The organism is Algoriphagus sp., from assembly GCF_013373065.1.
Lineage (GTDB): Bacteria > Bacteroidota > Bacteroidia > Cytophagales > Cyclobacteriaceae > Algoriphagus.
In genome coordinates, this window is sequence record NZ_JABXIN010000020.1 from 1 (window position 1) to 57,671 (window position 57,671).

The following is a 57,671-nucleotide window of genomic DNA, read 5'->3' on the forward strand; positions in this document are numbered from 1 at the left end:
ATTAGTCAGTTAAACAATTCATCAGTTCGTCAATTCACCAAAACTCCGAACATCGAACTTCGAACTTCCCACAATTAACGATTAACGTTTAACGATTAACATTAAACCCTGAACTCCGAACCCCGAACATTCAACACCAACTACTTCTCGTCTGTCTCGAAATATAAGTGGTAATGCTTGCTGCAACCTGGATTAAAGCTTGATTGGCAATGGGGGCAGGTATTATTGGAAGCCATATAATCCTCGATGCTTAGCTCATTCCCGCAAACACCACAGAGAATAGCCTTTTGATCAAATTCTGTTTTGGGCCAAACTTGATGGGGATGATCTGCCTCTTCTTCATGGCAGGAAAAGCATGGATAGTACTTTTTACAGCACTTGAACTTTATCGCAATAATATCCAAATCCGAGTGCCAATGGACGCAACGGGTTTGATTGTCGACCGGCTTTCCAAACACATTGATTCCTCGGATTTGGGAGACTTTCAAAGGCTCTAAAACTCGTTCCTGAGCCCAAGAAAAAGAGTGGATGAAAATTGAGAATAGGAGGAAGAGGGTTATTTTTTTCATTTGGATAGTGTGAAATTTTTTTTCTGTCAGTTCGAGCGGATATGAAGAGTCCTCGACTCCACTCGGACTGACAAAAGCTTTTAAGTCTCGTATGCCATTAACTATCGTCTATGGACTATTGACTATGGACCATCGACTGTTGACTAAATAGGTTAGTCCACCGCAATTGTATCCTTTACGGATCCACAAGTCAACATAGCGCTACCGAACAGGGGATTTTTGATGTCTGTAGATGCGCTGAGCCAAACACCTCCGGTATTGTTTTTATACATAGGGCAATACTGCTCGTAAAGGGTACGATCGGTACCGGCAATTTGGATGAAATCCTTCATCAACACACTCAAGGTTTGAAAACTCTCCCGCTGTGCTGCGATATCCTCTGAATTAAGGTTTTCAGCCACCAAGGTTGCTTCTACCTGCAATCTTTCAACCTCTTCGATATCTTCACCTTCAGAGGAAGACACATCAAATGATTTTAAAGCAGCTACCAAGGCAGCACTTTTTGATGCAGCTTCGGAAGAATTGTCATTTACCAAAGCATCCTTTACTTCAAGGTAAGCATCGATGATGGAAGAAATACCATTAGCTTCTGAAACTGTAGGACTCTCGATAGAAATTTCTTGAGTTTCAGTTTGCGATTCTTGTTCGGTTTTAGGCTCAGAACAAGAAAAAAGGATCATTCCTAAAGCAATTGCGAATAATGATTTTTTGATCATGGTTTTTTGAATTAATGATTATGTGTTGTAGAAATTTGAGTTGTTACTTTTTGAATAGCCAAAACAGGTTGGCCTTTGAGGTAGGTTTGCTTTACTTCCCCACAAGTTAGCATTGAAGCCCCAAAATAAGGGTTAGTGATATCCTTTCGCTCGGATAGCCAATAGGCTCCCTGATCCCCAAAAGCCATGGGGCAATAATCTTTGTAAACGACCTCTTTGTCCAATCCAAAGCGCTCGGTCATCTCCAAAATTCCCTCAGATAATCCGGCAAAAGCTAACCTGGCTTTTTCCAGGTCTTCGGCTGTTTGAAGTCGCTGAATTGCATTTTTCATCTGGGCTTGAACTTTCATCCATTCATTATGAGCAGATTTGCTTAAGAGATTCATATCTATCTGATCTAAAATGGATTGAATAGATTTTGTTTTTGTAATACTTTCATCAAAATCATCTGCAACCAGTGCATTTTTCAGCTCAAAATAGGCATCTGCAAGACGGGTGATTTGTGTTCGGAATTCCGGAGAAACATCCAGCGTTTTGGTTTCTGGTCTGTTCATCATGCTAAATTGACCTGCAAGTTGAGCGGCAGCATCAATTGCAAATACTCCATTGGTTACAATCTCCTCACCAACTTGAATTCCCGATTCTATTTGGTAGGAATCACCCACTTTTGACCCTAGGGTGATTTCCCGCATTTCAAAGGCAGGAACTTCTGAATTCGGAACCTTTACATAGACTACCGATCTTCTTCCGGACCAAAGGATTGCAGTTCTTGGAATGGAAATTTCCTGGGATCCGTTCGATTCTTTCGATTTCAATTGGGCGGTAACAAACATCTCGGGTTTCAACTTTTCCTGCCTATTGGAAACCTCGGCTCTTACAGATGCTGCCCGAGTGGAGGGATTAATCAATGGGTCGATATAGGAAACTTTCGCATTAAATGTTTCTCCCGGTAATCCTGCCACTGTAAATGAAACTTCATTTCCAAGACTTAAAAAAGGAAGATCAGACTCATATGCATCCAAAAGTACCCAAAGCTTCGAAAGGTCTACAATGTTGAATAGCACAGAACCAGTGGATACATAATCGCCTACAGTAACTTTTCGATCGACAACTACACCGCTATGCTCTGCAAGGATGTCGATTTGATCACGAACCTCTCCAGTAGCTTCGATTTGAGAGATTTGAGACTCACTTAATTTCCATAATCTGAGTTTTTCACTTGCCGCTTTGTAGAGTTCAGGAAATCGATCTTTGGATTTGGCCGCTTCAATTAATTCCTGCTGTGCGGTTAGTAATTCTGGGGAGTAAATGCTCGCTAATTTTTGACCTGCACGGACTTTTTCACCTGTAAAGGTGACGTATAGTTTTTCGATTCTACCTGGGAATTTGGCAGTAATAGCTGCATTTTCCCTCTCATCAGCCTGAATTTTTCCTGTAAGGGTCAATTCTCCTTTTACTGCATTTCCACTAACAATGGTAGTACTGATATTTGCCAAGGCAGCTGCTTGCTGACTCATTTCAAAAACCAAGGGATTCTGGTTTTGAGTACGTGAGAAAGTCGAAAGGGGGATTAAATCCATCCCGCAAATTGGACAATCTCCAGGCTCATTAAGCTTGATTTGCGGATGCATGGAGCAGGTCCATAGTTGATTGGGTAATTCTTCGGAGTGATCATGATCAGCATTCTGAACAGATTCCTTGCCGGGTTTAGTTAGCCAGCCGATTGCTATTCCCAGCACTAAAATGCCGGCAATTTTTATCCATTTATTTGAAAGTAGCTTTTTCATAGCTGTTTAGTTTAAAGGGGAAATTTCACTGGATACCAGGGACTCCAACTTGGCCAAACTTTGGTGCTGTAAGACGATGGCTTTAATTTCTTTCAACTGGAAATCCAGTAACTGTTGTTGAACTGCCAACACATCTTCAAGGCCATTTCCATTGGCAGTAAATGAAGTAGTGACCAATTTCAAGGTTTGCTCAGCGATTTCTTTTTGCTCTTGATAGAGTTGGATTTTTCGACTGGCATTTTCCAAATCCCGAATCGCATTTGCCCATTCCATCGCAAGTAGGTTCTCCTCTTTTTCCTTGCGCAAAAGGGTGGCCTCGCGGAGTAATTCGGTTTCCTTGATCTTTGAATTGGTCTTTTTTCGGTAGATAGGCAAGGAAATACTTACCATTGGCATCACCATATCCATGCCACCCATCATCATATTTCCTTCTGGTCTTGGTTGGAAAGGCATGTAATCAATGCCGGCGCCTAGCATAGGTCTACCTTCCAGTCTTGCTATTCGTTCTTCCTGTTCCAAAGCAGCATATTCTGCATCAAATTTTGCCAGTTTGGGATTGCTTACCTGAATGCTGTCCAATAGCGCCATTTTATCAGCAAGTAATTTTCCAGGCTCCAAGGTGTCTACACTTGAAATCTCTGAATTTATATCCCGGTTTAGCAATTGATTGAATTTGATCTGAAGGGGAATCAATTGATCTTCCAGTGTTAAAATGGAATTATTCAATTCCAAATATTGCATTCGAATCCGAAGGACATCACTCATCTGTGTGCCTGAACTCGACATGTTCGAAGAAGTATTGGGCATAGACATATCAGAAGAGCTTTGACTGGTCGAACTGCTGTATTTCACCAAAGCTAATCGCTCGTATTCTTTTAGATATTCTAAGTTTTCCCGATTGATTTCGATTTCTTTTTGGATACGATACAATTCGAACCAAGTGGATTTCACTTCGTAGAAGAGTTGGTTTTTTGCATCCAAAAACATCTGATAGCGAGCCTCTGCCTGAAGGTTTGCAGCTTCTTTTCGGGAATCTAAAGTGCCGAACCAAGGGAACATCTGCATTAAGCGAATATCTGCCACTTGATTCCCCATAAATCGCTCCATAGGAGAGAAGAATATTCCGGCATTCAATTCAGGATCAGGCAGTGTTCCTACTTGAGGAGCTTTTTCTAAAGCAGCCAAGTATTCCTGGTAATATGCCTTCAACTCCGGGTTGTTTTCCCCTGCCATCACCAAATAATCATCCAAGGTTTGGGCTTGGGTAAAAGACCCTGAAATGGTAAATAGGATAAAGAATAGGATTTGCTTTCTCATGGCCTATTGATTTTGATCTGCTTGAAATGCAGATGGGTTAGTGGATAATTTTCTTTCAGCCCACCAGCAATAGAGGGTAGGAACAAGAAACACAGTTGTTAATTCCAGGACCATTCCGCCCAGTGCTGGAATAGCCATTGGAATCATGATATCCGATCCTCGGCCTGTGGAGGTTAAAATTGGGATAAGCGCTAAAAGGGTAGTGGCTGTAGTCATTAGACAAGGTAATACGCGGCGCTTTCCAGCTTCCAAAACAGCTTCACGAATCTCCTGAATGGTTCTGGGTTGGTTGGATTTGAAGCTTTGATCCAAATAAGATGCGACGACAACTCCATCATCGGTAGCAATTCCGAACAGGGCGATAAATCCTACCCAAACAGCAACGGAAAGGTTGTAGACTTTCATCTGGAATAAATCCCGCATGGAAATATCAAATAGCGAGAAATTCATAAACCAATCCTGTCCGTAAAGCCACAGCATGAGGAAACCTCCTGCAAAGGCCATGGCAATTCCTGAGAATACAAATAGGCTGGTGGATACGGCCCTGAATTGGAAATAAAGGATCAGGAAAATGATGATTAGACATAAAGGAACTACGATAGAAAGTCGCTTTTCAGCTCGAACCTGATTTTCATAAGTTCCCGAGAAAACATATCGGACTCCTTGCGGAACCACCAATTCCCCGGCAGCTATTTTTTCTTTTAAATAATTCTGAGCCTCTTCCACCACGCTCACTTCGGCAAAGCCCGGTTTTTTATCTAAGAGAACATAGCCAACCAAAAAGCTATTTTCACCCCGAATCATATCCGGTCCTTTTCGATAGCTGATTTCCGCCAATTGACCCAATGGAATGTAATTACCTTGAGGAGTGGGTACTTGCAAATTTTCAATGGCGGCAGGATCATCTCTGTACTCTCTCGCATAGCGAACCCGAATCGGATAGCGCTCTCTACCTTCCACTGTGGTACTCAATTGCATTCCTCCAATGGCTGTCTCAATAAAATTCTGCACATCCACGACATTCATCCCATATCGAGAAATCGCCTCACGATTGATATCAAGTTCCAAATAAGGTTTGCCAACAATGCGATCTGCGAAAACAGCTTCACTCTTTACGGAGGGTACTTCCTTTAGGAATTTTTCAAGTTGGAGCCCGAAATTTTCAATGGTCTGTAAATCCGGACCATAAACTTTGATCCCCATCGGAGCTCGCATGCCAGTCTGCAGCATGACTAAGCGCGTTTCGATTGGCTGAAGTTTCGGTGCAGAAGTGACTCCCGGAATTTGAATGACGGATACAATCTCATTCCAAATATCATCCGGGCTTTGAATATGGGATCGCCATTGTCGGAAATATTCTCCATCCGAATCAGGGATCAATTGTGAAGCATTGATCAAATGAGGTTCCATGATTTCAGGGTCGAACAACGTCCCATTTTTCAATTCATATTGACCCTCTGAATTGACTTTGAATCGAATTCGGTTTCCGTTTTCATCCCTGGCAAATTCACTCTTGTAGTTGATCGTATTTTCAAACATGGTGAGTGGTGCCGGATCGATGGCAGTTTCAGCTCTTCCTGCTTTCCCTACCACCAATTCAACCTCCGGAATGGCGGTTACCAGCATATCCAATTTTTGGAGAACTTCCTTATTCTCCTGTACCCCGGCATGCGGCATGGTAGTCGGCATGAGAAGAAAAGATCCTTCATCCAAGGATGGCATAAATTCTTCCCCTAATCCAGGGAAACTATGCGTCAAACTGGACCATAGTGAATTCGTTCGGATATTCCAGCCAATCTGATCAAAAGTCTTTGGAAGGAAACCGAATACATTTTCAAAACCTAACCAAACATTGGCACCAAATAGAATCACCAAGGCAGGAAAGACCAAAAAGCTCTTTTTATGATCTAGACACCAGCTTAGGATTTTGGGGTAGGCTTTAATGAAGAGTGAAAAGCCTCCTAAAACCATTGTCAGCAAAAAGGCAATGAAAAGGAAATTGACCCAATTGCTATTGGATACTCCTAGAGGCATCCATTCCAAGGTTAGGAGAGAAGCTACTGCTACCAGTGTGACACTGATAATGAGGAAGTTTTTCTTGGATTCAATCTGTTCCGGAAAATGAAAGGCCAGCGTATGTATCAACCCATAAGCAGCTAAAACCCATCCAGCCCATGACCAAACAGTAAAAGCAATGACGAGTCCTCCTAGTACCAAGGCATAATTCCAATATCTTGAAAACTTTCCTTTTTGGCTTTTCCAGGAAAATAGCCAATGCGAAAAGCCAGGCATGATCAACAGGGTAAATATTACCGCTGAAATCAAGGCAAAGGTTTTAGTGTAGGCAAGGGGGCCAAACAGTTTTCCTTCAGCAGCTTGTAATGTGAAGACAGGAAGAAAACTGACAATGGTAGTGCTGACTGCAGTAAGGATTGCCCCCGCTACTTCTGAAGTAGCTTCATAAACAACTGTCAGTTTATTTTTTCCTGAGGGGGCTAATTCCAGATGGCGAAGGATGTTTTCATTCAAAATAATCCCCAAGTCAACCATGGTTCCGATGGCAATGGCGATTCCGGAGAGCGCAACGATATTGGCATCTACGCCGAAGTACTTCATAAAAACAAAGCAAAGAAGTACAGCAAGTGGGAGTAATGCTGAAATCAATAAAGAAGCCCGTAGATTATAAACCATCACGATTATAACGACGATGGTAATTAGAATTTGAAGGGAAATGGCCTCGTAGAGTGTTCCTAATGTCTCATAAATCAGGTTGGTTCGGTCATAGAAAGGAACGATGGTAACCTTAGAAATTTGTCCATTACTCAAGGTTTTACTTGGAAGACCTTCGGAGATTTTTTCGATTTCTTCTTTAACTCCTTCGATCACTTTCAAAGGATTATCTCCATACCGGGCGATCACAACTCCTCCAACTGCTTCAGCACCTGATTTGTCCAGGATTCCACCCATGTTTCGTGGTTGTGGACCGATGTTTAGCCGAGCAACATCCTGAATTCGTATAGGGACATTATTGGTTACTTTGACTACGGCTTTATCCAAGTCCGACAGTTCCTCTACATATCCTAATCCACGAATGAAATAATCTACTCGATTGACCTCAATGGTATTTGCAGAAACATCCAAGTTGGATTTTCTGACAGCCTCCATGACATCCATCAAACTGACACCATTTGCTTTGAGGGCAGCTGGATCGATATCAACTTGATATTCTTTGATATACCCTCCAACTGAGGCGACTTCCGATACTCCTTCTACTGCAGTCAAAGCATACCGAATGTAGTAATCCTGAATAGAGCGGAGTTCGTGCAAGTCCCATCCGCCCACTGGGTTTCCGTTTTCATCGCGTCCTTCCAGCGTGTACCAAAAAACCTGTCCTAAAGCGGTTGCATCCGGACCTAATTTGGGTTGTACGCCTTCAGGGAGAAGTCCAGCAGGAAGAGAATTGAGTTTTTCTAATACCCGGGAACGGCTCCAATAAAATTCGATGTCCTCTTCGAAAATGATATAAATACTGGAAAAGCCAAAGGCAGAACTGCTTCGGACACTTTTGACTCCCGGCAAGCCTAGTAGGGAAGTAGTTAATGGGTAGGTGATTTGATCTTCTACATCTTGAGGAGATCGCCCCATCCATTCCGTAAAAACGATTTGTTGATTTTCTCCTATGTCTGGGATAGCATCTACAGGGACTGGATCGCGAGGAATAATTCCTGTTTCCCAGTTGAAGGGGGCTGTCGAAATTCCCCATCCCACAATGAGAAGTAGGAGTAATACAGTAACGAGTTTATTCTCGAGGAAATACTTGATAATTGAATTCAGCATAAATCAAAGGTTAAATGCAGAAATTGGCCAAGGAAATTGGCTTATAATCAGTGCATGCAGCCGAAGCTGCTCCTTTGAATTATATTAGGAAACGTTGGTAAAGGATCTGAAAATCCTCTTCGAGAGGTGGAGTGAAATAAGGAGGAACCTGCGTCTTTTCAGATTGAATGGGATCAATGCCAAAAACAAATACCTGAACCAAAGCCAAGGCAAAGGTTGGGGAGAACTGATGATCAACCTTTTTTAAGTGGAACTCATCATCTACCTGTAGTTGTGTAGTGATATTTTCACAGCAGGAGTTGGGATCCTGTTGATTGTCATCCTCGTTTTCTGAATGATCCATGGGCATCGTCATGCCACAGTCCAAGTGCTTTTCTCCAAATCCTATTTCAGATTCCATTTCATGTCCCATGCAAAAATGAGTAGTCTCCGCCACGCCGACCGAAGCAAAGAATACAAAAAGGGCCATCAATATGGAAATCGTGGATTTCATAGTTTCAAAAATACGAAATTAATTTCGCTAAGTTCAAAAACTTAGTAATTGCATGGCTTTATTTATTGATAATCAGATAATTAAGTTAATTGATTTATAATAAAAGCACCTTGTTTCAGTTTCAGATGGTTTTTTCAAGTAAAATCTGTAAAGATATTTTCAAGGGGTTGGAAAATGTCAGACCGAGCGGAGTCGAGGTCTTAATTTTATAAAAAGAGGTATTGAGGAATAAAGATTTGAGCGAGTTTAAATTCTTGTCTTTAACTAGGAATTTAACTTCCCATAAGAACTTTAAAGATTCCAAGAAGCCTACTAGTAAATTCCAAAAGGCTTCGACTCCGCTCAGACTGACAGAGTTTGGAGTGAAATTTTTGGGAAGTCCTTAAACGCGACTATGCTTAAGTTCCGCGCTGGACGGAATATTGATGTGAAATCTAGTCAAAATACCTTTCCAAAATGGTCAACAATAATGAGGATTAGCGACTAATGTCAGACCGAGCGGAGTCGAGGTCTTAATTTTTAAAAAATGTTAGTTTTAAATAAATAAAATTTTCGGTTGTAAACATCTTGACCTTGATGAAAAGATTTTTCGTTTACATATTAAAATGTTCCGATGATAGTTATTATACGGGAGTAACTAATTCATTGGATCGAAGATTGGCAGAACATGAAGAGGGTAGAGATTCATCTTGCTATACTTTCAAAAGAAGACCTATAAAACTTGTATTCAGTCAAGATTTTATGGATGTCAAGGAGGCAATTTCATTTGAGAAACAATTGAAAAATTGGAGCCGAAAGAAAAAAGAGGCACTGATCAATAAAAATTGGAACGAACTAAAATCCTTGGCTGCTTGTAAGAATTTAACTTCCCATGAGAACTTTAAAGATTCCAAGTAGCTTTAATGCAAATTGCTTTAAGGCTTCGACTCCAGTCATCCTGAGCGAAGTCGAAGGGTCAGCCTGAAAGAAAATTGGAGTAAAATTCAAGTGAGACACGTTTCAAAATGGTCAATTCAATTTAGGCCTGATCCAGAGGTGAAAGTGAAGTGTCAGACCGAGCGGAGTCGAGGTCTCTATATAAATAAGATACTAATGGAAAAAAATTACAAAAATTTAAAACCCTTGGTTCCATGCAGGAATTTAACTTCCTATAATACCTTTAAATATTTCAAATAGCCTTAAAGTAAATCTATAAAGGCTTCGACTCCGCTCAGCCTGACAGAATATTAGAAAAAATACTAGTCAATCAGCCCTGAAAAGGCTATTTCTCTTTAAACAGGCTTCGCAATAAACCCAGCCTTCAAAACAGTTTTAAAAACTTCTTCCTCGGTGATATCCTCTGATTCAACTGTCAAAATTCGATCATCACTTTTCAAATCCACATCCCAAGACTGGATTTTAGATTCAGCATTCAATTTAGGCTCAACTTTCGCCAAGCAATTCCCGCAGTTAATATTGGTTTTGAATTTTAGTGTCTTCATAATTTTAAATTTGATGTAAACACAATACTGATTCGATGAAAAATGTTCCCTAAAAAGACATTCATCTTATGGTTGAATAGCTTTTTCCCAATTTAAAACCTCGATGGTGTTCAGTTCAGGCCCGCCACCTCTATTTGCTGAACCTGCAGCGACATAAATTTTTCCATTTAAAAAGACAACTCCGGTACCATGTCTACCTTGGTTTAATGGAGCTAAGCTTTTCCAGGTATTATTTCTGGTATCTAAAACCTCCACTTCTGCATGGGCTGATTCCTGAGCAGCACTTTCTCCATTCATAATGACCAAATAAGGACCTATCCCTAAATTGGAGTTCCCGGCTCTTGGAGTCGGAATTTTAGTGGCAGCTGTTTCCCATTTTCCAGTTTCAAAATCATAAAAATCAATTTCGTCGATGGTTGTTTCCAAAACTTTGCCTACCGCGGCATGGGAAGTTCGACCACCTGCAAGGTATAATCGATTTCCAACTAGTGCAGCGCTCACATGGTCTCTTGCTCTCGGGGCATCGGCTAGGGGACTCCAGGTTCCGGTTTTGGGATCCAAAACATCAAACCATGGCACGAAGCCTTCGTAATGACCATCTTGAATTCCACCAACCAAATAAATCTTTCCATTTTTGACAGCAACTCCTGCCGAACCTCTCATTCGTCCTTCTGGAAGTTTTGGGCCTTTTCTCCAGGTTTTATTTTCTGGGTTAAAAATCCAACAGTTTTCAATCGGAGTTTCATGTGGATATCCCCCTGTAAAAGCTCCAATAATCCAAATTTCATTTTCAAAACTAACTGCCTGAAAATGGCTGATTTCCATGGGTGCATCCGCCACTTTTGTCCAAGTGGAGGTTTTTGGGTCAAATTCATCCACGGAACGATCACCACGTCCTCCCAAGGCATATAATTTCCCATTGCATTCAACAAATGAGTTTTCATGCCTTTTCATAGCTTCTCCTTTTGCCGAGATTTCTTGCCAAGTTTCCTGTGCAAAAAGGTTCAAACTCAAAAAAATAAGAAGGATAGAAAGATAGGGTTTCATAGGGCTTTGGTTTTGATGGTTCAAATTATAATCTGAATGTTAATCTTCCTAGGTGTTTCCTAATTGAATAACCTATTAAAACTAACTTTCTAACTTTCCACTTCTATCTCACCCTTTCCCCAAATCCAAAATATCCCGGATCTGATTGATTTCGGCTAATTCTTGGTGAATACTTTCCTTATCAGAAGCAGCAATCTTTTCTCTAATACTGCTCAAATTGGCAATGTAACCATCCAAAGCAGCCAAAATATTTTCTTGGTTTTCTGTCAAAATCGGCGCCCACATCGCTGGGCTGGATTTTGCCAGTCGGACGGTGGAGGCAAAACCTGAGCCTGCCATATCAAAGATATTTCGGTCATCTTCCATTTTTTGAAGAACTGTTTTACCCAGCATAAAGGAGGAAATATGAGAAAGGTGAGAGACAAATGCCAAGTGGCGATCATGCTCCTCCGGATCCATAAACCGAAGCTTCATATTGAGTGCCTCAAATAGATGATAAGCCTTTTCCTTCAGATGTAAATCCGTTTTTTCCATCTCGCAAAGAATCATCACTTTTCCATCTAAAAGATCAGAAAAAGCTGCTTTTGGACCACTGTATTCAGTACCTGCAATGGGGTGACCTGCTAAATACTGCTTTCGCTTTGGATGGTTTTCTACTAGTTGGCAAAGCTTGGATTTGGTTGAACCTAAATCAATGACCAAGGTTTCTTCTCCTATTTGATCTAAAGTTTCTTCCAAAATCTTACCCAAGCTATCAGCAGGAGTGGCTAAAAGGACAATATCTGTATCAGCGTCGGGTTGTTTTTTTGCTTCAGTAATAATGCCTAAGATTTCAGCGTCTTTCTGATTCTTTTCAGAAATGTCATATCCGGTTACAACGAGTTCGGGGAATTTTCTGCGGGCTGCCAAACTGAAAGAACCTCCCAATAATCCCAACCCGATAATGTGTATTTTTTTCATAGGTTTTAAGCTTTGATGCGTTTGATTGCTTCTAAGATTTTGTATTCTGGCATACAAAGGGAAATTCGGACATAATCCTTGCCTGCATTCCCAAAGATTTTTCCCGGTGTAATGAAAATGTGTTTCTCATAAAGTAATTGATCGACCAATTCCTCAGCGTTTACTTTAGAAGGGACTTTTCCCCAAACGAAAAGACCGGATCGTTCTTTTTCAACCTCCAATTGAAGAAGTTCAGCAAGTTGCCAAACCAATTTTCTTCGGTTGATATACTGTTGATTCAATTCTTCAAACCAAGGTTTTCCCAATTGTAAGGCGGCAATCGCACCTTTTTGAATACCCAAAAACATACCGGAATCCATATTGGATTTTACGCGGAGGATCCCTTGCAGCCATTCCTTTTTTCCACAAATCATTCCCACACGCCAACCAGGAATATTATAGGTTTTGCTTAAAGAATTTAATTCCAAGGCAACTTCTTTCGCTCCGTCAAGTGCAAGAATGCTGAGTGGTTCTGGAGTCAAAATATGAGAATAGGGATTATCATGAACCAAAATCAAATCATGCTTTTTTGAAAAATTGATCAAATCCTGGAATAGTTTCTTGCTTCCCCGATGTCCTGTAGGCATATGGGGATAATTCACCCAGAACAACTTGACCTTTTTTAAATCCAGTTTTTCCAAAAATGACCAATCCGGTGCCCCGTCTTCCTGAAGGGGGTAATAAATGGGTTCACATTCCAGTAATTTGGTGACAGAGGTATAGGTGGGATAGCCTGGATCAGGAATCAAAACTGCATCTCCCGGGTTCAGGAATGCCAAACTAATGTGCAAGATTCCTTCTTTGGAGCCCATCAAGGGAAGGATCTCTTCGAAGGGATTGAGATCAACTTGAAATTCCCGTCGATAATAGTCACTCATGGCAATCCGCATTTCGGGGATTCCTTGATAGGATTGGTAGCCATGGGCTTGGCTCTGGGAAGCAGTATTCTGCAAGGCTTGAATCACCTTTGGGTCGGGAGGAAGATCAGGGCTTCCGATTCCCAAATTAATGACGGGTTTGCCCTCGGCAATGAGTTGATTGACTTCTCGGAGTTTTGCAGAAAAATAGTACTCCTGAGCCGATTTCATTCTGTTCGCGAACTCATTCATTATCTTCGACTTTGGTATTCACCCAAAATTTTTAGACTTCCAAAATCCTTTTTGACCAGTTGCATGGCTTGGATAAACATCCGATAATCTTCAAAGACCGCATCAATAAAAAAGGCATATTCCCAAGGCTTGTCAATCACCGGAATGGACTGAATTTTACTTAAATCGAGTCCGTATTCGCTGAGATGAGTTAAAAGTTTTGCCAAACCTCCGGCTTCATTTTGAATGGTGATTTTAAAAGAGGCTTTGTTGGGAATGTATTGCTTGGTGGATGTTTCTTTTTCCAAAATGATAAAGCGGGTGAAATTATCCTTCACGGTTTGGATGTCTCGGGATACGATCTCCAAACCATAGGTTTTTGCAGCAATTTCACTTGCAATGGCTGCGACTCCTTTTAGGTTTTCGTCTGCAATTCGTTTGGCAACACTTGCGGTGTCCACATCCTCTTTGGGAACGAGGTTGGGATGTTTTGCTAAAAATGTTTTGCATTGCAGGAGTGCCATGGGATGGGAACGAACTTCATTTAACTCGTGAATCGTTTGGCCTTTTAAAGCCATCAATTGATGGGCAATGGGCAAATAATATTCCTCCTGAATGTTGAGATCATAGCGATCAATCAAGTCGTAATTAGGTAAGATTGCACCTGCGATTGAATTTTCAATCGCCATCACCCCCGCATCTGCCTCTCCTGAAGCGATGGATTGGGCTACTTTTTCAAAGGTTGTGAATGTTAATAACTCGCAGTCCTTTCCGAAATACTGAAGGGCTACTTGATGATGAAATGATCCTGGAATCCCTTGGATAGCTATTTTTTGACTCATATTGATTCTGTTTGAATTCCGGTCAATTGACAATGATTCCAAAAGCTGGGGTAAGATTTATTGACCACCTGTGGATCTTCAATTAAAACCTTTGTTTTGGTCAATAGTGGCATAAAGGCCATGGCCATTCGGTGATCATCGTACGTATGAATCTGTACCGAATTCGGCATAGTAACGGATGGGATTACCTGAAAGACTTCGGGCTCGATTTCTTCAAGCTTTGCATTGAATTTCCCGAGTTCCTGTTGCAAGGCATAAATCCGATCTGTTTCCTTGATTCGTAAACTTTCCAATCCCGTGAAAATGGAATTTTGTCCAATGATTGCGCAGGTTACCGCAACTGTTTGGGCCAAATCCGGACAATGGGTAAAGTCAAAGCTTTCCAATCCTTTTACAGCTTGTTTTTCTAATAGCACGCCTCCGGCATGAAAGGTGGTTTTGACACCCAAATTGTCCATGATGCTTACAATTTTGGCATCACCTTGTAGGCTATTTTTCTTTAATCCTTTCAAAAACAGGGACGCGGAATCTGCACAGGCCACCAAACTAAACCAATAACTTGCCCCAGACCAATCGCTTTCTACTGAGAAATTTGAAGGTTTGTAGTCTTGATGGGGAACTCGGATAATTCGATCTTCCCAAGTGTATTGAATGCTAAAGTTTTTCATCAACTCCAGAGTCATCTCAATATAGGTTCGACTCCCGATTTTCCCTTCTAATTCAATTTCCAAGCCTTTAGGAAGGAGTGGAGCAATCATAAGCATTGCCGAGATGTACTGACTTGAGACATCTCCCCTCATTTTGATTTGATGCGCTGTTTGCTCTTTCAGTCCATGAACAGCCAAAGGAGGGTAGCCTTCTTCATTCATGTAATGAATCTCGGCTCCAACACTTCGAAGTGCTTCAACCAAGATTCCAATTGGTCGCTGGCACATTCGAGGTGTACCGGTTAGTACTTTATGCTGATTGGTGATTGCGGCATAGGCTGTTAAAAATCGCATCGTTGTACCCGCATCCAATACATCGTATATGGGTGGATTACTCCGTAAAATTTGGATCATGGTCTGGGTATCCCGAGCCTCTGCCAGATTGCTTATTTTGTTTTGACCTTCAGTCAAAGCATCGATTATTAATACCCGATTGGATTCACTTTTTGAAGAAGGAAGAGGGATTTCAGTAGGCGTAAAGCTGGATTTTTGGCTTAGTTCAAGAATATCCATAGCTGGAAATAAAAAGCATTAAAGTGATTGGTAAAATTGGATAGCTGCGTGGATTTCTTCAGGCTTCACAGCGATATTAAATTGGCAGTGGCCAATTTCATTGAGTAAGGAGAGGAGTAGGGTTTGCCCAACATTCTTTTTATCCTGAAAACACAAATGAATGATCGGGTCTATATCTTCTTTCTGAATCTTAATTTTTCCGTATACCTGAAGGAAGGCTTGGGTTAGTTTGTCTAGATCGTTTGAACTCAAACCACATTTTTTCAAAGAAAGCCAGCCTTCACAAATCATCCCAGCGGCAATGGCTTCTCCATGAAGGAGGTGTTTGCTGGTATCCAGAAAATATGTTTCAAAAGCATGTCCGATGGTGTGGCCAAAATTCAGGATTTTTCGAAGTCCGGCCTCTTTTGGATCTGCTTGTACCACCTCTTTCTTAATTTCTACAGACTTCTTGATCAGGACGCTCCAGTTATTTTCCTGCCATTTTTCGAAGGAAAGCTGGTTAAAATAGTCTGCATCCTGTATCAAACCATGCTTAATGATTTCGGCAAAACCGGATCGAAGTTCGCGATTGGGAAGAGTCTTTAGAAATTCCGGTGCAATTAAAACCCATTCAGGTTCATTGAATACCCCCAAGTGGTTTTTAAGCCCTTCAAAATCAACCCCCAATTTACCGCCTACACTGGCATCCACTTGAGATAATAGGGTAGTAGGCAAGTTGACAAATCGGATTCCTCGCTTGTAAATGCTGGCACAAAAACCACCCATATCTCCGATGACTCCTCCTCCCAAATTGAGCATCAGGGCTTGCCGATCCAATCCGGATTTGGTCATTTCCGACCAGATTTTCGAACAGGTATCCAAGTTTTTATGGGTTTCACCTGCCGGGACCGTAAAATGATGGAATCCTTTTGGAAGGGCCTGCCCGATCAATGGAAAGCACTTTTCCTGGGTGTTTTCATCCGTCAGGACAAAAAGTGACGAAAAGGAAAGGCTTTCTAATTGCTGCTGGAGCGTTTCAACGAGCTGGTCAGTATGGATAACCGGATTCACAGAATTTATTTTTTGATCAAAGGTAAAAGAAATCAAAAAAGGGAGGAAGAGTCCTCCCTTTTTGAATTTGATTCAGCTGAATTAATTAGGCTTTTTTGATCGCATCTGCTTCCCGCAATTGCTTTTCTTGACGCTTGACGGATTCTTCGTGAATGGAATAAAGCAGTTCTTTCATGAACTTCTCACTTAGATTTTTTGCCATTCCTTTTTGAGTACGACTTTCCATTACATCTTTCCAACGATCAGATTGAAATACAGTCAAGTGATGCTCCCGCTTGTGTTCCCCGATTTGGTCGATTACTGCAAAACGCTCTTGCAAAATATCCAACAATTGATCATCCAAATGATCGACTGCTCTGCGAAGATCTTGCAATCGCTCATCAGGCCTCATATTTTCCAAAGGCTCCTTGAAGTCGATTGCATTGAGGATTTCCCGTAATGCTTTTGGGGTCACTTGCTGCTTGGCATCGGACCAGGCATTATCCGGATCATGGTGTGTTTCAATCATCAAGCCGTCCAAACCAAAGTTGATGGCACGTTGAGATACTTCTAAAATTCCATCGCGGCGACCTACGATATGAGATGGGTCATTGATTACTTCCATTCCGGTCCAAACACGCTTTAGGTGAATAGGCATGGACCAGTTAGGTTTGTTACGGAATCGCTTATCATACGCATCCGAGAAGCCTCGGTGAATGGCAGCCAATTTGTCTAAGCCGACAGCATGCATCCGTTCCAAAGCCCCAATCCAAAGATCTAAATCGGGATTCATTGGGTTTTTTACCATCACAGGTACATCCGAACCTCTCAGCGCTTCGGCGATTTCCTGAACAGCAAATGGATTCACGGTTGTTCGAGCCCCAACCCAAATCACATCCACACCATGTTTAAGGGCTAATTCTGCATGCGCAGCATTTCCTACTTCAACCGTAATGGGAATATTTAAATGATGGCGGACGATTTCCATCCATTTCAAGCCATCTTCTCCAATTCCTTCAAAAGACCCAGGTCTTGTCCGTGGTTTCCAGATACCTGCTCGGAAAATTTGAGGAACGGCATTCGCTTCCTTCATATCCAAACAGATTTTCTCAATTTGCTCTGGACTTTCTGCTGAGCAAGGACCTGCAATGATCAAAGGGGTAGTCAAGTTTAATCCCCAATCTTTGATTTGTTTGTGTGTTTTCATACGGCTGAGCGTTTAAATAAAAAAGCCCGACTCTTTCGAATCGGGCTTTGGTGTTGTTTATGTTCTTTTAATTTTTGACTGGACAATACACTGCTCCGATTCGATGTTGGCTTCGAAAGTAAAAGTAAAAGAAGGTAAAATAAATCGCGGCTGTGATTAACATGCTGTAAATGTAAGTGCATGTTTTTTAAATGCAAAATTATTTTTTTTACAAAAGATTGAGAAATTGACAAAAAAGGACTGGTTTCTTTTTAAAAATTTTAAAATCAAAAAAATCAAATAGAGAAAACAGACTTATATTTCGTTAATTTATTATTAGTCAAAATTTTATTCTAAAATATTTTTTTTCAAAAAATGAAAGAAAGGAGAATAGCTTCTTGAATCCTGAATCATTCAATTAATAATTGTATTCAAAACCGATTGATTGAAAGACAGGTATGCATGCATGCATACCTGTTCTAATCTCTATCCAGAATTTCCGTTTGTTTTCGTATGGATTCCTGATGAAGCAAGCTGAAGATTTCAACGATGACTTCTTTATTAATTCCCAATTGCTGGGCCCATTCAGGTCGGGTTTGGAGAATCTCTTGCCATCGTTCTAATTGGAGGACAGCTACATTGTTCAGCTTTTTGTATTCTCCGATTTTGTCTACCAGTTCCATTCGACGGTGAATTGCCTCTAATAAATCATGGTCTGCTTGATCGATTTGTTGTCGAATGTCGTCCAGTTGATTTAAGGCTTCAGACCCTTCAAAGTGAACTTTCCTTGTTTTCAAATGCTGAAGAAGGATTCCCAAATCTTGTGGTGTTAGTTGTTGGGCTGCATCCGTCCAAGCCTGTTCTGGGTGGATATGGGACTCGATCATCAAACCATCAAAATTCAAGTCCAATGCTTTTTGAGCGATGATAGGAACCAAATTTCGCTTTCCGGAGATATGGCTGGGGTCATTGATCATCATCAAATCCGGAAAATGCGTCCGAAATTCAATGGGGATTTGCCACAAGGGAGAATTGCGGTGAAGCGTATCACGGAAATTGCTGAATCCACGGTGAACGACTGCCAAATCAGTAATCCCAGCTTTCAGGAATCGTTCTACAGCTCCAATCCAAAGGCTTAGATCAGGATTTACAGGGTTTTTTACCATCAACGGAATGTCTACTCCTTTGAGGCTTTCTGCAATTTCCTGTACAGTAAAAGGGTTTACTGTGGATCGAGCGCCTACCCAGAAAATGTCAATTCCGGCATTTAAGGCTTCTTCAACATGTTGGGCGGAAGCTACTTCAACGGCGAATTGAATCGGGTATTTCTCCTTTAGTTCCTGAATCCAAGGTAGGGCAATGGCTCCTAAGCCTTCAAAGCTTCCTGGCCTGGTTCGCGGTTTCCATACCCCGCCTCGAATAATGAAGATTCCTTCTTCGACTAATTTCCCCACCGTTTCTTCTAATTGAGAGGGAGTTTCTATACTGCAAGGGCCTGCAATAATCAGGGGTTTCTGATGGGAGTTTTTATTGAAAATCGCTTTCAAATCGATTTGGGTTTATGAGGTTTTAAACCTTGGAAAAGAACCTTTGTTTTCTTTTCAAATTTGGGACAAAGGTAAAGCAATTTGTGCTTTCCATTATTCCCAACAAAATAGAAGTAGAACCTGTTTTTTTGATATCTTTGCGACTTAATTTGCGCTTGATGGCCGTGAAACCCAAAATATCTTTTGAAAATCTTGAGGTAGCCTTTGCTTCCAAATCGGATGCAGAGCTTCGAAAAATGTATTTGATTTTCGCCACCTTGAACAACAATCTGATCTCTGACTTGGGGATAGGCTTGGCGAATTTGGCATTCAAACTCAAACTCCCAATCAATGGGATCATGAAAAAGACCATGTTTGGTCATTTTTGTGGTGGAGAGACGATTGAGGAATCCATTCATGCTTGTCATGAATTGGCGAAATATGGTGTTCAATCCATTTTGGACCTTTCAGTGGAAGGAAAGGGTACAGAGGAGAGTTTTGATCAGACCACTGAAGAAATCTACCAAACCATGGTTCATTCCGCAGAAAAGGATTATATGCCTTTTGGAGTGTTCAAGACCACAGGTTTGGGGGATTTTCATATTATGGAAAAAATCCAAGCGGGCGAGAAATTGAATTCTGAAGAGCAAGCGGCTTTTGAGAGAATAAAGGCTCGGGTGGATCGTTTGTGTAAGACTGCCCATGACTTAGGCTTGAAAATTTTGGTGGATGCTGAAGAGTCTTGGTTTCAGGATGTCATCGATAATTTGGCATATGAGGCCATGGAAAAATACAATAGGGAGCGTTGTGTGGTGTACAATACTTACCAAATGTATCGTCATGATTCCCTAGGAAGATTAAAGCGGGATTTCGAAAACGCAAAGCAAAAGGGGTATCTCTTGGGCGCCAAACCGGTACGAGGAGCCTATATGGAAAAGGAGCGGGAGCGAGCTGAAGAAATGGGCTACCAAGATCCGATTCAGCCGAATAAGGAGGCAACAGACAGGGATTATGACGCAGCTATTCGCTTTTGCGTTGAGAATGGCATTCATTTGGTTTGCGCCTCTCACAATGAAAAAAGTAATCTGGAACTCACCGAATTGATGGAAGAGTTTGGTTTAGAGCCAAAAGACGAGCGTGTTTTCTTCTCTCAGTTATACGGTATGAGTGACAACATTTCTTTCAATTTGGCAAAAGCAGGTTACCAAGTTGTAAAGTATGTTCCCTATGGGCCTGTGGAGAAGGTGATGCCTTATTTAACTCGACGTGCTGCTGAAAACACTTCCATTGCCGGACAAAGCAGCCGAGAGTTTGAACTGGTGAAACGGGAAATGCAGCGAAGAAAGAATTTGAAGTAATCAGTTTGCTTTAGGTAGTAAATTAAAAAAATTAAGTTATTGATTAGTAAATAATTAGATAGATAAAATGCAAGTATTGAGCGAACAAGAACTTGAACGCAGAAAAGACCGGGAAGAGTTGATGCGATTGGGAGTAAATCCCTATCCGGCAGCCTCTTTTCCCATCAATGTGACTGCAAAGGATATTCATCAGAATTATGAAAATCGTAAAAACGATTACAAGAATATTTCCATAGCGGGTCGCTTGATGAGTCGTCGAATCATGGGTTCAGCTTCATTTGCGGAAATTCAGGATTCTACCGGAAGACTTCAAATCTATGTTCGCCGTGATGATATCTGTCCCGGAGAGGACAAGACGCTTTACAATGCTGTTTTCAAAAAACTTTTGGGGATAGGCGATTTCATCGGCGTCAAGGGATACATTTTTACGACCCAAACGGGAGAGATTTCCCTTCATGTGACCGAATTAAAGGTTCTATCTAAGGCAGTAAAACCTTTACCTGTTGTGAAGCGAGATGAAGAAGGGAATGTTTACGATGGATTTACAGATCCTGAATTGCGCTACCGTCAGCGTTATGTGGACTTGACAGTGAATCCCGAGGTAAAAAAGACCTTTATCACGAGATCCAACATTATTTCTTCCATGAGACGCTATTTTGATGATCATGGATGGTTGGAAGTAGAAACTCCGATTCTTCAGGCAGTTCATGGCGGTGCGGCGGCCCGTCCGTTTCAGACGCATCACAATACCTTGGATATGCCGCTTTTCCTTCGAATTGCCAATGAATTGTATCTAAAGCGTTTGATTGTAGGTGGGTTTGATGGAGTATATGAGTTTGGGAAAATGTTCCGAAACGAAGGAATGGACCGCACCCACAATCCGGAATTCACCTCTATGGAAATCTACGTAGCATACAAAGACTACATCTGGATGATGGAAATGGTGGAGGAATTGTTGGAGAAGGTAACGGAACGCATTCATGGAACTACCCAAGTAAAAGTGGGTGAACATGTGATTGATTTCGCTGGTCCATATCGCCGTCTCACCATGTATGATTCCATCAAGGAATATGCAGGAGTGGATGTGAGCCAACTAGATGAAGCTGGACTTCGAGAGGTCTGCAAAAAATTGGCTATTGAAGTGGATGATTCCATGGGTAAGGGCAAATTGATTGATGAGATTTTTGGAGCCAAAGTAGAAGCTCATTTGATCCAGCCGACCTATATTATTGATTATCCTATTGAAATGACGCCTTTGGCCAAAAAGCACCGCACGGAAGAAGGGTTGGTTGAGCGATTTGAGCTTTTCGTCAATGGAAAGGAAATTGCAAATGCTTACTCCGAGTTGAATGATCCAATTGATCAGCGGGAACGTTTTGAGGACCAACTTAAATTGGCAGCAAGAGGGGATGATGAGGCCATGGCGATGGATGAGGATTTCTTAAGAGCTTTGGAATATGGTATGCCTCCTACATCTGGTTTGGGAATCGGAATTGACCGATTGACTATGCTATTGACCAATAACTCGACCATCCAGGAAGTTCTATTCTTCCCGCAAATGCGCCCAGAGAAAAAAGCGGTTGAATTGACCGAGGAAGAGAAGCTTGTATTTGATTTGATCAGTAAAAATCACCCGGCCAATTTGCTGGACATTAAAAATGAGGCAGGTTTAAGTAATAAAAAGTGGGATGTTTCGATCAAAGGATTGACCAAAAAAGGAGTGGCTAAGGTTACCAAAGAAGGTGAAACCTTGACCATTGATCTTTTGGATTAATTCAATCCTTGTCGTACGAATAAAATCAAAGATGGAAAACCGTTTCTTTATGGTTTTCCATCTTTTTTTTATTTCAATTTAACCAATGGGTAATTCAATCCATTCACCTCATTTCGAACCACCACATACTTATCCAAGCTTTTGAAAAGTTCTGTCAAATTCCGAAAGCCATAAGAGCGAGGGTCAAAACTGGGGTCTATCTTTCTCAAAGATGATCCGATCTTAGCAATGTGGATTTCTTCTTCCTCTTCGGAAGAAATTTCAAAAGCTTTGTCAATTAAATGCAGATCCAACTTTGGATATTTTTTCTTCCGTTTTGAACCTTCATGGGGGGAGGAATGGGAGCGGCTAGAACTGGACTTATCTTGTTTCGTAGCAACTGATTTATCTTCTTCCTCTTCCAGTTCTTCTCCCAAGTTTTCGGCAAAGGTGAAAATTTCACAAGATTGGACGAAGGCCTTTGGGGTAACTCTTCGACCAATTCCCATCACGAATAATCCTTCTTCACGAATTCGTTTGGCTAATCCGGTGTAATCGGAGTCGGAGGAAACGATGCAAAAACCATCTACTGATCCACTGTGAAGAATATCCATCGCGTCTATAATCAGGGAACTGTCTGTTGAGTTTTTTCCTGTTGTGTAGGAAAATTTCTGCATAGGATTAAAGGAATGAAGGTTGATAGGATCCTTCCATCCATTCATTTGGGGAGTGGTCCAATCTCCATAAATCCTCCGGATCGTTGCCTTTCCATATTTGGAGACCTCTTCTAGAATTTCCTGAAGTAATTTAGGTTGTGCATTATCCCCGTCGATGAGGACAGCAATGTTGAATTTGTTTTCAAGCATAATGTGTAATTAACTAAAAATAAAGAGGGCAGGAGCCCTCTTGTGGTATTTGGGTTTTATTTCAATTTCTCTTTGAAAAAAGCAATGGTCCGTTCCCATGCCAGATTTGCTGCTTTTTCGTCGTAGCGAGGAGTAGTATTGTTATGGAATCCATGATTGACCCCTTCATACATATGCATGACATATTCCACGTTATTGGCCTTTAGGGCTTCTTCATACGCAGGCCATCCGGCATTCACCCGTTCATCCAAACTTGCATATTGGATCATCAATGGAGCCTTGATTTGAGCAGCTTCTTCTGCTGTAGGCTGACCTCCATAGAAAGGAACTGAGGCTCCTAAATCAGGGATTCGAACAGCCATCATGTTGGAGATCCATCCTCCAAAACAAAAACCAACGACACCCACATGTCCGTTGCAATCAGGATGGTTTTTTAGGTAATTATAGGCGGCAATAAAGTCTTCTAACATTTCATCCCGGCTTCGCTTTCGTTGCATTTCCCGCCCTTCATCATCATTTCCGGGATATCCTCCCAATGGCCATAAGGCATCCGGGGCAATGGAAATAAAGCCCGCTACGGCACATCTTCGTCCTACATCTTCAATGTATGGATTCAATCCGCGGTTTTCGTGTACCACTACAATTCCAGGGAATTTTCCACTTCCTGAAGGTTTTGAGAGGAGTCCTCTGATTTCACCCCCTCCATTTGGAGAATTGTAGAATACATAATCTGAACTTTGCATTCGATCATCATCCGGTTGAACGGTCGCTGTACTTATGTAGTCCGGCATCATGGTACTCATCAGCGTCGTTAGTGTAATTCCTCCCACCGCATAGGCAGAAAGCTTTTCCATAAAGGTGCGACGATCTAATTGATTATGGGCGTAATAATCATAAAGATCAAATACCTCCTGTGGGATGTCTTCTTTGTTCAGTTTTTTCATATCACAAAATTTTTTGTAGAAAATAGGATTATTTCAGGAGAATTGATAGCTCCTAATGCTATAAGGAGAATTTTTGATTTTAAAGGTTTTTATTTTCTATCCACTATCAAAAAAAGAGATTATGGAATAATTGTTTTTGCCTGCCTGATTTTTCTTATTTTCAGGAGACAAAGCCACTCTCCATGGAAGAGAAAAATATTACAACCAAGCTCAAGGATAAAACCAGCCGGGAAAGACAGACATTTTTTCGGGTAACTTTTAATAATAATTCCCAGCTATTGAAGATTGCAGATAACAAAGCAAATATCATTATCAGCATCAATGCGTTGGTAATTTCTTCTATGGTGGCCTTGGTGGGTTACGGTTCAGTTTCTCGCCAGTTGGATATGCAGGATTTTACAATGTTGGTCCCGATTATCCTTTTTGTTTTGATGTGCTTGATTTCCACTGTTTTGGCGGTTCAGGCTGCCAAGCCGAAGATTGTAGGCAAGTCAGATAACCAATCTAATGAAAACCGTTCTTTGATATTTTTTGGTTCTGTGACCCATTTTACCAAGGATGACTACATTCAAAGCATCAAAAATGCGATGGACTCCAAAGATGAAATTTTGGAGCAAATGTCTACTTCCCTCTACTACCAAAGCATGGTGTTGAATCAAAAATATCGCCTGCTAAGCTATGCCTATATTGTATTTATGGCGGGCTTGAGTGTTGGGGTGATTGCCTTTTTGGTACAGCTTATATATGGATAAAAGATAGCTTTTATTCTCCTTTAAAATCCATACTTACTGAATTGATACAATATCGGATTCCTCCCTGGTCCTTTGGACCGTCAGGGAATCGATGGCCCAAATGAGAACCGCATTTACCACATAAAATCTCCTCCCGGATCATGAAGTGGGAATAATCCATCTGAACATCTATAGCTTCCGGCCGAATGGGTTCAGTAAAGCTAGGCCAACCACAACCACTGTCGTATTTTTTTGAGGAGTGGAAAATTTCATTACCACAAACTTTGCACTCGTAAATACCGGTATCATGATTTAAATAATATTCTCCCGTGAAAGGGCGCTCGGTGCCTTTTTCAATCAAGACATGGTAAGAAGCTGAGTCCAATTTATTTCTCAATTCCTCTTCAGAAAATTGAACTGGATATACTTTTTTTTCTTTCTTTTTCATTTTTCTATTTGAATAACCGAAACTGGATTAAGAAGTTTATCGAGGCTTCAAAATCAAAGGCTCGTCAGAACTTTCTAGAATTTCATTCTTATCCATGAGTTGGTAGCGGTATTTTCCAGTTGCGTAAAGTGAAGCTTGATCGCTATAATGTTTGCTAAAGCGGTTTCCACTTTGACCGGTAGGGAGCACAGAAAGAGAACGGCTTACGTCCATAAAGTCAATAAGGATTCTCATAGCAGGACCAGAAGTTACTTTGTAAATCCCCTCACCGTTGAGCTTAAATGCCAATTTGTTGATGGACTCATCATTGGCAGGAATAGGATCCGTTTTAACATTGAAGATTTTGTCCAAAGGTTTCTGACTACCCAATGGATGAGGATGTTCTGCCACTACCACTCTTTCCCAATCCCAGGAATTGATGTTTTCTCCAAGTTGAGCCTCAAGTTCCTCAAGGGTAATTTTTAGACTTTCAGAGAAAATATCAGCAAAACTCTCTTTTTCAGGGGTGTTGATATTGTCCCACCAGGGATTTTCCAAATTTCTAACAAAAGTTAAGTTAGATCGGATCATCATGAAAGTGCCCAAGTAATTTTCAAAAGCATCCTTTCCCAGCTCATCCTCCATCGCAAGTCGGAGGGTATGATAAAGCCATTTGTAATAAATGGTAGGGGTGGAGGAGTACAGGTCGTGATTCCCATCCCAGTTTTCCAGTAAGGTTTTTACTTGTTCCTTCCCTTCAAAATCAAAATCTGGGATTTGCTCCAACATGATTTTCGCTATTTGGGGATGATCTGAATTGACCACTTCCAATTGCACAGACTTCATTTCTTGAATGGTCCAGTCATTTCTTGAGTTGATGGCATCTGCTATCCGCTGCCAACGTTCTCCAGGATAATAGTAACCGGGGAAGAATATCCCATTTCGAAGCGTATCGGGCTGATTATTTGCCGAGGCAACGAATCCCGATGGAGGGTTGATGCTCATGGGATTGGTACTGAAAGGATACCAACCTTGAGGAAGCGTTTCAGGGTCCGAACCATTTGCAAACTCTTTGGAATGAACCTTTTCAGACCGTATTGGCAACTTGGCAGCAGCCCACCAGGCAATATTCCCTAAGCTATCACCATACATAATGTTCAATCCCGGTGCATGAATTAAAGCAGCTGCATCCGCCACATCCTGAATGGTCTGTGCATGATTTATCTTATACATTGCTTCTAGGGCTTTGGTGGGTTCTAGGGTATATACCCACCAACTGCTCACTGGATTGGAACTTAGAGAAGCAATTTCCGGAACAACTGGATTCATGACTGGCCCATGGATGGTTTCTCGGATCTCAAATTCCACTGGAGGCTGACCTTTTACGGCTATTTGCTCATTTCTTACAGTAAAGCGTAGAAATTCCTCACCAAACCGGTACTCCTCAGGATTATTGGGATTCAATTGCACTTCAAAAAAGTCCTGATCATCATTTTCAAACATGGTGAGGCCTACACTGTGATGTTTGCTATGTCCAACTAGGGCAAAAGGAACTCCAGCAAGGTGATTTCCATAAAAACTATATCCCGGATATTCTAAGTGCGCCTCATACCAAACAGAGGGGGATGAGAAACCTATATGTGTATCATTGGCGAAAATGACTTTCCCGCTTTTGGTTTTACTTCCCGAAATCACCCATCCATTGGATCCTTCCAATAAAGGGATTGGTAATTTTTCCAAAAGACTTACCAAACTTCCATTTGATAGCGTATCCGGATAAAAATTCGGGATAAAATGATGTTCGGGTAAGGTTTGAATGGATAACGCTTCCAGGTATTCAGGCTCTAATTTTCGCTGCATCAGTGTCACCAAAGGATCTGTTTTTAGAGCCATGGCAAATGTGAAGGACATATAGCCCGTAATGGCATGAATGTCATTGATGGTGAATTCCCTAGGCTTTTCTCCCAAAAGGGTGTATTCCATGGGTAGCTTGCCTTCACGGATAAACTCATTGACGCCATCGATGTAGGCTTCGGTAGCACTTTTCCAAGGGGAGTCAGGTTGTGCATTCCAATAGTCCGTTGAGGTCATCGCATGTTCTGGAATCCCTAAGGTTCTAAAAAATTGATCAATTTCGAGTACGTCCGGACCTAGAAATTCCGCCAAAGTTCCAGACCCCACTCTTCGCATCATTTCCAACTGGAAGATTCTGTCTTGCGCATGTAGGTAACCTAAGGCTCGATAAGCATCGGCTTTATTTGCTGCATAAATATGGGGAACCCCGTACTCGTCAAAATATACAGTGGTTTCTTCGGAAAGACCACTGATTGAAATGTCTCCCTTGTATTGGGGAGAATGAACAAGCACAAAAGTCAAAATTCCCAGGACTAGCAGAAAAATCAGCAGACCCACAAAGACACCAAGTTTTTTCATAGAATTTTAGGTATTAAATAAAGTCTAGTTTACAAAAAATGATGATTATTCAGCTATTATTTTTTTGCTTTTAGTGGGTTATGAAATTGCCCTCATTAGGTGAAGGCTTAGCTGCAGTCTTCTATAGCTTTAAAAATAAGCTTACAAGCTGTGCGGATTTCATCCTTAGAAATAATTAAGGGTGGAGCAATTCGCATGGAATCATCACAGAAAAGGAACCAATCTGTTATGACTCCCAATTCAATCGCTCGGTCAATAATCGGCTTTAGAATATCAAAAGATTCAAATTCCACAGCCATCATTAACCCTTTGTTTCGGATGGCTTTGATTTTGGGATGAACCAAAAGCTCTCGAAAGAGATTTGCTTTTTCCTCAACTTGATCAATAAGTTTCTCCTCCTGTAGAATTTGAATGGTTGCCAATGAGGCAGCTGCACTCACAGGATGACCTCCAAAGGTGGTGATATGACCCAATAGGGGATTGTTTTTGAAAACACCCATCAACTCCTTATTGGCAATAAAAGCTCCAATGGGCATTCCGCCTCCCATTCCTTTGGCACAAACCACCACATCCGGAATAATTTCAAAATGCTCAAAAGCCCAAAATTTACCGGTTCTTCCAAATCCAGCTTGGATCTCATCCAAGATTAAAATTGTCCCTGTTTCATCGCACTTTTTACGCAAAGCTTGAAAATATTCCTTGCAAGCTACCCGAATTCCAGCTTCTCCCTGAATGGTTTCGATGACTACTGCGGCAGTCTTTTCATTGATTTTTTCCAAATCTGAAAAAGACCCATAGACAATATGACTGACTCCCGGGACCAAAGGACGATAAGCGCGTTTGAAAATTTCATTTCCTCCTATACTCAAGGCTCCCTGTGAGCTTCCATGATAGGCATTGACGCAGGAAATGATTTCAGCCCTTCCAGTGTATCTCTTGGCAAGTTTCAATGCGCCTTCAATGGCTTCGGATCCACTATTCACCAAATAGACATTGTCCAATTTTTCAGGTAGCGTATCGCATAAGGCTTTAGCGAGACGGGTTTGGGGGCTTTGAACGTATTCCCCATAAACCATCAGGTGTAGGTAATGATCCAGTTGATTATGAATTGCTTCCAAAACTTTCGGATGCCGATGGCCAACATTGCTGACCCCGATTCCGGAAATCAAATCCATATATTTTTCTCCATTTGGGCCATAGAGATAGATTCCCTCTGCTTTTTCCACTTCAATCAAAAGTGGAAAATCAGTGGTTTGAGCCAAATGTGAAAGGAAAAGTTGTCGGTTGTTCATGCTTTAAAAACTCCGAAAGCGGTAAAAGATTCCCAAAGGAAGTTTTTTATGAAAAGAATCCTCTAAGTACAACTCCCCATGCTCGGCATGTTGAATGTTCTTGAAATTCGATTGAATTAAATTGACTGCGATTAAAGAAGAAAAGCTCAGGGAATACATATTTAATAAAAGAAAATGTGCTTTGGGATCCAGAATTTCTGCACAGACTTTCAAAAGCTCATTGATCTGCTCTTCCAAAACCCACTTTTCTCCGTCAGGACCTCGCCCATAAGCTGGAGGATCCAATATGATTCCCTGATAGGTGTTTCCTCTGCGGGCTTCACGTTTGATGAATTTCATAGCATCATCTACGATCCACCGGATACCGTCTAAGCCGGAGGCCTCCATATTATGCCTGGACCAAGTCACGACTTGTTTCACAGAATCCAAGTGCGTGACGTCTGCTCCGGCAGCTCGTGCTGCCACAGAAGCTGCTCCTGTGTAGGCAAAAAGATTTAAAACTTTTGGGTTGGAATGAGGGAATGCTCGAATGGTCTGGTAGATGTAATCCCAGTTAACAGCCTGCTCAGGGAATAAACCGATGTGTTTGAAAGAGGTTTGGGCAAGATTCAGATTAAGGTGTAGCCCTTCTGTATTCTTATAAGTAATCTGCCAATTATGGGGCATTTTTTTGAGTTGCTCCCAACGACCCTTTTCAGGATTGTTCTTTTCTTTCGCAAAATGAGCATGGGCTTTTTTTCTCCATTCCGATTCAGGAAGGGATTTGTCCCAGATTGCCTGAGGTTCGGGTCTACTGATTATGAAATCACCGAATCGCTCTAGTTTTTCAAAACCTCCCGTGTCAATTAATTCATAATCCTTCCACGGGCCCGGAGCCAAAGACAAAATGCTTTCTTTCATTTTCAATTTTTCTAAGCCCAAAAATAAGGGATTTAGGGGAGTTGGAGTCGAAAATGGTGGAAATCCCCTTTTCCGAGTTTAGAAATGGGTTCCCTTTCATCCAAACTGGAAAGAAATGTAAAAAATATGGCTTTGGTTTTCAGTAAGATGAATCAGAAAACAGGGATTATTCTGTTTTGTATGCAGGGATTTTGATACAGAAATTGTATTTTTCCACTTCATGTTTTTCAAGAATCCATGCTTATACGCTTCAATTTGATCCATGTCTAAAAAACTGATTGATGTAGAAAAAGCAATTCATTCCAAGAATCCAAAGTTGTTGAAATGGATGCCCGGTTTTGTGCTGTCTTACATCAAAAATGTAACGCATGAATCTTGGATGAATTCCATCATGGAGCGGATTGGACATTTGAAGGGTTTGGACTTTGTGGATGCTTTGGTTCATGAATTTGAGTTAGATGTCCAGTTGGTCGGTGCTGAAAAAATCCCGGAAAAAGGAGGGGTAATTATCGCAGCGAATCATCCTTTGGGTGGAATGGACGGGATTGCCTTGATGCATGCCATTGGAAAAATCAGGCCAGATATTCGTTTTTTGGTCAATGATCTCCTGATGACCTTCGATAATTTTGATCCGCTTTTTGTTCCGGTGAACAAACATGGACGCAATTCCATGGAAACTATTCAAAAAATTGAAGAAGCGTATTCAGGGGATTATGTAGTCATTATTTTTCCAGCAGGATTAGTCTCCAGAAAATCCAATCTAGGTATTCGAGATTTGACTTGGAGAAAAAGTTTTATTACCAAAGCCAAGAAATATAAAAAGGATATCATCCTTTGTTTCATAGGGGGAAGAAATTCAAATTTCTTTTACAATTTGGCCAATTGGCGTAAAAAACTGGGGATAAAGGCTAATTTAGAGATGTTTTATTTGGCCGATGAGATGTATAAGCAGCGTGGCCAACAGGTTAAAATCCAATTGGGCGAAGTAATCAATCCGTCCCAGTTGACCCCAGAGAAGTCAGAGCTCAAATGGGCAGAATATTTGAAAGGTAAGGTGTATGAAATCGGATCTAAAAATGGATAAGGAAGAAGCGATTATACCCACGGTAGATCGGGAACTTTTAAAGTCTGAATTGACGCCTGAACGTTTTCTTCGCTATACAAACAACGGGAACAACCTCGTGTACCTGGTTAATTATCATAATTCTCCGAACGTGGTCCGAGAAGTGGGAAGATTACGGGAATTGACTTTTCGGGCTGCAGGAGGGGGAACCGGTTTGAGTATGGATTTGGATGAAAATGATACTAGTCCAAATTGCTATGAGCAGTTGATAACCTGGAATCCTGAAGATGAAGAGATCGTAGCGGGATATCGCTTAATTCACTGCAAAAACGCCATTGACGTGGAAGGGGAGATAAATCTTTCGACCGTTCATCTTTTTGAATTTTCACCTGAGTTTGTTCAGAACTTTTTACCAAAAACCATTGAATTAGGAAGGTCTTTTGTCCAGCCAAAATACCAGCCCAGTTTCGACAATCGAAAAGGGATTTTCAGTTTGGATAATTTATGGGATGGCTTGGGTGCTGTTGTCTTATTAAATCCCGATGTGAAATATCTGTTTGGGAAAGTAACCATGTATCCACATTATCACCGGGAAGCTCGGGATTTGTTATTGGTTTTTATGAATCATTATTTTCCGGATCGACGGAACCTGGTACAGCCTAAAGCTGAACTCAATTTGACCTATGAAACAGCCGTTGGAAACGGTCCCAATCCTTTTGAAAAATTAGATTATAAAGAAGGATATAAGTTGCTGAATTCCAGAATCAGAGCTTATGGAGAAAACATACCTCCTTTGATCAATACCTACATGAATCTTTCGCCAACCATGATGACTTTTGGTACGGCCTTGAATGATGAATTTGGAGAAGTAGAAGAAACTGGGATTTTGATCACCTTGGATGATATCTACGAGTCAAAAAAGCATCGGCATATGGATACCTTTGATCGGGACCGTGTTTTTGGATCAAGAGATGTCTGAAAAACATTTGACACTGATTGTAGGCGCAACTACAAATCCTTCCCGCTATGCTTATTTGGCGGCTCGAATGTTTGAGGAGCGCCAAATTCCTTTCATACCCATTGGGATCAAAAAAGGAGAGGTATTTGGAAAAGAAATTTTGGATCTTCGAACTCGACCAAAATTAGAAGAGATTCATACCATCACCTTGTACATTGGTCCACAACATCAGGAAGAGTGGATCGAATACCTGCTCAGTCTTCATCCAAAGCGAATTATTTTTAATCCTGGAACGGAAAATATGGATTTTGCGAACCGTGCAAAAAAAGAGGGAATAGAAGTTCTTTTTGCTTGTAATTTGGTGATGTTGAGTACAGGTCAATATTAAGAGAAGTATAGTCTACTTAGAATAGATTCAGGTCCTAAAATCAAGAAGGACAAGAATTGATTTTTTTTGAATTAAAAAAACATTAAAAAAAGCTGAAAACCCCGCTTTTAGCTTTCTGTTTTCCGCGGTCAACTCACATTTTTTGCTTATCTTGCCCAATCATTTGAAAATTTAAAAAACACCGACTGAGGACCTTTAAAAGGGTTTTTTCTAAGAAATATGAGCGACGAAAATTCGAAAAAGCCGGCTGAGTACGGTGCCGGGAATATCCAGATTTTAGAAGGATTAGAAGCTGTACGAAAAAGACCCGCCATGTACATCGGGGATGTGGGTATCAAAGGCCTCCATCACCTGATTTGGGAAGTTGTCGATAACTCTATCGATGAAGCCTTGGCTGGGCACTGTGATACGATTCATGTGACTGTGCATGAAGATAATTCCATAACCGTTGAAGATAATGGTCGGGGTATTCCTACAGATATGCACCCGAAAGAAAAGCGGTCTGCTTTAGAAGTTGTACTTACTGTATTGCATGCTGGGGGTAAATTTGATAAAGATACCTACAAAGTTTCCGGAGGTCTTCACGGTGTTGGGGTTTCTTGTGTGAATGCTCTTTCTACTGACCTGAAGGCTACAGTTTATCGGAATGGCGTCATTACAGAACAAGAGTTTAGAATCGGGGTACCTCAATATCCGGCAAGAGAAGTTGGCAAGACTGAAAGACGGGGAACGACGATTCACTTTAAACCGGATGCCTCCATTTTTACAGTTACAGAGTTTAAGTACGAGACGATTGCCAACCGTCTTCGGGAAATGGCTTACCTAAATGCCGGTATTCGAATCTTTTTGAAAGACCTTCGAGAAATTGAAGAAGACGGCTCTGCTAAATCTGATGAGTTCTATTCAGAAGGTGGACTGGTTGAATTTGTACAGTATCTGGATGAAACCCGGGAGAAAATCATTGAGGAACCGATTTACATCGAAGCCTTGGATCAGGATGTGCCTGTTCAGGTAGCGATGAGCTACAATAGTTCCTACACCGAAAATGTGGTTTCTTATGTGAATACCATTAATACCTACGAGGGAGGTACCCACGTTACGGGTTTTAGAAGAGCTTTAACGCGAACCTTAAAGTCATATGCTGATAAGTCCGGTATGCTGGACAAGTTGAAAATTGAAGTTTCAGGGGATGATTTCCGGGAAGGCTTGACAGCCGTGATTTCTGTGAAGGTCGCTGAACCTCAATTTGAAGGTCAAACCAAAACAAAATTAGGTAACTCTGATGTAGTAGGTGCTGTGGATTCCGCTGTTTCTGAAACACTTCAGTTTTGGTTGGAAGAGCATCCGAAAGAGGCAAAAACCATTGTAGGAAAGGTAATTCTAGCAGCACAAGCAAGACATGCAGCTCGAAAGGCACGGGAAATGGTTCAGCGGAAGAATGTATTGGGAGGAGGAGGTCTTCCCGGTAAGCTTGCTGACTGCGCCAATAGTGATCCAGCGGTTTGTGAATTGTACCTTGTGGAGGGTGACTCTGCAGGTGGATCTGCAAAACAAGGTCGTGATCGGGATTTCCAAGCAATTCTTCCTTTGAAAGGTAAAATCCTTAATGTGGAGAAAGCTCATGAACATAAAATTTATGATAACGACGAGATCAAAAATATTCTAACTGCTTTGGGAGTGAAGTTTGGTACCGCTAACGATGACAAGGAGTTAGATCTTTCGGGTTTGCGATATCATAAAATTATCATAATGACCGATGCCGATATTGATGGTTCCCATATTCGAACCTTGATTTTGACCCTATTCTTTAGATACATGCGAGCGCTGATCGAGCGGGGCTATGTTTACATTGCACTTCCGCCACTTTATTTATTGAAGCGTGGAAAGGATGAGCGCTATTGTTGGACAGAAGAGGAGCGAAAGCAATTGGTGTCTGAGATGGCGAAAGACGGGAAAGAGGATAGTGTAAATATTCAGCGATACAAGGGTCTTGGAGAGATGAACCCAGAGCAGCTTTGGACAACAACCATGGATCCGAATGCCCGTACCATTAAACAAGTGACCATTGAGTCGGCTGCCGAAGCAGACCACCTTTTCAGTATGTTAATGGGGGATGAGGTTGCACCACGAAGGGAATTCATCGAGCGCAATGCCAAATACGCCAAAATTGATACCTAAGGAATCAAAAAGGGCTTTTAAGCCCTTTTTTTAATCAAAAAAATCTAACCGTAAAGTTTTCTTAAAAAGGCTATTTTTAGCAAATAGAATTTAGGCTATGAAACAAGGAGTAAGAGAACGATTTGAATCAGTCATTCAGCAAAGTGACCTGATAAGCCGTGATTTGAGTTGGTTGAAATTTAATGAGCGGGTTTTGGATCAATCAAAAAAAGAGCATCGCTCGCTTTTTGAAAAGCTCAAGTTTCTGGCGATCACCGCATCCAACTTGGATGAGTTTTTTATGATTCGGGTAGGCTCTTTGTATAATTACCTGGATTACGAAAAGGAGCGAGTAGATTATTCTGGTCTTCGTGAGGAGCCTTTCAAATCCACCTTGATGGAAGAGTGTCAGAAATTCCACGAGGCGCAGCATACGCACTTTACAGACAATATTTTACCGAAGCTTCCAGAAGAGGGAATTACCCTTTGTAATATTTCCAAACTGACCGAAGCTGAGCAGAAAAAGGTAAAGGAATATTTCGAAAGAGCTATTTACCCTATGCTGACTCCGATGGTCTATGATGGCTATCGAACTTTCCCGATTTTGATGAATAAGCTGCTCATTTTTGGAGTGGTTACTACGAGTCCGGGTGAGCGAAAAGATATGCGAAAGCTTTCTTTTGTACAGATTCCAGCCAATATACCTCGGTTTTTTGAAGTTGAGCGATCCAACTCTCTGATGTTGGTGCCCATAGAAGAGGTTATTCGAGAGCATATCGTTTCCCTTTTCAGAAATGTGGATATACAATCAATCAGTCTTTTCCGAATAACACGTAATGGGGATTTTACCTTGGAAGAGACTGAAGATATGGACGCAAATTTCCTGGAAGAAGTGAAGCGAAAGCTCATGGAGCGTAAAACAGGGCGTGTGGTTCGAATTGAGATAGAGGAGGGTTACAGCAAGTGGATGCTTAATTCCCTACTTGAACGATGGAAATTGAAATCCGATTCTGTATTCCATGTTCAACGAAAAAGCATGATCGATTTTACGGGGCTTTGGCAAATTGTAGGAAATAAGCGTTTTCGAGATCGACTTCCTCAAATGCCGGATCCAGTGAAACCGCTTTCCTACCAAGATGAAGGTCGAGTGGAAATTTTTGATGTGTTGAAGGAAAAAGATATCCTGTTGCATCATCCATATAATAACATTGATTCGATTTTGGATTTGATAGAACATGCAGCAGAAGATCCCGGCGTCATGGCTATCAAAATGACCATTTATCGATTGGCGAAGGAAAGCCGAATCACCAAGGCCTTATTGAAAGCCGCAGAAAATGGAAAACACGTTTCTGTACTTTTTGAGGTAAAGGCTCGGTTTGACGAAGAGAATAATATCCGAGAGGCCAAAAAGCTTCAAAAGGCAGGTTGCTTTGTGATTTATGGAATAACTCACTTGAAGACCCATACAAAGCTATTGTTGATCGTGAAGAAAGACGGAAGCGAAATCACACGCTATGTTCATTTGGGTTCAGGAAATTACAATGAAGACACGGCCCGTCTTTATACAGATATTGGTTTATTAACGACCAATGAAATTTTGGCAAACGATGTGTCCGAATTTTTCAATGTAATTACTGGGCATTCCATGCCGACAACCTATCAGAATTTGATTACAGCTCCACGGGATATGCGTAATCAGCTGATTGAATATATCGAACAAGAAGCGGAAAATGCCAGAAATGGACTTCCTGCAGGTATTTTTATTAAAGTAAACTCTCTGGAGGATTCAGAGACGATCTACGCTCTTTATCGTGCATCCCAGTCGGGAGTGACCATCAAATTGATTATTCGTGGTATTTGCTGCTTACGACCGGGACGAAAAGGTCTCAGTGAAAATATTGAAGTGATTTCCATAGTCGGAGATTTCTTGGAGCATTCTAGGATTTACCATTTCCACAATAATGGGGATACTCGAACTTATGCCGGTAGTGCGGATATGATGGTTCGTAGTTTTGATAAGCGTTTGGAAAGTTTGTTTAAAGTGGAAGCGCCTCTTTTGGAAAAGCAATTGATGAATATTCTTTCCTATAATTTAAAAGATAACTTCAACTCCTATGTGATGCAGGAGGACGGCACCTATCTCGCTAAACATCCGGTAGGGGATGAACCTGTATTCAATGTTCACAAGGAGTTTTTCAATTTAGACCCTGAAAAAGTAATGGAGGTCCAATTGATTCCAAGCGCTTGAAATCCCAACGATAGCGAATAAATAAGCCACACTTTCAAGGTGTGGCTTTTGTTTTACATTTTGGTATAATGCCCTTTTTGAAGACGTTTTTTGACTTTAAAGAAATTGATGATTCCCACCACTAAAAAGATTATACTCAGGACAAAGGCGAGGTATCCAAAATTTCGGATTTGATCTAATCCTTTTACCTGAAATAGGGCAGTTCCACTGACCAAGAAATAAAGAGAAGTCCGAATATAAGAAAGCAAGGTGCGGTCATTGGCAAGGGTTGTACGTTGTCTTGCCAAAAAATCCCTAACAATTAGCTCATTTTCAGTATCCTTTTCCATATTTTTATCGCATCAATTAATTTTCTTTTAGAATGTATTTTATGAAAAGATTTACAGCAATTTTAATTTCCTGCTTGGTTTCAGGTCTTAGCTTTTCTCAGGAGGCAGAGAAAGATACAACATTTTGGTTGAAGGAAATTGGAGGTGGATTGAATTTCAACCAGGGATCATTTAGTAGCAACTGGACCGGAGGGGGTGTGAATTCGATCGCTCTTGGTATGTATTTGAATGGTCGGGCTAATTATGCCAAAGACAAGTGGACCTGGGATAATACCTTAGATATGATCTATGGTGTAGTGAAGAATCAAGATGAAGATGCTCGAAAGTCCAATGATCGAATCTTCCTCGATTCAAAAGTTGGGTATAATATTGGCAAACATTGGAATGTTTTTACTTCCCTGAACTTTTTGTCACAATTTGCTCCGGGTTATGATTTTTCTGATGGGAATCGAACCTTGATTTCTAAGTTTGCAAACCCAGCATATTTGACATCAGCATGGGGGTTGGAATACAAACCCAACGATGAGTTTATGTTGCGACTTTCGCCATTTTCTCCACGTTTCACCTTTGTAACCGATACAGAACTTTACCTTACAGTTCCGGAAAACTATGGAGTTCCAATTGGGGATAAGGTGCGGTCTGAGTGGTTGGCCTTCAGTTCACTTTTGGAGTGGAATAAAAAACTCTCCGAAAATGTTAGCTTACTGATTCGACATCAGTTGTTTGCCAATTATGAAACCTTCTCTTTTAAAACTATTGATCATCGTCTGGATGTGGCTTTGACTGCGAAGGTTTCAGACCTGATTCAGGTTTCTTTGACAAGTTTGAGTATCTATGATATTGATCAGGACGAAAAAATCCAATTTAGTCAAGGCCTTGCTTTGGGAATTGCATTCAAGCGCAGTACGTTTCCTAAGGATTAAATAAATCTTAACAAATTTTTATTTTGTATTTTGATTTGAAAAGAATTGTATTATTTTTGAAATCATTGTGGTAGTTAAATAATAGTTGGTTTAGTTTTCAAATAAAGGGCAGGAGATTTTCTCCTGCTTTTTTATTGTCCATATTCGAATAGTGCTATTTTTTGAGTTTTCAAGTTCAATTATCCAGTTCTATCCTTCCTTTTTGAATTAAGTTGATTTGGATTTTATCAAGGAAAGATCCTTGTCTTAAAATTGAAATCGTTAATAGCTTGTTCTAGCTTTAAAATAAAAAAGCCCAGACTTTCGTCTGAGCTTTGGTACAGGCGGAAGGATTCGAACCCTCAACCCTCGGAGCCGAAATCCGATATTCTATCCAGTTGAACTACGCCTGCATTTATTTTTAGCCTTTAAGTACAGCTTGTACTTTTTCGGCGGCTTCTTTCAAAGTAATCGCGGAGAAAACTTTCAATCCTGATTCGTCAATTATTTTTGCTCCTTCTTCCGCGTTGGTTCCTTGCAATCTTACGATAATTGGAACGCGAATATCGCCAATAGATTTGTAAGCTTCAACAACTCCGCTTGCAATTCTATCACATCTTACGATCCCACCAAATACGTTAATCAAAATGGCTTTTACGTTTGGATCTTGAAGGATGATACGGAATCCAGCTTCAACAGTAGTGGCATTAGCTCCTCCACCTACGTCCAAGAAGTTCGCTGGTTCACCGCCTGACAATTTGATCATATCCATGGTAGCCATGGCCAATCCTGCTCCGTTCACCATGCAACCTACGTTTCCGTCTAGTTTTACATAGTTCAAACCAGATTTGCCAGCTTCCACTTCCAATGGATCTTCTTCAGTAATGTCTCTTAGCTCAGCCAAGTCTTTGTGTCTGTACAAGGCATTGTCGTCCAAGTTTACTTTGGCATCAACAGCCAAAATTTTGTCATCAGAAGTTTTTAGAACAGGGTTGATTTCAAATTGAGAAGAATCGGTGGCTTCATATGCTTTGTATAGAGCAGCGATGAATTTCACCATCTCCTTGAAAGCGTTTCCAGTCAATCCTAGTTTGAAAGCAACCTTACGCACCTGAAATCCTTGCAAACCCACTTTAGGGTCAATCCATTCCTTGATGATTTTTTCAGGACTTTTCTCGGCTACTTCTTCAATATCCATTCCTCCTTCAGTAGATGCCATAATTACATTGCATCCTTTAGCTCTATCTAGAAGAATAGATAAATAATATTCTTTTGGTTCGGAATCACCAGGATAGTAAACATCCTCAGCGATCAAAACCTTGTTTACTTTTTTCCCTTCAGGGCCAGTTTGGTGCGTTACAAGCGTGCCACCCAAAATATTGCGGGCCTTCTCACTTACTTCATCCAATTTTTTGGCTAAAACCACACCATTGGATCCAGTTTCCTGAATTTTACCTTTTCCTCGTCCACCTGCATGGATTTGAGCTTTCACGACATACCAAGAAGTACCGGTTTCCGCATTCAACTTAACAGCTGCTTCATGTGCTGCTTCTGGTGTGTCGGCCACGATTCCTTGTTGAACCCGTACACCATAACCTTTCAATACTTCTTTTGCCTGATACTCGTGTATGTTCATTGCTCAAAATTTTTGGCGAAGTTAAGCCCTTCCTTTTTATAAATCAAACCTACAAAAAGCCTTTTTTATGAAAAAAAAGCCCTTTATTTCGATTTTCCAGTTAAAATTGGAAAGTCAAATTCATTTGATCCTATTCTAGTATGCTGACAGCCAGAGAGATTCATAAGTCTTACGGAAGCCTTCATGTTTTGAAAGGTGTAAATCTGAATATCTCCCAATCCGAGATCGTTTCCATCGTTGGATCCTCTGGAGCAGGAAAAAGTACCTTATTACATATCTTGGGTACTTTAGATCAGCCGGATGCAGGGGAGGTTTTAGTGGATGGGGTCAACTTGTTTGAGATGAAGCGGGATAAGTTGGCCGAATTCAGAAACCAACAAATTGGATTCATTTTTCAATTTCACAATTTACTTCCTGAATTTACCGCCTTAGAAAACATTCAAATCCCAGGCTTCATCCAAGGAGTTTCATCCCAACAATTGAAAAAACGTGCTTTAGATCTATCGGAATTACTAGGAATTTCCCATCGATTGGAACATAAACCCTCCAGCTTGTCAGGTGGTGAACAACAACGTGTGGCAGTAGCCCGGGCTTTGATCAATGATCCGAAAATTGTCTTCGCGGATGAACCGAGCGGAAATTTGGACACCAAAAATGCCCATCAGTTGCATGATTTATTTTTCAAACTCCGGAATGAATTAGGCCAAGCTTTTGTGATTGTAACCCACAATGAAGAATTGGCTCAAATGGCTGATCGAAAGCTTGAAATGAAAGATGGGGTTATGCTTTAGAAATTAGCCATTGAGCTTTTTCAGCATATTTTCGATATGCTTTTTAGATTCAAACATATCTTGAAAAACACCTGCTATTTTAAATTCGGAATCGATTAGATAGGTTATACGCTTGGGCATTTTGACAAGGGGAATTAAAGCGTCATATGCCTTACAGACTTTTCCACTTTCATCGGCTAGTAATTCAAAAGGTAGGCGATGCGCTTTTTTGAATTTCTCGTGCGTATCCAAATTGTCACGACTGATGCCGAACACAGGTACGTCCAAGTTTCGGAATGCTTCAAACTGATCTCTGAACTCACAAGCTTCTGCTGTACATCCAGGGGTGAAATCTTTGGGGTAAAAATATAAGATGAAGGTTTTGCCCGCTAAGTCCTTTTTCAAATTCAATTCCAATCCCGATGTTCCTTTTAAAGAAAAATCAGGTGCTTCTTTTCCAATTTTTAATGCCATGTATTCGAAACAAAGATTGATGGTAAAAGTTAGACAAAATCAAAATTTAAGGAAAGTCCAAACTTTCCCCGAACTTTGCGGCGATGATGTTTCACCCTAACTTTCCAATCGATTGAAATTATCAGGAGTTCAGTCCATGCTTTTGGCGGGAATATTTTTTGCCCTGATGAATGTATCGGTAAAGTTTATTCCGCATATCCCTGCCATTGAAATCATTTTATTTCGATCGCTTTTTAGTTTGGTTTTCAGCTATTTAATTCTTCGAAAGCAACACATCCCAATTTTTGGGAATAATAAATTACTGTTGATTATTCGGGGAATCGTCGGATCCATTGGTTTAATCTCTTTTTTCTATACCCTTCAAAAAATCCCACTTGCCAGTGCGGTAACGATTCAATACCTGTCGCCGATTTTTACGACGATATTGGGAATATTTATTGTGAAAGAACGGGTCAAGCCCATTCAGTTTTTGTATTTCGGTCTTTCGTTTATTGGCGTTTTGGTGATTCAAGGGTTTGATCCCCGAGTAAATTTACTCTATGCATCCATTGGTGTGATTTCTGCCTTATTCTCTGGGATGGCTTATAATGTCATCCGGAAACTGAAAACCTCTGAGCATCCGGTCGTCATTATCTTTTATTTTCCGTTGGTGACCCTGCCCATTGCAATTGTATTTAGTTATTTTACTTGGGTTCAGCCGGTGGGAATCGATTGGATTTTATTACTCTGGATCGGAATCTGCACACAGGCAGCCCAATATTTTATGACGATAGCCTATCAAAAATCAAATGTGTCCAAAGTTTCCAGCTTGAGTTATTTGGGGATTGTCTATGCGCTTGTTTTTGGTTTTATCTTATTTGGGGAAACTTTCGAATTGGCTTCGTACCTTGGAATGGGATTAGTGCTGTTGGGAATTTTATTGAATTTGAGAGAAAAGTAAGAATAGGAGGTTACATTATTTGCTTTTGTTTCGACTTAGTAAAAAGTAGGATCTCATGAATTTTAAAAGTGTAAGGTTTTTTTCTTTTTGTATTGCATGCCTTGTAATGATGATTGGCTGTAAAGAAGACATAGAGGGTCCTTCAAATTCTAATGGTTCGAACTCCTTTAACTGTGATCAATTAAGTTATTCTGATACGATTTTTTACATCAGCGCAACGGAAAATATTTTGGTAAATCCTCAGGTAAATCTTCAGGGGCAGGGCACCTTCGATGCAATTCCGAATGGCTTGGCAATTGATTCGAATACTGGTGTAATCGATGTTAATGCCAGCGAAACAGGATTGAAATACAAGGTAACTTTTACACCAACAGGTTCGAGTCAGATTTGCGAAACCTTTGTTACGATTGGAGGAGTAAACTACTCAGATGGAGTATATGTACTGGATCAAAATCAGATTTTAGCAGGACCTATTTACAATGGGGTGCCTGGCTTACCCTTACCTTGTCCAGATGATGACGATGATGATTCAGGGAGTAGCGATGATAGTTGTGATTTTGACGTTGAGAATCCAACAGGTCAATTATTAGAGGATTTGGGATTTGAAATATCCAGTAAAGGTGTTTTTGATTTGTTGGAAACCGTAGAGAATGGAACCTTTGGGAATATTCCAACAAATGGTGAAGTGTTGGATGTAGAGTTGTTCTATACTTTGCCTGACCTGAGTGCGAATGCACTTAATTCTATCCCATTGCGGTTTTTTTATTATGAGACTGTAGCGGATATTCCTCAAAGTTTACTGGATGACATAGAGGAAAAAAGTGAGCTAATTAATGAACTTAGGTCGGGAAATTGGCTTAATTTCAGGGTAATGAATGAAACTAGGCCCGCAAGAGCTCCAAGGCCTCCATTTATAGTAATCGTAGCGAGGTTGGAGTAGGGCTTTAAATAATCCCGATTTGTGTCAAAACTTTCTGCCTTTTATTTTTTCCTCTTCTTTTTTCTTGTTTCACAGGCTTCTTTTGGTCAGACGGTTGAAGAGTTTTTAAAAAAAGCGGACTCATTATATTTTCTTCCTTACCCAAAGGAAGAGGATGATCTACTTGCTATTGAATTTTATCAAAAAGTTATCAATCAGGTTCCTGGGAATGATCAGGTTGAAAAATTCATTCGTGCAGCTGAAAACTTAGGGAATTTATTTCTTGTCTACAACGAACAACAAGCTGCTGCCAATTCTTATCGAAAAGCACTCCTTTATGCTAAATCCTTTCAAAAGCCTGATACCTTAGTCTATACCACTCATTTGTATTTGGGAGAAGTGTTGTTTCGCATGAGCCGCTTAGATTCCGCTATTCTACATTTGAAAGAGGCTGAACAAATTCAGGGATACTTACATGGTTCTGCCGTTCCGGAACGCCTTTACAATGCACTAGGAGTCTATTATTTTGAAACAGGAAATTACGTTCAAAGTATTGTCTATTTTTCCCAGGCGGAGTCTTATTTGGAAGGGTTAGAAGACAGTTATGCTCGATTTGCGAGATATAGCTTTTTGAGTAATAAGGCTTCTGCGCTTTATCATTTGGAATTGTATGATAGTGCTCGAACCATTTATAGACAGCTTTTAGGATGGGAAATAAATCAGGATCAGATCCGCATTAATTTAGCCAATACCTTTCTGAAGGAAGAAAAAGGGCAGGAAGCTCTGGAGGTTTTGGAAGAAATCAGAGATCCCAACTCAAGCAATTTGATTCCATTTTTAAATCTAAAAAGTAAAGCATATCTCCAACTTCAGGAACTACCCAAAGCAGCTAGTATTTTAAGCAGAGTTGAATTTGTGCTGGATAGTCTTCAAGTGCCTGCAAAAAATTATCAGCGAGGAACGTATTATAGAAATCAGGGTGATTTTTACAGGCAAAAAGGTGAATGGGAAAAGTCCTTGAGTTTTTATCATCTGGCCATAGTGGAATTACATCCTGAATTTGAGTCAAATGATTATTTCTCTAATCCAGAGGTTTCAACGCTTGGAATGTCAGCAATTTCTCTTTTTGAGAATTTAGTGTCAAAGGCGGAACTAGCCTGGCGCATTTACAGTGAAAAAAATGACCCTGAATATTTTCAATTAGGAAAGGAAACCTTTGATTTAGCTTTTTCTTATGCAGAATATATTTCAACCAATTTTGATAACGATGAAGGACGGATTTTTCTTGGTGATCAAGTGATTGATGCTTATCGTAAAGGGATCACTAGTTTATTTGATTTTTATTCAAAAGGGGGAGAAGAAGGGCTAAAAGAATTAGCATTTTTATGGGCAGAGCAAAGTAAGTCTGGAGCACTCCGTTTGGGTATTTTAGAGACAAGGAAAAAAGAAACTGCTGGAGTTCCTAAATCATTGTTAGCTGAGGAAAAGGATCTCCAAGTTCGATTGGCTATCAATTATCGGAATCAGTACGAAATTGAAGATACGGCCAGATTACGAGAGCTGAAGCAGGAATATATAGGCCTGCAGGTTGAGCTTTCCAGAATTAAAGAACGAATTAAAGACTATTTTCCAGAATACAGCGGAGGGATTTCTCTGGATTTAGAGCGTATTCGTTCCAAATTACCAGCAAAAGGATTGGTTTTTTCATTATTTGAAGGTGAAGAGGAACTTCATTTATTTTATTTAGATAAAGGCACTTTAAGTTGGAAAGTAACTCCTTGGACTGAAGAGAATCGGGAGCTAATCTTTGAATGGAAGCTTCAATTACGAAATTGGAGAGGAGGGATGAGTTACCAACAACCCGAATTTATTGCAGCTTTGAGCGAGCAATTTTTCACAGATGATCTTGAATTGGATGATAAAGAAGTTTTGATGATTATCCTTCATGGGATTTTTTCTGGGGTTTCCTTCGATGAATTTTTTGTATCTGATGGATTTTTGATTGAAAAGATTCCCATTCTGTATCAGTTTAGCGCCCTTCGGCTTGAATTATTAGATCCCTCTTTCCTGCAAAGTGGTCAAATGTCTAGTTTTGCGCCTTTTTCGGATAGCAAAACAATCAATGGAGAGTTGAGGGGATTACCAGGATCTCTTAAGGAAATTGAATCCTTACCAGGTGAAAAATACATTGGTTCTGAAGCTAGTAAAACAAAGTTTCTAGAAGTAGCTAATCAATCCCAATTTCTACACCTTGCAACCCACGCTATTGCAATTCTAGATCCCACAAAAGAATCCTTTATAGCCTTTTATCCGGAAGGAGATTTTAGGCTTTTTGATTCGGAGTTGGGTTTTCAATCTTTTAATCAAACAGAGTTGGTTTTTCTAAGTGCTTGTGAAACAGCAGCAGGAAGACTGAGCGAATCTGAGGGTTTGGTTAGCTTGGCGCGAAGTTTTGCAATGGCTGGAGTTGAATACCTTGTTTCTACTCTATGGCTGACAGAGGATCAAGTAGCCACCTATATTTCGAGGGAATTTTATAATCAAGTAGCGAATGGAGAAGGGTATGCTCAGGCCCTACGTTTAGCTAAATTAAAATTGTTGAATGATCCAGAAATGGCTCAATTTTCTGAATCCCCATATTGGAGTAACTTCATTTTAATCGGTCAACCTCAAAAAAAATCTGGTTTCCCCAACTGGATTATAATTTTGATTATAGCTTTTGTAGTTGGTGGTTTCGTTGGATTTTGGATATTGAATGGAAGATCCAGAGAGCACTAAGATCAATTTTTGTTCATAAAAAAATCCGGCTGAAGCGGCCGGATTTAATTGTATCTTTTTTATTGGGATCTTTTACTTTAATTCTAATTCAATTTCACTAGAGGCTTCGATTTTTTCCAAAATACGCTCATAGATATCAGAATTTTTATCTCTTGAAATTACCAAGACACCATCTGTTAGCTCGGCATTCTCTAACTCTGATTGAGAAATAGTTGAAAACCAACTCTCAGCATTGATTTCCATTAATGCGAGTGGATTGTTTATTTCATCAATGAAAAAGAGTCGATCATCTTCTGATTCCAATTCCAATTCAAAATCCAAATCATCATCGTCGTCTCCATAAACTTCTAAACGGAGGGGAATTGTACTTCCGTCACTTTTCCCAAAAGTTCCTTCCAGGTAAATACTTGGCTCGTTCTTATGGTCGATTAGATCGATTTCAAATTCGATTTCTTCATAATTACCGGATTCAATGTTGATGAAAAAATCTACATCCGAGGAAAATTCATCAAAAGAAATTTTCTTGATTTCAGGAAATTTATAGGTTACTTCTCGCTCAAACTCTCCATTGTCATCTCTACCTTCTACTTCTAGCTCGACTTCTTTTACTTGTAAATAACCATTGGTAATACTAACTCCTTGTTCTAATATCCGGCCATTTGGATTAGTGCTATTGGTCAGCTTCACACCGACACCCAATTGGATATCTCCATTTCCGATAGCAACAGGATCATTTTCTTCTGTACAAGAAAAAAAAGTGACAAGTGAGGCAATTGCGATTAATTGATAATTTTTCATGGTTCAGTTTATTTGTTTTTACTAAGTCGAAGCGGTGTTAGAATTTGTAACCAGTTTTTTTAATTTTTTTTAAAAAACGTGTGCCGGCTGAAAATAGTGTAGGATCAATATTTTAATTCCAACAACTGAATCCTAACGATATCCCATCTGTCGAAGCTCCTACGATACTTATGTCGGGGATTTGATTTGATCTTTTCAAGCTGAATTTTAGCTTTTGAAAAATCTCCTTGAACGATATAAGCTTTGATGAGGTAATAATCGATTTCTTCTTGAAACCATGACTGCCCATCTTCGATATTCTCTTCCTGAAGTTCTAATAGAATGGGGGAGGCTTCATTTCCTTGATTCAATTCTAGATAACTCATTGCTAGGATAAATTTAGACTCTCTATCTATGAACGCTTCCTCTTCTGCGAGTTGAATGGCCTTTTGAAACTCCTTATTTTGATAGTATTCTTTCATTTTGTTTTCCAGATTGGAATTTCCTCGCATAACAGGGACTTGATAAGAAATGAATTCTTTTTGGAGAGCTTCTGGACTCGTATTTACATATAAAAAAGAGGCAAGCCCAATTAATAAAATTGAAATTGATGCTGCAATTCTTAGGTACCAGGGGTTCTTTCCTAGGTATTTGTCCGGATAGATCTTTTGCGTGGTTCTGGTAGATAAATAGTTTGACTGGGTTTCTTCAATGAGCTTTTTCCAACCTGCTAGTTGAATAGATTCCCTATTTAATTTTAGGATTTCCAGTTCCTTCCTTAGATCTGAGTCTTGAATCAAAGCTGTTTCAACTTCTTTTTGCTTTTCGGAGCTGAGCTTCTGATCTAAATAATCCTCTAGAATTGATATGTCAATATTAGTCTTCATTTCTTAAGATTTTTTGAAGGGTAGATTGGATGGTTGGGGAAGCTTTCACAGACTCGTTTAGGGATTTTAGACACTTATATTTTTTGTTTCGGAGTACTTGTTCAGAACTAAATTCCAATCGTTTACAGATCTCGGCCATTGAATAATCCTCGAAGTAAAACAGGAGTAGTATTTTTCGGCAGGTTTCTCCAAGTTGGTCAAAGAGCTTGATGATGTAATTCAAATCTTCTTGCTTGGCGATAGCTTCAGTAATGTCAGGTGTACTTTGTTCGGCATCGGTGTGGAATTTTTCATTTCGAATTTGGCTGCTTGATTTCTTTCTTATTTCCGTAATCCACTTGTTTTTAGCAATACTATACAGGATAGATTTGATTGAGGATTCACCTCGAAACTTATCTTTAATGATCATTTGGACCAAAACAAGCATTGATTCTTGGATCATATCGGCTGCGTCATCATGGGATCCGGAGTTTTGTAAAATCATTTGCTCCAACATCCCATAGTGTTGTTCGTAAAGTTGATTGATCGCTTGACTTTGCATCGTTTTCCCACGGATCATTTGAATTAACTCCTCATCACTAAATAACCGGTTTAGCTTCATGTGCTTATTCATAGTTTGGTCGTATCTGCCCGAAAAAATGTAATCGCAATATTAATTTTTTTGTGGATTTAGGATATTAAACGGGTTTTAAGATAAAAATCAGTAAAAATTTTAGGACTACTAGATACTGGAGTAACTTTGAACGAAATCATTGTCTATGAAAATCACCAAAGACCTGTATCAAGGAAGTCTCGCTTTGCTGACGGATTTTTACCAGTTGACCATGGCCTATGCCTACTGGAAAGCCGGAAAAGGGGAGCAAGAGGCCGTTTTTAATCTTTTTTTTAGAAAGCATCCTTTTCAAGGTGGGTTTACCGTAGCTGCTGGTTTGGAATATGTGGTTGACTATTGCCGAAATTTTCATTTTGAAAAAAAGGATATTGAATACCTCGCTGGCATGAAGTCACCTGACGGATCTCCTCAGTTTGAGAAAGGGTTTTTAGATTATCTGGAAAACCTCCATTTCTCCTGTGATATTGATGCAGTGGAAGAGGGAACCCTTGTATTTCCAAATGCACCGATTTTGAGGGTAAAAGGTCCTTTGATTCAATGTCAACTGTTAGAGACTCCGCTATTGAACATTCTGAACTTTCAAACCCTCATTGCCACCAAAGCCGCTCGGATTACCCTTGCAGCCAAAGGAGAGCCTGTGTTGGAATTTGGTTTGCGAAGGGCGCAAGGAATCGATGGTGCATTAGCTGCTAGTCGAGCTGCCTACATTGGTGGTTGTACCTCTACCAGTAATGTGATGGCAGGGAAATTATTTGGAATTCCGGTCTCGGGAACGCATGCCCACAGCTGGATCATGTCTTTTGAAAGTGAATTGGAAGCTTTTGAGGCCTATGCTGAAGCCTTCCCCGATCAGTGTGTGTTTTTGGTGGATACTTATGATACTATTCAAGGGATTAAAAATGCCATCAAAGTAGGGGAGATTTTGCGAAGCAAGGGAAAAGAAATGATAGGGATCCGAATCGATAGTGGTGATCTGGCTTATTTCTCGAATCAAGCGAGGGAAATGCTGGATGCTGCGGGATTTCCGGATGCAAAAATCGTGGCTTCCAATGATTTGGATGAGTACATCATTGCTTCCTTAAAATCCCAGGAAGCTTCTATCAATGTATGGGGAGTTGGAACCAAATTGGTGACAGCATTTGATCAGCCAGCTTTGGGCGCTGTCTATAAATTGGCTGCCGTAAAAGATGAGAAAGGCTTTTGGCAACCAAAGATCAAGGTTTCTCAGCAATCGCTAAAAATCAACATTCCAGGAATCCATAATGTCAAACGATATTATTCCCAAGGAAAAGCAGTAGCAGATATGATTTTTTTGGAAGATCAAGAGATCAATCCAAGAGGGACGGTGATTATTGATCCTTTGGATCCAACTCGGAGAAAGCGGATCATGCCAGCTTTTTATCAAGGAGAAGATTTGTTGAAACCTATATTCTCTAAAGGAAAGGTCATTTATTCTTGCCCTCCCATCCAACAAATTAGGCAGCGAACCAAGGATCAGTTGGCAGCTTTTGATAAAACCCATAAGCGTTTGGTGAATCCACACATTTATCCGGTAGGCTTAGAAGAAAATCTGCACCATTTGCGAATGGATTTGGTTTTGAAAGCAAAACGATTTGAAGATGAAAAAGAGTAATAAAGAGGCGTTGATTATCGTCGATGTCCAATATGACTTTTTACCAGGTGGTGCATTGGCAGTTTCTGAAGGGGATCAAATTATTCCCGTCATCAATCAAATTCAGCCTCATTTCGAATTTATTGTAGCTACCCAAGATTGGCATCCCAAAGAACATTTGAGTTTTGCAGCCAATCATTCCGAAAAAAATCCAGGAGAGCTCATTGACTTGGATGGAATCTCCCAAGTGCTTTGGCCTGTACACTGTGTGCAGGGAACTGAAGGGGCTACATTTCATGAGGGGCTTGATCGATCAAATTGGAAACGAATTTTTCAGAAAGGAACCAATCCAAGAGTTGATTCATATTCTGGCTTTTTTGATAATGCTAGACGGGGAGATACAGGCTTGGCTGCTTTTTTACAAGATCATGGTATCCAAAGAATCTTTGTCTGTGGTTTGGCTTTGGACTATTGTGTGAAATTTACAGCCTTGGATGGACTCTCTCTCGGGTTTGATACCTATTTGATTCAGGATGCTACCAAAGCTGTGAATTTGGATGCTAAGGATGGAGAAAAAGCTCTGGATGAAATGAGCAGTCAAGGCATTCAGTTGATCGATTCAAGTTATTTTCAATCGTAAATTATGTTTGAGTTTAATCCAGAAAAACATTACCCCAAAGAAACGGAAAGCCGTGTCGTTATTCGATTTCAGGATTGCGATCCTTTGCAGCATTTAAACAATGCCAAATATTTCGACTATTTCTTCAATGCCCGAGAGGACCAGGTTCCAAAGCTTTATGGAATGGAAGTCATTGATCTGATTCGAAAATATAAGGCAGCTTGGGTAGTATACAATCATAACATCAGTTATGTGAAGCCGGCTATGGTGGGAGAGTGGGTCCGAATCATGAGTCGGATTATTTGGTATAATCACAATACCATTTTGGTGGAGTATTACATGACGGATGATAGCAAAACACAGTTGAAGACAGTCCTGTGGTCCACCATGCGCTATGTGACTTTGGCTGAAGGGAAATCCACCGATCACCAAGGTGTGGTCGAAGATTACTTAAGAGCTACCTCTTTGATGCTTGATGTTTCAGGAATTTCCATTAAAGACCGGGTAAAACAACTCAGTCAAGAGTTGAAAAAACTTTGATTTAAATCAAATTACTGTTTGAGGACGGACAGAAGCTGTACACTTGCGTACAGCTTTTTTGATTTGTAATCAGGGAGTTAGCTGAAGGGAAATTTTTTCAAAATTAATTTTCCTTAATCTCTATACTAAAATGCAACCCCGGATTTTTACTTTTTTGTGAGAAAGTGTTCGGTTTTAGTGCATTCATCTTCCTAATAGTTCAGAATTAAAACAGGTTTTGAGCTTAATCATGGAAGCTTTCCAAATTTTATTTTGCCCATTTCTTAATTTTTACAAATTCTAGCTTACAAAATCTGGATAGAATTTTTTCTCAGTTTGGCATTGGTACGGGCTTGGCAACAGGAAAAGCACAACACTAAACCAACTACACATTATGAAAACGCTATTCACATTCGCACTTGCTGGACTTTTAGCTACAAGCACTCTAGCAGCCAATTCAAACGAGGATTTGTTAGATAATACAGACGCTCGGGCAAAATTTAAGAAGGTCAATGTCCTTTTAAAAGAAGGTATCGGAAAAACAAAAGTGGCCATCCTCAATGAAGATGGAAAAATCTTACACCAGCGGAAGGTTAAAGTAGGAGATGAAAAAGTATTAATCCCTTACGATTTGAATAATATGCCTTGTGGTGAATACCAAGTCAAAATTTCCACCGAAGAAGATGAGGTTATATACACTGTGGAGACATTTGATAAGCGACTAGAAATGGATGAATATCCTTTGATGGCCTATGGAAAAATTGTCGATGATGAGACAGTTAATATTGCAGTGATCGGTTTGTCAGAGCCAGGAGTGGATATAAAAGTTCGCTATGCGGATTCAAACAAATTGATCCATGCAGAGACGATCAATCATCCTGATGGATTCCGTAAAGATTTCAAATTAAAAGGCGTAAGTCCAGATGAAGTATATTTTGAAATCACCGATAATTTGGGAAGAACCAAAAACCTGTATTTCTAAAATCCATTGAAAGCAAAAAAGCCCCAATTCATTAGAATTTGGGGCTTTTTTATTTTCCTGAGAGATGATTGCTTAAACTCCTACTGGTCTCTAGGAGATCAATTCCCAATAATTTTTTGTTTACAATCATCACTTGCTGCTTTTCTTTTTCAGGTAAAGCTTCGAATCCATAATAAGCTCCTAGAATTGCCCCCGCCAATGCTGCTGTTGTATCATTATCCCGACCATAATTGGTGAGAAATATCAGGGTATTCATAAAATCGAAGTCGGTATAAAGCATCGCAGTGAGGGTTTGAAGAAAAATTTCACCTGCATGAAAGGGCATGTCCTGAATTCGAGCGTCTAATTGCGAGTAGGCAAATTTCAAGGCTGGACTTTCAGGATCCATTTGATTCCCTAGAGAATCCAAACTTTTTGCCTCGTTAGCGATGGATTGGGCTTCCCAGATAATTCGGTTTGCTGTTCTTCCCACTAATCGACTTTCAACATATTGCTTCGGATCGACCTTCAAGGAGGCAAGCAAACTATCCGCATTTGCACCCTTTTCCATCCCTGCCGCTGTCATTGCAGCACTTAGGGCAGTCAAATCTTTGGCATAGCCCAAATCGTAAAGAGACAATTTATAGGTTTCTTCATAGGCATTTTTTGGGTTTCCCGGGAAATAGGATCCTAAAGCCGCTCCGTAGAGGAGTCCTGCACAAACCATTTCCCCACCATAAAATTTTCCAAGAGAATCTGCATACCCATTGAGGTTATTTGTGATATAGGGTTGGCTTACTTTTGCCCATTCCTGTAGCCATTCAACTTTAAGCAAGGCTTTTCCTTTCAGAAGGCTGTCATTTGGATCAATCTTGGAATATTCTTCGAAATAGAATGAATGTTGATCCACAATAAGTTGGGCAAAGGCTTTCGGTTCAAGCTGTTCTGGCCCTTGAGTTTGTAAAAATTCAGCGGTAAGAACTTTCCATCTTGTATCATCCGTCGTTCCACCTGCTGGTAAATTGGGGAGCCAAGTACCTTCTGGTGAGGCTTTTCGAGTCATCGAATCCAGTTTCTGGACAAAGCCATATTTGGATTGTATCATCTCTCGAGGCCACATTTCAGTAGGTGCACCCATTGCATCGCCTATTGCGCTTCCAACCAGCATTCCTAAAATTTTGTCCTGAAGTTCCTCTTCTGATAATCCGCTTTCAATAAGTTTCTTTTCAAAAGAAGGGGTTGGGTTAGGTTTAGAACAGGCTACTATTCCTAAGAGTAGGAGAATGATAATCGAATATCTCATTTAGAGGATGTAGTTTTTTGCCTGACTCAATAAAGATTGTTTTTGACTCAGGGTCAGATTTAAAGGAAGTTGAGCGATTCCAATCAGTCTGCGCATTATTTCAACCCCTCGGTAAGCTTGAGTCAAATCCCAATCAAATGAATTATTATAATTTGACTTCAAAGCGGATTCGACTTCCTTTCCTTGATTTCCAAAGTCAGCGTGTGCCAAAAATACGCCCAAATCAAATTCTGCATCTCCTAAAAAGGAGAATTCAGGATCGATGATTTTCACAGATTTTCTTGCATCCATCCAACTTCCAGGATAAAAATCTCCGTGGAGTAAAACCTTTCCCTCTGCCAGGTAGCGACTTCCAAGTTTGGTAATGACTTCTTTTAGTTTTTCATCTCGTTTAAAGTCCAAGCTCAGCTCTTGAAGACCTTCTTGAATTGTATTCAAGTCAAATCCGTTTTCTTCTTCAAAAGGAAATTTGAAAATATGTTCATGGTTAAGGGTTCGCATGGCCAGATTTTCGGGAAAATCCTGAGGCTGAAGGCGATGAAGTTGATCAAGGTATTGGATGAGTTGATCGATTTGATTTTGCTGAATTTTTTTGTCCTGGCTATAAATCCCAGAGAAATCACCCAATTCACCTAGATCCTCGGTAATCAATAGGTAACTTTCTGGGTACCAAGCTAGGATTCGAGGACTGAATCCTGCTAGCTCAGAATCCTTTTGAATTTCCTCATAAAACCGTTTTTCGGTTTGAATTCGCTCAATAGGGGCAGGGATTTGAGGAAATTTCCTCACGAATGTTCTCGACTGTTTTGCAATGACACTTCGCTGATTGGTGTGAATGCGAAGGACTTTGTTCATGTTGCTGTCATTCACCTCAGAAAATTCGGAAATGATTTCATTTGGGTTCCAGCAATCGAATGCTTGTAATTGATCTTTTGGGCTGTTAATTTCCAGCGTAAACTTCATTTTTTAGGAATCTTCAATTTAGTTTCAAACATATACGATCCTTTTCGAATTTCTATTTTCGAAGGAATACCTTTTTATCAACAAAGGTCCTTCATCAAAAAATCCATTCCTGTATAAGATTGAATTTATATTTTTACCCGAATTAAAATTATAAACCCAAATGTTTGGACTACCACGAAAACTATTTACTGAAGAACATGAGCTTTTCCGACAAAGTGTCCGGGATTTTATTGCTAAAGAAGTAATCCCTCATAACGACGAATGGGAAAAACAAAAGATGGTTTCCCGAGAATCCTGGAAAAAGTTCGGTGAGAATGGATTTTTAGGGATTCAGGCTCCAGAAGCACTTGGTGGCTTAAATATTCAAGACTTTCGATACAATGCGATTTTAATAGAAGAATTAGGCTTGAGCGGATGCTCTGGTCCGGCCATCGGTTATCCGTTGCATTCGGATATCGTGATGCCATATATTTTGCATTATGGTACCGAGGCTGCTCAGCAACGATACATTCCATCCATGATAAGTGGGGATTATATCGGGGCTGTGGCCATGACAGAACCAGGAGCTGGCTCTGATTTGCAAGGAATGCGATCCACTGCTGTAGATCACGGGGATTATTACTTGGTAAATGGTTCCAAGACTTTTATTACCAATGGATACCTTAGTGACGTAGTCGTTGTTGCAGTGAAAACCGATCCTTCCAAAGGTGCCAAAGGAATCAGCTTGGTACTGATCGATAGAGACATGGAGGGATTTTCAAAAGGAAAACCTTTTGAAAAGGTAGGTTTACATGCTCAGGATACCTGTGAACTTTTCTTTGAAGACGTTAAGGTTCCCAAAGAAAACTTGCTAGGAAAAGAAGGAGAGGGGTTCAAGTATTTGATGACCGAACTGGCCCAAGAGCGTTTAGTGGTTGCCTTGGCTGCAGTTGCTTTAGGTGAATTTATGCTAGATAGTACCATCTCCTACGTCAAGGAGCGGAAAGCCTTTAACAAAAGCCTTTCTGAATTTCAAAATACGAGGTTTAAATTGGCGGAAATGACGGCTTCCCTTGAGCAGGGAAGGATCTATTGTGATTACCTTGTTGAGCTGCATAATGAGGGAAAACTTGATTCCGCCATGGCTTCTGCAGCGAAATACAATATGACTGAATTGCAGTGTAAAGTAGCTGATGAATGTGTTCAACTTCATGGAGGCTATGGCTACATGTGGGAATACGGAGTTGCTAGAGCGTATGCCGATGCACGTGTACAGCGTATTTATGCAGGTACGAATGAGATTATGAAAGAACTTATCGCCCGAAAAATTTTAAAATAAACTTATATTCAAGATCGAATTTAAATTAACAATTCACCCAAATTGAGCCCATATGAAAGATTTTCCATGGTTTAAGCATTATCCCAACTTGGTGGATAAAGAAGTTGATTGTCAAGCCTATTCCAGCATCAGTGATTTATTTGATGAAAGTGTTCAAAAGTTTCAGGATGCAGTTGCTTATGAGTGTATGGGCAAGACCTTATCTTTTAAGGAAATCGATCGCTTAAGTGCTCAATTTGCGAATTACCTTATTCACGATCTTAAGTTGCCCAAAGGCGCTCGTGTTGCCATCCAAATGCCAAATATCCTTCAATACCCGGTGGTAATGTTTGGTGTTCTTCGAGCAGGAATGGTGGTTGTCAATACTAATCCACTTTATACCCCAGCTGAAATGAAGCATCAGTTTAATGACTCAGGTGCTGATGTGGTGGTGATTGTTGCCAATTTTGCTTACAATCTGGAAAAGATAAAAAATGATATCCAGGCAAAACATGTGATTGTAACTGAGTTGGGAGACTTGCTTGGGGGATTAAAAGGGACTATCGTTAACCTAGTTGTAAAGCACGTGAAAAAGATGGTTCCGGCCTATTCCATTCCCGGTGCTGTTTCCCTTAAATCTGCCTTGTCTAAAGGAGCGCGTCATTCCTTCCAAAAGGTAAAGTTGGGCTTGGAGGATACTGCATTCTTACAATATACGGGTGGAACAACAGGTGTTTCAAAAGGAGCTGAATTGACCCATGGAAATATAGTAGCAAACATGCAGCAGATTTCAGCTTGGATGAAACCAAAGTTACGGGAGAAGGAAGAAATCGTAGTCACTGCGCTTCCCCTATACCATATTTTCGCACTGACTGTAAACTGTCTTGCAATGTTGAAAATTGGTGCTCATAACTTGCTGATTACGAATCCGAGAGACATGAAAGCCTTTATCAAGGATCTTTCCAAACATCAGTTTACTGTTTTCACAGGAGTGAATACCTTGTTTAATGGGTTGCTTAATCAAGATGATTTTAAATCATTGGATTTCAGTAAGTTGAAAATTGCAGTTGGTGGCGGTATGGCGGTTCAAAAAGTAACTGCAGAGAATTGGAAATCTGTCACCGGAGTGCCATTGGCTGAGGGTTATGGATTAACAGAAACCTCACCGGTTGCGACCTGTAACCCTATTGATGGCACCGAACGAATTGGAACAATCGGCTTGCCTTTGCCAAATACAGAAGTGATGGTCGCAGATGACGAAGGGAATCCGCTTCCAATCGGAGAGCGTGGGGAGATTTGTATCAAAGGACCACAAGTTATGCGAGGCTATTGGCAACGTCCCGAAGAGACAGCCAATGTTATGCACGGAGATTGGTTTAAATCCGGTGATATCGGTGTGATGGATGAAGATGGGTTCTTCAAAATTGTAGATCGTAAAAAAGAGATGATTCTTGTCTCCGGCTTTAATGTGTATCCAAATGAAGTGGAGGATTGCATTGCAAGCTGTGCCGGCGTGCTCGAAGTTGGGGTAATTGGAATGCCTGATCCAAAATCAACCGAGAAAGTAGTAGCATATGTTGTTCCCAAGGATTCTTCTTTGACAGCTGACCAAGTCTTGAAACATTGTCACGAATCCTTGACTAATTACAAGGTTCCAAAGGAGATTTATTTCACCGAAGAACTTCCAAAATCCAATGTGGGCAAGATTCTTAGACGAAAAATCAAAGAAGCCCATATAGAAAAAATTAATGATTAAAATCCTTTAAGTTTTATCAGAAACCCGCTTCGAAAGGCAAGCGGGTTTTTTTATGATGTTTTATTAATTATTCCTTATTCATTTCCTTTTTCTGCAGAAAATCAATTATTTTTTTGAAAACTTTTCAAAAATGAATCTGAGAATTAATTCTGAATATGGTACGTTGCGGGCAGTTTTGATGCACCGACCGGGTAAAGAAATTGACCGATTGACTCCTTACAATAAAGAGTTTTTACTTTTTGAGGATGTTCCATACTTGGAAGCTTTGCAACAGGAGCATGATGCATTTTCAAACTTGATCAAATCGGCTACTGGAGCCACTGTCTTCCAGCTTCGGGAATTGTTGATTCGTGTCCTTTATGACCAGGAACTTCTTTTGAAATTAATCAGTGATTCTTTAAAACGCTCGGGTTTGATTCATTTGGCTGAGGAGATTTTTGAACGTTATTCAACTGCGGAATGTGCTGGTATTTTGACAGCCGGATTAAAGGTTCATGAGTTTCGACGAAAGTACCCAAATTTGGATGCTGGGGAATTACTGGAATATGCTTTTTTGATTTCTCCTTGTCCAAATCTTTATTTTCAACGTGACCCGATGGCTTTGACACCTGGTGGAATCATTTTTTCTTCCATGAAAATGGAAGGCCGGCAGCGAGAGGCTGATTTGCTCCGTACGATTTTTGAAAATCACCCGGAATTTAAAGACCATGTAAAACCCATTTATCCTTCAGTAGGAATGACAAACCCACCAAGTATTGAAGGTGGCGATGTCATCGTATTATCCCATGAGGCAGTTGCAATTGGAAACTCTGAGCGAACAGATGAAAAAGCGATTTACCATGCAGCGAAAGGACTTTTGGCGGAAGGAACTGTCAAACGAGTTTATGAAGTGCATTTGCCTTCACGTAGAAATTATATGCATTTGGACACGGTCTTCACAATCTTGGATGAAAATTTA

50 protein-coding genes and 1 tRNA gene (1 of these 51 running past the window's edge) are annotated in these 57,671 nt (G+C 40.4%); 21 read left to right on the top strand and 30 right to left on the bottom strand.

The window, feature by feature from the left end; genetic code table 11:
- Window positions 1-140 precede the first annotated feature (140 nt).
- The 6 genes from HWE15_RS13200 to HWE15_RS13225 form a co-directional block, all read right to left on the bottom strand.
- Window positions 141-569: a CHY zinc finger protein gene (locus HWE15_RS13200; protein ID WP_290508014.1), complete on the bottom strand. Its 429-nt coding sequence runs from the start codon at window positions 567-569 to the stop codon at window positions 141-143.
- Window positions 570-721: 152 nt separating this feature from the next.
- Window positions 722-1,285 (bottom strand): DUF3347 domain-containing protein, encoded by a 564-nt coding sequence (locus tag HWE15_RS13205; RefSeq protein WP_290508015.1) that lies wholly within the window; start codon window positions 1,283-1,285, stop codon window positions 722-724.
- Between the two features lie 11 nt (window positions 1,286-1,296).
- Window positions 1,297-3,072: an efflux RND transporter periplasmic adaptor subunit gene (locus HWE15_RS13210; protein ID WP_290508016.1), complete on the bottom strand. Its 1,776-nt coding sequence runs from the start codon at window positions 3,070-3,072 to the stop codon at window positions 1,297-1,299.
- Between the two features lie 6 nt (window positions 3,073-3,078).
- Entirely contained in the window at window positions 3,079-4,389 is a 1,311-nt protein-coding gene (locus HWE15_RS13215; protein WP_290508017.1) for a TolC family protein, read from the bottom strand.
- 3 nt (window positions 4,390-4,392) lie between these two features.
- On the bottom strand, window positions 4,393-8,226 hold the full coding sequence (locus tag HWE15_RS13220) for an efflux RND transporter permease subunit (RefSeq protein WP_290508018.1): 3,834 nt from the start codon (window positions 8,224-8,226) through the stop codon (window positions 4,393-4,395).
- 79 nt (window positions 8,227-8,305) lie between these two features.
- Window positions 8,306-8,719 carry a hypothetical protein gene (locus HWE15_RS13225; RefSeq protein WP_290508019.1) on the bottom strand — a complete coding sequence of 138 codons (414 nt, stop codon included), beginning with the start codon at window positions 8,717-8,719 and terminating at the stop codon, window positions 8,306-8,308.
- A gap of 576 nt (window positions 8,720-9,295) precedes the next feature.
- Between HWE15_RS13225 and HWE15_RS13230 the strand changes: the two genes are divergently transcribed.
- Window positions 9,296-9,616 (top strand): GIY-YIG nuclease family protein, encoded by a 321-nt coding sequence (locus HWE15_RS13230; protein WP_290508020.1) that lies wholly within the window; start codon window positions 9,296-9,298, stop codon window positions 9,614-9,616.
- A 374-nt stretch (window positions 9,617-9,990) separates the two neighbouring features.
- Here HWE15_RS13230 and HWE15_RS13235 read toward each other — a convergent pair whose 3' ends face one another.
- The 9 genes from HWE15_RS13235 to HWE15_RS13275 all read right to left on the bottom strand — a co-directional run bounded on the left by HWE15_RS13235 (window position 9,991) and on the right by HWE15_RS13275 (window position 19,161).
- Window positions 9,991-10,200 carry a heavy-metal-associated domain-containing protein gene (locus HWE15_RS13235; protein ID WP_290508021.1) on the bottom strand — a complete coding sequence of 70 codons (210 nt, stop codon included), beginning with the start codon at window positions 10,198-10,200 and terminating at the stop codon, window positions 9,991-9,993.
- 66 nt (window positions 10,201-10,266) lie between these two features.
- Complete coding sequence (locus HWE15_RS13240; protein ID WP_290508022.1) at window positions 10,267-11,247, bottom strand: kelch repeat-containing protein; 981 nt, start codon at window positions 11,245-11,247, stop codon at window positions 10,267-10,269.
- 108 nt (window positions 11,248-11,355) lie between these two features.
- Window positions 11,356-12,207 carry a prephenate dehydrogenase gene (locus HWE15_RS13245; RefSeq protein ID WP_290508023.1) on the bottom strand — a complete coding sequence of 284 codons (852 nt, stop codon included), beginning with the start codon at window positions 12,205-12,207 and terminating at the stop codon, window positions 11,356-11,358.
- 5 nt (window positions 12,208-12,212) lie between these two features.
- Window positions 12,213-13,355: an aminotransferase class I/II-fold pyridoxal phosphate-dependent enzyme gene (locus tag HWE15_RS13250; protein WP_290508024.1), complete on the bottom strand. Its 1,143-nt coding sequence runs from the start codon at window positions 13,353-13,355 to the stop codon at window positions 12,213-12,215.
- Complete coding sequence (locus HWE15_RS13255; protein ID WP_290508025.1) at window positions 13,355-14,176, bottom strand: prephenate dehydratase; 822 nt, start codon at window positions 14,174-14,176, stop codon at window positions 13,355-13,357. Before HWE15_RS13255 ends, HWE15_RS13250 begins: the two co-directional genes overlap by 1 nt.
- A complete protein-coding gene (locus HWE15_RS13260; RefSeq protein ID WP_290508026.1) occupies window positions 14,173-15,396 on the bottom strand; it encodes a 3-phosphoshikimate 1-carboxyvinyltransferase in 1,224 nt (407 codons plus the stop codon). The genes HWE15_RS13255 and HWE15_RS13260 overlap by 4 nt, the downstream gene beginning before the upstream one ends.
- Before the next feature lie 18 nt (window positions 15,397-15,414).
- Window positions 15,415-16,449, bottom strand: a complete 1,035-nt coding sequence (gene aroB / locus HWE15_RS13265) for a 3-dehydroquinate synthase (protein WP_290508027.1) — start codon at window positions 16,447-16,449, stop codon at window positions 15,415-15,417.
- Between the two features lie 85 nt (window positions 16,450-16,534).
- Window positions 16,535-17,635, bottom strand: a complete 1,101-nt coding sequence (locus HWE15_RS13270) for a chorismate mutase (protein ID WP_290508028.1) — start codon at window positions 17,633-17,635, stop codon at window positions 16,535-16,537.
- A 458-nt stretch (window positions 17,636-18,093) separates the two neighbouring features.
- Window positions 18,094-19,161 carry a chorismate mutase gene (locus HWE15_RS13275; RefSeq protein WP_367203990.1) on the bottom strand — a complete coding sequence of 356 codons (1,068 nt, stop codon included), beginning with the start codon at window positions 19,159-19,161 and terminating at the stop codon, window positions 18,094-18,096.
- Between the two features lie 158 nt (window positions 19,162-19,319).
- On the opposite strand from HWE15_RS13275, the gene HWE15_RS13280 reads away from it, so the two are divergent.
- Together HWE15_RS13280 and lysS are read left to right on the top strand one after the other, a co-directional pair.
- Window positions 19,320-20,498 (top strand): proline dehydrogenase family protein, encoded by a 1,179-nt coding sequence (locus HWE15_RS13280; protein ID WP_290508086.1) that lies wholly within the window; start codon window positions 19,320-19,322, stop codon window positions 20,496-20,498.
- 67 nt (window positions 20,499-20,565) lie between these two features.
- Complete coding sequence (gene lysS / locus HWE15_RS13285) at window positions 20,566-22,272, top strand: lysine--tRNA ligase (RefSeq protein WP_290508029.1); 1,707 nt, start codon at window positions 20,566-20,568, stop codon at window positions 22,270-22,272.
- Between the two features lie 68 nt (window positions 22,273-22,340).
- On the opposite strand, the gene HWE15_RS13290 is transcribed toward lysS, so the two are convergent.
- Complete coding sequence (locus tag HWE15_RS13290) at window positions 22,341-23,117, bottom strand: NYN domain-containing protein (RefSeq protein ID WP_290508030.1); 777 nt, start codon at window positions 23,115-23,117, stop codon at window positions 22,341-22,343.
- Window positions 23,118-23,173: 56 nt separating this feature from the next.
- Window positions 23,174-24,061, bottom strand: coding sequence for a dienelactone hydrolase family protein (locus HWE15_RS13295; RefSeq protein ID WP_290508031.1), 888 nt, complete (start codon window positions 24,059-24,061; stop codon window positions 23,174-23,176).
- 182 nt (window positions 24,062-24,243) lie between these two features.
- Between HWE15_RS13295 and HWE15_RS13300 the strand changes: the two genes are divergently transcribed.
- Window positions 24,244-24,813 carry a Pycsar system effector family protein gene (locus tag HWE15_RS13300; protein WP_290508032.1) on the top strand — a complete coding sequence of 190 codons (570 nt, stop codon included), beginning with the start codon at window positions 24,244-24,246 and terminating at the stop codon, window positions 24,811-24,813.
- Between the two features lie 10 nt (window positions 24,814-24,823).
- Here HWE15_RS13300 and msrB read toward each other — a convergent pair whose 3' ends face one another.
- The 4 genes from msrB to HWE15_RS13320 form a co-directional block, all read right to left on the bottom strand.
- Window positions 24,824-25,240: a peptide-methionine (R)-S-oxide reductase MsrB gene (gene msrB, locus HWE15_RS13305; RefSeq protein ID WP_290508033.1), complete on the bottom strand. Its 417-nt coding sequence runs from the start codon at window positions 25,238-25,240 to the stop codon at window positions 24,824-24,826.
- A 36-nt stretch (window positions 25,241-25,276) separates the two neighbouring features.
- Window positions 25,277-27,652: a penicillin acylase family protein gene (locus tag HWE15_RS13310; RefSeq protein WP_290508034.1), complete on the bottom strand. Its 2,376-nt coding sequence runs from the start codon at window positions 27,650-27,652 to the stop codon at window positions 25,277-25,279.
- Between the two features lie 107 nt (window positions 27,653-27,759).
- Window positions 27,760-28,944 carry an aspartate aminotransferase family protein gene (locus HWE15_RS13315; RefSeq protein ID WP_290508035.1) on the bottom strand — a complete coding sequence of 395 codons (1,185 nt, stop codon included), beginning with the start codon at window positions 28,942-28,944 and terminating at the stop codon, window positions 27,760-27,762.
- Between the two features lie 3 nt (window positions 28,945-28,947).
- Complete coding sequence (locus HWE15_RS13320) at window positions 28,948-29,844, bottom strand: class I SAM-dependent methyltransferase (protein WP_290508036.1); 897 nt, start codon at window positions 29,842-29,844, stop codon at window positions 28,948-28,950.
- A 262-nt stretch (window positions 29,845-30,106) separates the two neighbouring features.
- Between HWE15_RS13320 and HWE15_RS13325 the strand changes: the two genes are divergently transcribed.
- From HWE15_RS13325 to ppk1, 5 genes are all read left to right on the top strand, one after another.
- Entirely contained in the window at window positions 30,107-30,928 is an 822-nt protein-coding gene (locus tag HWE15_RS13325; protein WP_290508037.1) for a 1-acyl-sn-glycerol-3-phosphate acyltransferase, read from the top strand.
- Window positions 30,903-31,886, top strand: a complete 984-nt coding sequence (locus HWE15_RS13330; RefSeq protein ID WP_290508038.1) for a GNAT family N-acetyltransferase — start codon at window positions 30,903-30,905, stop codon at window positions 31,884-31,886. The genes HWE15_RS13325 and HWE15_RS13330 overlap by 26 nt, the downstream gene beginning before the upstream one ends.
- Window positions 31,879-32,253, top strand: coding sequence for a CoA-binding protein (locus tag HWE15_RS13335; RefSeq protein ID WP_290508039.1), 375 nt, complete (start codon window positions 31,879-31,881; stop codon window positions 32,251-32,253). The genes HWE15_RS13330 and HWE15_RS13335 overlap by 8 nt, the downstream gene beginning before the upstream one ends.
- A gap of 219 nt (window positions 32,254-32,472) precedes the next feature.
- A complete protein-coding gene (gene gyrB, locus HWE15_RS13340) occupies window positions 32,473-34,431 on the top strand; it encodes a DNA topoisomerase (ATP-hydrolyzing) subunit B (protein ID WP_290508040.1) in 1,959 nt (652 codons plus the stop codon).
- 97 nt (window positions 34,432-34,528) lie between these two features.
- Window positions 34,529-36,658, top strand: a complete 2,130-nt coding sequence (gene ppk1, locus HWE15_RS13345; protein ID WP_290508041.1) for a polyphosphate kinase 1 — start codon at window positions 34,529-34,531, stop codon at window positions 36,656-36,658.
- Between the two features lie 53 nt (window positions 36,659-36,711).
- Here ppk1 and HWE15_RS13350 read toward each other — a convergent pair whose 3' ends face one another.
- Window positions 36,712-36,987 (bottom strand): DUF202 domain-containing protein, encoded by a 276-nt coding sequence (locus tag HWE15_RS13350; RefSeq protein WP_290508042.1) that lies wholly within the window; start codon window positions 36,985-36,987, stop codon window positions 36,712-36,714.
- A 41-nt stretch (window positions 36,988-37,028) separates the two neighbouring features.
- Between HWE15_RS13350 and HWE15_RS13355 the strand changes: the two genes are divergently transcribed.
- Entirely contained in the window at window positions 37,029-37,910 is an 882-nt protein-coding gene (locus HWE15_RS13355) for a DUF3078 domain-containing protein (protein WP_290508043.1), read from the top strand.
- Window positions 37,911-38,225: 315 nt separating this feature from the next.
- Here HWE15_RS13355 and HWE15_RS13360 read toward each other — a convergent pair.
- A tRNA-Arg gene (locus HWE15_RS13360) sits at window positions 38,226-38,302 on the bottom strand.
- Between the two features lie 8 nt (window positions 38,303-38,310).
- Complete coding sequence (gene sucC / locus HWE15_RS13365; protein WP_290508044.1) at window positions 38,311-39,525, bottom strand: ADP-forming succinate--CoA ligase subunit beta; 1,215 nt, start codon at window positions 39,523-39,525, stop codon at window positions 38,311-38,313.
- 140 nt (window positions 39,526-39,665) lie between these two features.
- On the opposite strand from sucC, the gene HWE15_RS13370 reads away from it, so the two are divergent.
- Window positions 39,666-40,316 carry an ABC transporter ATP-binding protein gene (locus HWE15_RS13370; protein ID WP_290508045.1) on the top strand — a complete coding sequence of 217 codons (651 nt, stop codon included), beginning with the start codon at window positions 39,666-39,668 and terminating at the stop codon, window positions 40,314-40,316.
- A 3-nt stretch (window positions 40,317-40,319) separates the two neighbouring features.
- Here the strand turns inward: HWE15_RS13370 and HWE15_RS13375 are convergent, their stop codons facing one another.
- Window positions 40,320-40,769, bottom strand: a complete 450-nt coding sequence (locus HWE15_RS13375; RefSeq protein WP_290508046.1) for a peroxiredoxin — start codon at window positions 40,767-40,769, stop codon at window positions 40,320-40,322.
- 112 nt (window positions 40,770-40,881) lie between these two features.
- Between HWE15_RS13375 and HWE15_RS13380 the strand changes: the two genes are divergently transcribed.
- From HWE15_RS13380 to HWE15_RS13390, 3 genes are read left to right on the top strand one after another with little or no spacing between them, the layout of a single operon-like run.
- A complete protein-coding gene (locus tag HWE15_RS13380) occupies window positions 40,882-41,709 on the top strand; it encodes a DMT family transporter (RefSeq protein ID WP_290508047.1) in 828 nt (275 codons plus the stop codon).
- A gap of 55 nt (window positions 41,710-41,764) precedes the next feature.
- Window positions 41,765-42,649 (top strand): hypothetical protein, encoded by an 885-nt coding sequence (locus HWE15_RS13385; RefSeq protein ID WP_290508048.1) that lies wholly within the window; start codon window positions 41,765-41,767, stop codon window positions 42,647-42,649.
- Window positions 42,650-42,670: 21 nt separating this feature from the next.
- Entirely contained in the window at window positions 42,671-45,406 is a 2,736-nt protein-coding gene (locus HWE15_RS13390) for a CHAT domain-containing protein (protein WP_290508049.1), read from the top strand.
- Between the two features lie 72 nt (window positions 45,407-45,478).
- Here HWE15_RS13390 and HWE15_RS13395 read toward each other — a convergent pair whose 3' ends face one another.
- The 3 genes from HWE15_RS13395 to HWE15_RS13405 form a co-directional block, all read right to left on the bottom strand.
- The gene (locus tag HWE15_RS13395) at window positions 45,479-46,204 is read right to left on the bottom strand and encodes a hypothetical protein (protein WP_290508050.1); all 726 of its coding nucleotides are present in this window, start codon (window positions 46,202-46,204) and stop codon (window positions 45,479-45,481) included.
- Window positions 46,205-46,308: 104 nt separating this feature from the next.
- Complete coding sequence (locus HWE15_RS13400; RefSeq protein WP_290508051.1) at window positions 46,309-47,070, bottom strand: hypothetical protein; 762 nt, start codon at window positions 47,068-47,070, stop codon at window positions 46,309-46,311.
- Entirely contained in the window at window positions 47,060-47,683 is a 624-nt protein-coding gene (locus tag HWE15_RS13405; protein WP_290508052.1) for a sigma-70 family RNA polymerase sigma factor, read from the bottom strand. Before HWE15_RS13405 ends, HWE15_RS13400 begins: the two co-directional genes overlap by 11 nt.
- A gap of 145 nt (window positions 47,684-47,828) precedes the next feature.
- Between HWE15_RS13405 and HWE15_RS13410 the strand changes: the two genes are divergently transcribed.
- The 4 genes from HWE15_RS13410 (at window position 47,829) to HWE15_RS13425 (ending at window position 51,415) form a co-directional block, all read left to right on the top strand.
- On the top strand, window positions 47,829-49,316 hold the full coding sequence (locus HWE15_RS13410; RefSeq protein WP_290508053.1) for a nicotinate phosphoribosyltransferase: 1,488 nt from the start codon (window positions 47,829-47,831) through the stop codon (window positions 49,314-49,316).
- The gene (gene pncA / locus HWE15_RS13415) at window positions 49,303-49,935 is read left to right on the top strand and encodes a bifunctional nicotinamidase/pyrazinamidase (RefSeq protein WP_290508054.1); all 633 of its coding nucleotides are present in this window, start codon (window positions 49,303-49,305) and stop codon (window positions 49,933-49,935) included. Before HWE15_RS13410 ends, pncA begins: the two co-directional genes overlap by 14 nt.
- Window positions 49,936-49,938: 3 nt before the next feature.
- Window positions 49,939-50,454: a thioesterase family protein gene (locus HWE15_RS13420; protein ID WP_290508055.1), complete on the top strand. Its 516-nt coding sequence runs from the start codon at window positions 49,939-49,941 to the stop codon at window positions 50,452-50,454.
- A 373-nt stretch (window positions 50,455-50,827) separates the two neighbouring features.
- Window positions 50,828-51,415 carry a hypothetical protein gene (locus HWE15_RS13425; protein WP_290508056.1) on the top strand — a complete coding sequence of 196 codons (588 nt, stop codon included), beginning with the start codon at window positions 50,828-50,830 and terminating at the stop codon, window positions 51,413-51,415.
- Between the two features lie 49 nt (window positions 51,416-51,464).
- Here HWE15_RS13425 and HWE15_RS13430 read toward each other — a convergent pair whose 3' ends face one another.
- Window positions 51,465-52,697 carry an ADP-ribosylglycohydrolase family protein gene (locus tag HWE15_RS13430; protein ID WP_290508057.1) on the bottom strand — a complete coding sequence of 411 codons (1,233 nt, stop codon included), beginning with the start codon at window positions 52,695-52,697 and terminating at the stop codon, window positions 51,465-51,467.
- Window positions 52,698-53,660 (bottom strand): phosphotransferase, encoded by a 963-nt coding sequence (locus tag HWE15_RS13435; protein WP_290508058.1) that lies wholly within the window; start codon window positions 53,658-53,660, stop codon window positions 52,698-52,700.
- Between the two features lie 160 nt (window positions 53,661-53,820).
- Here HWE15_RS13435 and HWE15_RS13440 point away from each other — a divergent pair, with 160 nt between their 5' ends.
- The 3 genes from HWE15_RS13440 to HWE15_RS13450 form a co-directional block, all read left to right on the top strand.
- Complete coding sequence (locus tag HWE15_RS13440; protein ID WP_290508059.1) at window positions 53,821-54,978, top strand: acyl-CoA dehydrogenase family protein; 1,158 nt, start codon at window positions 53,821-53,823, stop codon at window positions 54,976-54,978.
- Between the two features lie 52 nt (window positions 54,979-55,030).
- Window positions 55,031-56,713 carry an AMP-binding protein gene (locus HWE15_RS13445; RefSeq protein WP_290508060.1) on the top strand — a complete coding sequence of 561 codons (1,683 nt, stop codon included), beginning with the start codon at window positions 55,031-55,033 and terminating at the stop codon, window positions 56,711-56,713.
- A gap of 130 nt (window positions 56,714-56,843) precedes the next feature.
- On the top strand, window positions 56,844-57,671 hold the 5' portion of the coding sequence (locus HWE15_RS13450; protein ID WP_290508061.1) for an arginine deiminase family protein. The gene runs 387 nt beyond the window's last position; only the first 828 of its 1,215 coding nucleotides appear in the window; it begins with the start codon at window positions 56,844-56,846; its stop codon lies beyond the right edge, outside the window.

Coding starts and splice junctions, on each gene's coding strand:
- HWE15_RS13200 (WP_290508014.1), bottom strand. CDS start 569: ATGAAAAAAATAACCCTCTTCCTCCTATTCTCAATTTTCATCCACTCT.
- HWE15_RS13205 (WP_290508015.1), bottom strand. CDS start 1,285: ATGATCAAAAAATCATTATTCGCAATTGCTTTAGGAATGATCCTTTTT.
- HWE15_RS13210 (WP_290508016.1), bottom strand. CDS start 3,072: ATGAAAAAGCTACTTTCAAATAAATGGATAAAAATTGCCGGCATTTTA.
- HWE15_RS13215 (WP_290508017.1), bottom strand. CDS start 4,389: ATGAGAAAGCAAATCCTATTCTTTATCCTATTTACCATTTCAGGGTCT.
- HWE15_RS13220 (WP_290508018.1), bottom strand. CDS start 8,226: ATGCTGAATTCAATTATCAAGTATTTCCTCGAGAATAAACTCGTTACT.
- HWE15_RS13225 (WP_290508019.1), bottom strand. CDS start 8,719: ATGAAATCCACGATTTCCATATTGATGGCCCTTTTTGTATTCTTTGCT.
- HWE15_RS13230 (WP_290508020.1), top strand. CDS start 9,296: ATGAAAAGATTTTTCGTTTACATATTAAAATGTTCCGATGATAGTTAT.
- HWE15_RS13235 (WP_290508021.1), bottom strand. CDS start 10,200: ATGAAGACACTAAAATTCAAAACCAATATTAACTGCGGGAATTGCTTG.
- HWE15_RS13240 (WP_290508022.1), bottom strand. CDS start 11,247: ATGAAACCCTATCTTTCTATCCTTCTTATTTTTTTGAGTTTGAACCTT.
- HWE15_RS13245 (WP_290508023.1), bottom strand. CDS start 12,207: ATGAAAAAAATACACATTATCGGGTTGGGATTATTGGGAGGTTCTTTC.
- HWE15_RS13250 (WP_290508024.1), bottom strand. CDS start 13,355: ATGAATGAGTTCGCGAACAGAATGAAATCGGCTCAGGAGTACTATTTT.
- HWE15_RS13255 (WP_290508025.1), bottom strand. CDS start 14,176: ATGAGTCAAAAAATAGCTATCCAAGGGATTCCAGGATCATTTCATCAT.
- HWE15_RS13260 (WP_290508026.1), bottom strand. CDS start 15,396: ATGGATATTCTTGAACTAAGCCAAAAATCCAGCTTTACGCCTACTGAA.
- HWE15_RS13270 (WP_290508028.1), bottom strand. CDS start 17,635: ATGAAAACACACAAACAAATCAAAGATTGGGGATTAAACTTGACTACC.
- HWE15_RS13280 (WP_290508086.1), top strand. CDS start 19,320: ATGGCCGTGAAACCCAAAATATCTTTTGAAAATCTTGAGGTAGCCTTT.
- lysS (WP_290508029.1), top strand. CDS start 20,566: ATGCAAGTATTGAGCGAACAAGAACTTGAACGCAGAAAAGACCGGGAA.
- HWE15_RS13290 (WP_290508030.1), bottom strand. CDS start 23,117: ATGCTTGAAAACAAATTCAACATTGCTGTCCTCATCGACGGGGATAAT.
- HWE15_RS13295 (WP_290508031.1), bottom strand. CDS start 24,061: ATGAAAAAACTGAACAAAGAAGACATCCCACAGGAGGTATTTGATCTT.
- HWE15_RS13300 (WP_290508032.1), top strand. CDS start 24,244: ATGGAAGAGAAAAATATTACAACCAAGCTCAAGGATAAAACCAGCCGG.
- msrB (WP_290508033.1), bottom strand. CDS start 25,240: ATGAAAAAGAAAGAAAAAAAAGTATATCCAGTTCAATTTTCTGAAGAG.
- HWE15_RS13310 (WP_290508034.1), bottom strand. CDS start 27,652: ATGAAAAAACTTGGTGTCTTTGTGGGTCTGCTGATTTTTCTGCTAGTC.
- HWE15_RS13315 (WP_290508035.1), bottom strand. CDS start 28,944: ATGAACAACCGACAACTTTTCCTTTCACATTTGGCTCAAACCACTGAT.
- HWE15_RS13320 (WP_290508036.1), bottom strand. CDS start 29,844: ATGAAAGAAAGCATTTTGTCTTTGGCTCCGGGCCCGTGGAAGGATTAT.
- HWE15_RS13325 (WP_290508037.1), top strand. CDS start 30,107: ATGTCTAAAAAACTGATTGATGTAGAAAAAGCAATTCATTCCAAGAAT.
- HWE15_RS13330 (WP_290508038.1), top strand. CDS start 30,903: ATGAAATCGGATCTAAAAATGGATAAGGAAGAAGCGATTATACCCACG.
- HWE15_RS13335 (WP_290508039.1), top strand. CDS start 31,879: ATGTCTGAAAAACATTTGACACTGATTGTAGGCGCAACTACAAATCCT.
- gyrB (WP_290508040.1), top strand. CDS start 32,473: ATGAGCGACGAAAATTCGAAAAAGCCGGCTGAGTACGGTGCCGGGAAT.
- ppk1 (WP_290508041.1), top strand. CDS start 34,529: ATGAAACAAGGAGTAAGAGAACGATTTGAATCAGTCATTCAGCAAAGT.
- HWE15_RS13350 (WP_290508042.1), bottom strand. CDS start 36,987: ATGGAAAAGGATACTGAAAATGAGCTAATTGTTAGGGATTTTTTGGCA.
- HWE15_RS13355 (WP_290508043.1), top strand. CDS start 37,029: ATGAAAAGATTTACAGCAATTTTAATTTCCTGCTTGGTTTCAGGTCTT.
- sucC (WP_290508044.1), bottom strand. CDS start 39,525: ATGAACATACACGAGTATCAGGCAAAAGAAGTATTGAAAGGTTATGGT.
- HWE15_RS13370 (WP_290508045.1), top strand. CDS start 39,666: ATGCTGACAGCCAGAGAGATTCATAAGTCTTACGGAAGCCTTCATGTT.
- HWE15_RS13375 (WP_290508046.1), bottom strand. CDS start 40,769: ATGGCATTAAAAATTGGAAAAGAAGCACCTGATTTTTCTTTAAAAGGA.
- HWE15_RS13385 (WP_290508048.1), top strand. CDS start 41,765: ATGAATTTTAAAAGTGTAAGGTTTTTTTCTTTTTGTATTGCATGCCTT.
- HWE15_RS13395 (WP_290508050.1), bottom strand. CDS start 46,204: ATGAAAAATTATCAATTAATCGCAATTGCCTCACTTGTCACTTTTTTT.
- HWE15_RS13400 (WP_290508051.1), bottom strand. CDS start 47,070: ATGAAGACTAATATTGACATATCAATTCTAGAGGATTATTTAGATCAG.
- HWE15_RS13405 (WP_290508052.1), bottom strand. CDS start 47,683: ATGAATAAGCACATGAAGCTAAACCGGTTATTTAGTGATGAGGAGTTA.
- HWE15_RS13410 (WP_290508053.1), top strand. CDS start 47,829: ATGAAAATCACCAAAGACCTGTATCAAGGAAGTCTCGCTTTGCTGACG.
- pncA (WP_290508054.1), top strand. CDS start 49,303: ATGAAAAAGAGTAATAAAGAGGCGTTGATTATCGTCGATGTCCAATAT.
- HWE15_RS13420 (WP_290508055.1), top strand. CDS start 49,939: ATGTTTGAGTTTAATCCAGAAAAACATTACCCCAAAGAAACGGAAAGC.
- HWE15_RS13425 (WP_290508056.1), top strand. CDS start 50,828: ATGAAAACGCTATTCACATTCGCACTTGCTGGACTTTTAGCTACAAGC.
- HWE15_RS13430 (WP_290508057.1), bottom strand. CDS start 52,697: ATGAGATATTCGATTATCATTCTCCTACTCTTAGGAATAGTAGCCTGT.
- HWE15_RS13435 (WP_290508058.1), bottom strand. CDS start 53,660: ATGAAGTTTACGCTGGAAATTAACAGCCCAAAAGATCAATTACAAGCA.
- HWE15_RS13440 (WP_290508059.1), top strand. CDS start 53,821: ATGTTTGGACTACCACGAAAACTATTTACTGAAGAACATGAGCTTTTC.
- HWE15_RS13445 (WP_290508060.1), top strand. CDS start 55,031: ATGAAAGATTTTCCATGGTTTAAGCATTATCCCAACTTGGTGGATAAA.